The 57,671-nt window shown below is 55.8% G+C and carries 51 protein-coding genes, 5 tRNA genes, 2 pseudogenes and 1 other annotated feature (1 of these 59 running past the window's edge); of the genes and pseudogenes, 30 read left to right on the top strand and 28 right to left on the bottom strand.

All coding sequences use genetic code 11. The features are described from left to right. On the top strand, window positions 1–102 hold the final stretch of the coding sequence (yodD, locus tag DAI21_RS13185; RefSeq protein ID WP_100779685.1) for a YodD family peroxide/acid resistance protein. It extends 126 nt beyond the left edge of the window; the window shows 102 of its 228 coding nt (coding positions 127–228); its start codon lies off the left edge, out of view; the stop codon is at window positions 100–102. Between the two features lie 293 nt (window positions 103–395). Further along, window positions 396–1,223 carry a mannosyl-3-phosphoglycerate phosphatase-related protein gene (locus DAI21_RS13180; protein WP_100779684.1) on the top strand — a complete coding sequence of 276 codons (828 nt, stop codon included), beginning with the start codon at window positions 396–398 and terminating at the stop codon, window positions 1,221–1,223. Here the strand turns inward: DAI21_RS13180 and dgcQ are convergent. The 3 genes from dgcQ to DAI21_RS13165 all read right to left on the bottom strand — a co-directional run bounded on the left by dgcQ (window position 1,190) and on the right by DAI21_RS13165 (window position 4,180). Continuing rightward, window positions 1,190–2,881 carry a cellulose biosynthesis regulator diguanylate cyclase DgcQ gene (gene dgcQ, locus DAI21_RS13175; RefSeq protein WP_107703321.1) on the bottom strand — a complete coding sequence of 564 codons (1,692 nt, stop codon included), beginning with the start codon at window positions 2,879–2,881 and terminating at the stop codon, window positions 1,190–1,192. The two genes, DAI21_RS13180 and dgcQ, sit on opposite strands and share 34 nt — an antisense overlap. A 126-nt stretch (window positions 2,882–3,007) precedes the next feature. Beyond that, window positions 3,008–3,190, bottom strand: coding sequence for a YodC family protein (locus DAI21_RS13170; RefSeq protein WP_107703320.1), 183 nt, complete (start codon window positions 3,188–3,190; stop codon window positions 3,008–3,010). 78 nt (window positions 3,191–3,268) lie between these two features. Further along, window positions 3,269–4,180, bottom strand: coding sequence for a DUF808 domain-containing protein (locus DAI21_RS13165; protein ID WP_107703319.1), 912 nt, complete (start codon window positions 4,178–4,180; stop codon window positions 3,269–3,271). A gap of 177 nt (window positions 4,181–4,357) precedes the next feature. Between DAI21_RS13165 and yedA the strand changes: the two genes are divergently transcribed. Further along, on the top strand, window positions 4,358–5,272 hold the full coding sequence (yedA, locus tag DAI21_RS13160) for a drug/metabolite exporter YedA (RefSeq protein WP_107703318.1): 915 nt from the start codon (window positions 4,358–4,360) through the stop codon (window positions 5,270–5,272). Here the strand turns inward: yedA and DAI21_RS13155 are convergent. The 5 genes from DAI21_RS13155 to DAI21_RS13135 all read right to left on the bottom strand — a co-directional run bounded on the left by DAI21_RS13155 (window position 5,244) and on the right by DAI21_RS13135 (window position 9,287). Then, entirely contained in the window at window positions 5,244–5,735 is a 492-nt protein-coding gene (locus DAI21_RS13155; RefSeq protein ID WP_107703317.1) for a very short patch repair endonuclease, read from the bottom strand. The genes yedA and DAI21_RS13155 overlap by 29 nt on opposite strands. Beyond that, the gene (locus DAI21_RS13150; RefSeq protein WP_233446152.1) at window positions 5,716–7,149 is read right to left on the bottom strand and encodes a DNA cytosine methyltransferase; all 1,434 of its coding nucleotides are present in this window, start codon (window positions 7,147–7,149) and stop codon (window positions 5,716–5,718) included. Before DAI21_RS13150 ends, DAI21_RS13155 begins: the two co-directional genes overlap by 20 nt. 49 nt (window positions 7,150–7,198) lie before the next feature. Further along, window positions 7,199–7,894 carry a phosphohydrolase gene (locus DAI21_RS13145; RefSeq protein WP_107703315.1) on the bottom strand — a complete coding sequence of 232 codons (696 nt, stop codon included), beginning with the start codon at window positions 7,892–7,894 and terminating at the stop codon, window positions 7,199–7,201. 48 nt (window positions 7,895–7,942) lie between these two features. After that, window positions 7,943–8,212, bottom strand: a complete 270-nt coding sequence (gene drpB / locus DAI21_RS13140) for a cell division protein DrpB (protein ID WP_100779678.1) — start codon at window positions 8,210–8,212, stop codon at window positions 7,943–7,945. A 211-nt stretch (window positions 8,213–8,423) separates the two neighbouring features. Beyond that, entirely contained in the window at window positions 8,424–9,287 is an 864-nt protein-coding gene (locus tag DAI21_RS13135) for an N-acetylmuramic acid 6-phosphate etherase (protein ID WP_107703314.1), read from the bottom strand. Window positions 9,288–9,451: 164 nt separating this feature from the next. Between DAI21_RS13135 and DAI21_RS13130 the strand changes: the two are divergent. Continuing rightward, window positions 9,452–11,067 (top strand): annotated as a pseudogene (locus DAI21_RS13130) (sensor histidine kinase). After that, window positions 11,064–11,783 (top strand): two-component system response regulator DcuR, encoded by a 720-nt coding sequence (dcuR, locus tag DAI21_RS13125; protein WP_100779675.1) that lies wholly within the window; start codon window positions 11,064–11,066, stop codon window positions 11,781–11,783. Before DAI21_RS13130 ends, dcuR begins: the two are co-directional and overlap by 4 nt. Here dcuR and DAI21_RS13120 read toward each other — a convergent pair. Beyond that, a complete protein-coding gene (locus DAI21_RS13120; protein WP_107703313.1) occupies window positions 11,764–12,729 on the bottom strand; it encodes an FAD:protein FMN transferase in 966 nt (321 codons plus the stop codon). The genes dcuR and DAI21_RS13120 overlap by 20 nt on opposite strands. A gap of 94 nt (window positions 12,730–12,823) precedes the next feature. After that, window positions 12,824–15,601, bottom strand: a complete 2,778-nt coding sequence (locus tag DAI21_RS13115; protein WP_107703312.1) for a flavocytochrome c — start codon at window positions 15,599–15,601, stop codon at window positions 12,824–12,826. Window positions 15,602–16,246: 645 nt separating this feature from the next. On the opposite strand from DAI21_RS13115, the gene DAI21_RS13110 reads away from it, so the two are divergent. Both DAI21_RS13110 and fumA read left to right on the top strand, forming a co-directional pair. After that, on the top strand, window positions 16,247–17,725 hold the full coding sequence (locus DAI21_RS13110) for an anion permease (RefSeq protein ID WP_304598447.1): 1,479 nt from the start codon (window positions 16,247–16,249) through the stop codon (window positions 17,723–17,725). Window positions 17,726–17,779: 54 nt separating this feature from the next. Further along, window positions 17,780–19,429, top strand: a complete 1,650-nt coding sequence (fumA, locus tag DAI21_RS13105; RefSeq protein ID WP_107703311.1) for a class I fumarate hydratase FumA — start codon at window positions 17,780–17,782, stop codon at window positions 19,427–19,429. A 65-nt stretch (window positions 19,430–19,494) separates the two neighbouring features. Here fumA and DAI21_RS13100 read toward each other — a convergent pair whose 3' ends face one another. Next, window positions 19,495–19,893 carry a DUF350 domain-containing protein gene (locus DAI21_RS13100; protein WP_107703310.1) on the bottom strand — a complete coding sequence of 133 codons (399 nt, stop codon included), beginning with the start codon at window positions 19,891–19,893 and terminating at the stop codon, window positions 19,495–19,497. 279 nt (window positions 19,894–20,172) lie between these two features. Here DAI21_RS13100 and DAI21_RS13095 point away from each other — a divergent pair, with 279 nt between their 5' ends. Beyond that, window positions 20,173–20,745 (top strand): hypothetical protein, encoded by a 573-nt coding sequence (locus DAI21_RS13095; RefSeq protein ID WP_107703309.1) that lies wholly within the window; start codon window positions 20,173–20,175, stop codon window positions 20,743–20,745. A gap of 19 nt (window positions 20,746–20,764) precedes the next feature. Further along, on the top strand, window positions 20,765–21,460 hold the full coding sequence (locus DAI21_RS22965; RefSeq protein WP_159075417.1) for a hypothetical protein: 696 nt from the start codon (window positions 20,765–20,767) through the stop codon (window positions 21,458–21,460). 178 nt (window positions 21,461–21,638) lie between these two features. Here DAI21_RS22965 and DAI21_RS13085 read toward each other — a convergent pair. Continuing rightward, a tRNA-Ser gene (locus DAI21_RS13085) sits at window positions 21,639–21,728 on the bottom strand. Between the two features lie 93 nt (window positions 21,729–21,821). Here DAI21_RS13085 and mtfA point away from each other — a divergent pair. Further along, on the top strand, window positions 21,822–22,619 hold the full coding sequence (mtfA, locus tag DAI21_RS13080) for a DgsA anti-repressor MtfA (RefSeq protein ID WP_107703307.1): 798 nt from the start codon (window positions 21,822–21,824) through the stop codon (window positions 22,617–22,619). A 100-nt stretch (window positions 22,620–22,719) separates the two neighbouring features. Beyond that, window positions 22,720–22,795, top strand: a tRNA-Asn gene (locus tag DAI21_RS13075). 53 nt (window positions 22,796–22,848) lie between these two features. Here the strand turns inward: DAI21_RS13075 and cbl are convergent. After that, a complete protein-coding gene (gene cbl / locus DAI21_RS13070; protein ID WP_100779667.1) occupies window positions 22,849–23,799 on the bottom strand; it encodes an HTH-type transcriptional regulator Cbl in 951 nt (316 codons plus the stop codon). 96 nt (window positions 23,800–23,895) lie between these two features. Next, complete coding sequence (nac, locus tag DAI21_RS13065) at window positions 23,896–24,813, bottom strand: nitrogen assimilation transcriptional regulator NAC (RefSeq protein WP_095282537.1); 918 nt, start codon at window positions 24,811–24,813, stop codon at window positions 23,896–23,898. A 320-nt stretch (window positions 24,814–25,133) separates the two neighbouring features. Between nac and DAI21_RS13060 the strand changes: the two genes are divergently transcribed. Beyond that, window positions 25,134–25,209, top strand: a tRNA-Asn gene (locus tag DAI21_RS13060). Window positions 25,210–25,301: 92 nt separating this feature from the next. Here DAI21_RS13060 and DAI21_RS13055 read toward each other — a convergent pair. Both DAI21_RS13055 and DAI21_RS13050 read right to left on the bottom strand, forming a co-directional pair. Further along, a complete protein-coding gene (locus DAI21_RS13055; RefSeq protein ID WP_107703306.1) occupies window positions 25,302–27,998 on the bottom strand; it encodes a cation-transporting P-type ATPase in 2,697 nt (898 codons plus the stop codon). Window positions 27,999–28,049: 51 nt separating this feature from the next. Then, on the bottom strand, window positions 28,050–28,481 hold the full coding sequence (locus DAI21_RS13050; protein ID WP_100779664.1) for a universal stress protein: 432 nt from the start codon (window positions 28,479–28,481) through the stop codon (window positions 28,050–28,052). Between the two features lie 276 nt (window positions 28,482–28,757). Between DAI21_RS13050 and DAI21_RS13045 the strand changes: the two genes are divergently transcribed. The 4 genes from DAI21_RS13045 to DAI21_RS13030 are packed head-to-tail and all read left to right on the top strand — an operon-like array spanning window position 28,758 to window position 34,107. After that, window positions 28,758–28,940, top strand: coding sequence for a hypothetical protein (locus DAI21_RS13045; RefSeq protein WP_107703305.1), 183 nt, complete (start codon window positions 28,758–28,760; stop codon window positions 28,938–28,940). 57 nt (window positions 28,941–28,997) lie between these two features. After that, window positions 28,998–30,083: an efflux RND transporter periplasmic adaptor subunit gene (locus DAI21_RS13040; protein ID WP_199908224.1), complete on the top strand. Its 1,086-nt coding sequence runs from the start codon at window positions 28,998–29,000 to the stop codon at window positions 30,081–30,083. After that, a complete protein-coding gene (locus DAI21_RS13035; protein WP_107703304.1) occupies window positions 30,083–33,145 on the top strand; it encodes an efflux RND transporter permease subunit in 3,063 nt (1,020 codons plus the stop codon). The genes DAI21_RS13040 and DAI21_RS13035 overlap by 1 nt, the downstream gene beginning before the upstream one ends. Before the next feature lie 38 nt (window positions 33,146–33,183). Further along, a complete protein-coding gene (locus DAI21_RS13030; protein WP_198520750.1) occupies window positions 33,184–34,107 on the top strand; it encodes an acyltransferase in 924 nt (307 codons plus the stop codon). A 25-nt stretch (window positions 34,108–34,132) separates the two neighbouring features. Here the strand turns inward: DAI21_RS13030 and pagP are convergent, their stop codons facing one another. Continuing rightward, window positions 34,133–34,708 (bottom strand): lipid IV(A) palmitoyltransferase PagP, encoded by a 576-nt coding sequence (gene pagP / locus DAI21_RS13025; RefSeq protein ID WP_370447047.1) that lies wholly within the window; start codon window positions 34,706–34,708, stop codon window positions 34,133–34,135. Between the two features lie 223 nt (window positions 34,709–34,931). Here pagP and shiA point away from each other — a divergent pair, with 223 nt between their 5' ends. The 3 genes from shiA to DAI21_RS13010 all read left to right on the top strand — a co-directional run bounded on the left by shiA (window position 34,932) and on the right by DAI21_RS13010 (window position 39,564). Continuing rightward, complete coding sequence (shiA, locus tag DAI21_RS13020) at window positions 34,932–36,245, top strand: shikimate transporter (RefSeq protein WP_107703303.1); 1,314 nt, start codon at window positions 34,932–34,934, stop codon at window positions 36,243–36,245. 76 nt (window positions 36,246–36,321) lie between these two features. Next, the gene (locus tag DAI21_RS13015; protein ID WP_107703302.1) at window positions 36,322–37,776 is read left to right on the top strand and encodes an AMP nucleosidase; all 1,455 of its coding nucleotides are present in this window, start codon (window positions 36,322–36,324) and stop codon (window positions 37,774–37,776) included. Window positions 37,777–37,791: 15 nt separating this feature from the next. Then, entirely contained in the window at window positions 37,792–39,564 is a 1,773-nt protein-coding gene (locus DAI21_RS13010) for an aminopeptidase P family protein (RefSeq protein ID WP_107703301.1), read from the top strand. A gap of 95 nt (window positions 39,565–39,659) precedes the next feature. On the opposite strand, the gene DAI21_RS13005 is transcribed toward DAI21_RS13010, so the two are convergent. The 3 genes and pseudogenes from DAI21_RS13005 to DAI21_RS23485 form a co-directional block, all read right to left on the bottom strand. After that, a tRNA-Asn gene (locus DAI21_RS13005) sits at window positions 39,660–39,735 on the bottom strand. Window positions 39,736–39,815: 80 nt separating this feature from the next. After that, window positions 39,816–41,258, bottom strand: a complete 1,443-nt coding sequence (gene emmdR, locus DAI21_RS13000; protein WP_234419529.1) for a multidrug efflux MATE transporter EmmdR — start codon at window positions 41,256–41,258, stop codon at window positions 39,816–39,818. 108 nt (window positions 41,259–41,366) lie between these two features. Further along, a pseudogene (locus DAI21_RS23485) lies at window positions 41,367–41,417 on the bottom strand (hypothetical protein); the annotation flags it as partial. Window positions 41,418–41,486: 69 nt separating this feature from the next. On the opposite strand from DAI21_RS23485, the gene DAI21_RS12995 reads away from it, so the two are divergent. Beyond that, window positions 41,487–41,562, top strand: a tRNA-Asn gene (locus DAI21_RS12995). A gap of 112 nt (window positions 41,563–41,674) precedes the next feature. Here the strand turns inward: DAI21_RS12995 and DAI21_RS12990 are convergent. The 4 genes from DAI21_RS12990 to dacD all read right to left on the bottom strand — a co-directional run bounded on the left by DAI21_RS12990 (window position 41,675) and on the right by dacD (window position 45,097). Then, window positions 41,675–42,010: a DUF496 family protein gene (locus DAI21_RS12990; protein ID WP_095282548.1), complete on the bottom strand. Its 336-nt coding sequence runs from the start codon at window positions 42,008–42,010 to the stop codon at window positions 41,675–41,677. A gap of 168 nt (window positions 42,011–42,178) precedes the next feature. Continuing rightward, entirely contained in the window at window positions 42,179–43,237 is a 1,059-nt protein-coding gene (locus tag DAI21_RS12985) for an FUSC family protein (protein ID WP_100779656.1), read from the bottom strand. A gap of 99 nt (window positions 43,238–43,336) precedes the next feature. Next, window positions 43,337–43,810, bottom strand: coding sequence for a DNA gyrase inhibitor SbmC (gene sbmC, locus DAI21_RS12980; RefSeq protein WP_107703299.1), 474 nt, complete (start codon window positions 43,808–43,810; stop codon window positions 43,337–43,339). A gap of 120 nt (window positions 43,811–43,930) precedes the next feature. Then, complete coding sequence (gene dacD, locus DAI21_RS12975; RefSeq protein ID WP_107703298.1) at window positions 43,931–45,097, bottom strand: serine-type D-Ala-D-Ala carboxypeptidase DacD; 1,167 nt, start codon at window positions 45,095–45,097, stop codon at window positions 43,931–43,933. Window positions 45,098–45,295: 198 nt separating this feature from the next. Here dacD and sbcB point away from each other — a divergent pair, with 198 nt between their 5' ends. Continuing rightward, window positions 45,296–46,732: an exodeoxyribonuclease I gene (sbcB, locus tag DAI21_RS12970; protein WP_199908222.1), complete on the top strand. Its 1,437-nt coding sequence runs from the start codon at window positions 45,296–45,298 to the stop codon at window positions 46,730–46,732. 61 nt (window positions 46,733–46,793) lie between these two features. Here the strand turns inward: sbcB and DAI21_RS12965 are convergent, their stop codons facing one another. The 4 genes from DAI21_RS12965 to DAI21_RS12950 all read right to left on the bottom strand — a co-directional run bounded on the left by DAI21_RS12965 (window position 46,794) and on the right by DAI21_RS12950 (window position 50,222). Next, window positions 46,794–48,152, bottom strand: coding sequence for an APC family permease (locus DAI21_RS12965; protein WP_181826542.1), 1,359 nt, complete (start codon window positions 48,150–48,152; stop codon window positions 46,794–46,796). Continuing rightward, window positions 48,142–48,204 carry a membrane protein YoeI gene (gene yoeI, locus DAI21_RS23480; RefSeq protein WP_100780850.1) on the bottom strand — a complete coding sequence of 21 codons (63 nt, stop codon included), beginning with the start codon at window positions 48,202–48,204 and terminating at the stop codon, window positions 48,142–48,144. Before yoeI ends, DAI21_RS12965 begins: the two co-directional genes overlap by 11 nt. Window positions 48,205–48,426: 222 nt before the next feature. Next, complete coding sequence (locus DAI21_RS12955; protein ID WP_107704249.1) at window positions 48,427–49,356, bottom strand: LysR substrate-binding domain-containing protein; 930 nt, start codon at window positions 49,354–49,356, stop codon at window positions 48,427–48,429. Between the two features lie 41 nt (window positions 49,357–49,397). Then, window positions 49,398–50,222: an SDR family oxidoreductase gene (locus tag DAI21_RS12950; RefSeq protein ID WP_107703296.1), complete on the bottom strand. Its 825-nt coding sequence runs from the start codon at window positions 50,220–50,222 to the stop codon at window positions 49,398–49,400. A 175-nt stretch (window positions 50,223–50,397) separates the two neighbouring features. On the opposite strand from DAI21_RS12950, the gene hisL reads away from it, so the two are divergent. The 9 genes from hisL (at window position 50,398) to hisIE (ending at window position 57,652) form a co-directional block, all read left to right on the top strand. Then, complete coding sequence (gene hisL, locus DAI21_RS12940) at window positions 50,398–50,448, top strand: his operon leader peptide (RefSeq protein ID WP_099516347.1); 51 nt, start codon at window positions 50,398–50,400, stop codon at window positions 50,446–50,448. Next, window positions 50,424–50,547: a sequence feature (His leader region), on the top strand. Its footprint overlaps the gene before it by 25 nt. A gap of 35 nt (window positions 50,548–50,582) precedes the next feature. Further along, window positions 50,583–51,482: an ATP phosphoribosyltransferase gene (gene hisG, locus DAI21_RS12935; protein ID WP_107703295.1), complete on the top strand. Its 900-nt coding sequence runs from the start codon at window positions 50,583–50,585 to the stop codon at window positions 51,480–51,482. A 53-nt stretch (window positions 51,483–51,535) separates the two neighbouring features. Beyond that, window positions 51,536–52,840 carry a histidinol dehydrogenase gene (gene hisD, locus DAI21_RS12930; protein ID WP_107703294.1) on the top strand — a complete coding sequence of 435 codons (1,305 nt, stop codon included), beginning with the start codon at window positions 51,536–51,538 and terminating at the stop codon, window positions 52,838–52,840. Beyond that, window positions 52,837–53,898, top strand: coding sequence for a histidinol-phosphate transaminase (hisC, locus tag DAI21_RS12925; protein WP_107703293.1), 1,062 nt, complete (start codon window positions 52,837–52,839; stop codon window positions 53,896–53,898). The genes hisD and hisC overlap by 4 nt, the downstream gene beginning before the upstream one ends. Next, window positions 53,895–54,962: a bifunctional histidinol-phosphatase/imidazoleglycerol-phosphate dehydratase HisB gene (gene hisB, locus DAI21_RS12920; protein ID WP_107703292.1), complete on the top strand. Its 1,068-nt coding sequence runs from the start codon at window positions 53,895–53,897 to the stop codon at window positions 54,960–54,962. Before hisC ends, hisB begins: the two co-directional genes overlap by 4 nt. Continuing rightward, complete coding sequence (hisH, locus tag DAI21_RS12915) at window positions 54,962–55,552, top strand: imidazole glycerol phosphate synthase subunit HisH (protein ID WP_107703291.1); 591 nt, start codon at window positions 54,962–54,964, stop codon at window positions 55,550–55,552. Before hisB ends, hisH begins: the two co-directional genes overlap by 1 nt. Next, the gene (gene hisA / locus DAI21_RS12910; protein WP_107703290.1) at window positions 55,552–56,289 is read left to right on the top strand and encodes a 1-(5-phosphoribosyl)-5-[(5-phosphoribosylamino)methylideneamino]imidazole-4-carboxamide isomerase; all 738 of its coding nucleotides are present in this window, start codon (window positions 55,552–55,554) and stop codon (window positions 56,287–56,289) included. The genes hisH and hisA overlap by 1 nt, the downstream gene beginning before the upstream one ends. Beyond that, window positions 56,271–57,047, top strand: a complete 777-nt coding sequence (hisF, locus tag DAI21_RS12905) for an imidazole glycerol phosphate synthase subunit HisF (RefSeq protein WP_107703289.1) — start codon at window positions 56,271–56,273, stop codon at window positions 57,045–57,047. The genes hisA and hisF overlap by 19 nt, the downstream gene beginning before the upstream one ends. Further along, on the top strand, window positions 57,041–57,652 hold the full coding sequence (gene hisIE / locus DAI21_RS12900; protein WP_107703288.1) for a bifunctional phosphoribosyl-AMP cyclohydrolase/phosphoribosyl-ATP diphosphatase HisIE: 612 nt from the start codon (window positions 57,041–57,043) through the stop codon (window positions 57,650–57,652). The genes hisF and hisIE overlap by 7 nt, the downstream gene beginning before the upstream one ends. Window positions 57,653–57,671: the final 19 nt, after the last annotated feature.

The raw sequence follows: 57,671 nt of genomic DNA, 5'->3' as shown, positions 1-57,671 counted from the left end.
CGCGTGAGCATCGACGGACGGGATTATCACACCTACCGTGAGCTGGCCGAGGCGTTCGAATTAGACATTCACGATTTCAGTGTCAGCGAAGTGAATCGGTGAGGCGAAAAAAATCCCGGTCATGGGGATGACCGGGATCAAACTTGCTTATGCAAGAAGCACTTGTAAATTCGTTACACCAGGAAATCTGATGTGGGATTTACCTTATCCCCAATAAAATTGCATGACAAGGATATATTCCTTTCATAAATGCTATTTGCGGTAACTGTCAGTTTTGATTATGAATCGCGGCCCTTGCCCCATGCGGGTCGGCGGGATCGGTTCCGGAATCGGGACTACTTATGCATAATTTGTTTTAGGATTAATCTCAGGCACAACACCTTTCAGGAGATGCTATGTCCCTACTTAAGGAGACGCTGCTGGTTTTTACCGACCTCGACGGTACGCTGCTGGATATTCATACCTATGACTGGCGCCCTGCCACGTCCTGGCTGAATAAATTGCAGGACCATCAGATCCCGGTCATTTTATGCAGCAGCAAAACGGCTGCCGAAACGCTCGAAATTCAGCAGGATTTGGGGCTGGAAGGGTTGCCCTTTATCGCCGAAAACGGCGCGGTTATTCAGCTCGACGTACGCTGGGACGATCACCCCGACGCGCCGCGCCTGATTAACGGGACACCGCACACTGAGATTCGCCGTCTGATTGATCCGATACGGGAGCGCACCGGGTATAAATTCACTACCTTCGATGATGTCGATGAACGGGTCATCGGGGAATGGACCGGGCTTAACCGCGAGCGCTCAGCGCTGGCGCGACTGCATGAAGCCTCGATTACCCTTATCTGGCGCGACAGCGATGAGCGTATGACGCAGTTTGAAGCCGAACTGGTCCAGCTCGGTCTGAAGTTCGTGCAGGGAGCACGGTTCTGGCACATTCTGGACGCGCGCGGCGGTAAAGATCAGGCGGTGAACTGGCTTATAGACGAGTATCGCAAACGCGAGGGTTTTGTTCCCACCACCATCGGGCTGGGCGATGGCCCTAATGACGCCCCGCTGCTCGATAACGTCGATTACGCCGTGGTGGTAAAAGGCATTAACCGTTTCGGCATTCAGCTACAGGATGACATTCCTGAGCGGGTCTATCACACCACCCAACCGGGACCGGAAGGCTGGAGTGAAGGACTCGATCATTTCTTATCGGCATCGCGCCACATCACCTGATTTCTCCCCTGCTGCTTCGCCAGGTAGAGGCGCATATCAGCAATGGATTGCAGCTGCGGGAAGTCGAAATTACCGTTCTCCTCCGTACTGCTCACCCCGAGCGAGGCGCTGATCCGCGTGGTGGTGCTCTTCATCACCAGAATCTCTTTGCGATTGATAAAGGCGCGAATACGCTCGGCGACATTTGCCGCCTCCTGCGTTGTGGCCCCTGGCAGCACCACGCAAAACTCTTCGCCACCGACACGCCCGGCCACGTCGCTGGTGCGTAACGCGCTGGCGATCAGCCCGGCTGCGTGGCACAACACTTTATCGCCCGCCTGGTGGCCGAATCTGTCGTTAATGCTTTTGAAATGGTCCAGATCGATCTGAATCACGGAGAACGGCAATTTCTGCTGACGGCACTCTTCGGCCAGCACCTTCGCCCGTTCAAACAAGGCGCCGCGATTGTTCAGACGCGTCAGCGGGTCGTGCCACGCCTGCCACTGCAGGGAATGTTGCATCCGGTACATGTTGCTGACCATCCGACGGATCACCAGCCAGGAAATCAGCAGCATCGCCGTAAAGAGCGCCCACAGCAGGGCCAGCGCAATGCTGATGCTACCGAACTCACCGTTAACGCCCTCCTGCAGGGTATGAACCCGCAGCACCACGCCATCAAAATGATCGAGCCGCTCCCAGCTGACATAGCGCGAATTCAGTCGAATCCCCCCTTCCGTGTCGCCTTCGATGGCGTGGGCAATTTGCGCCCGCTCGCGCTCGTCAAACTGATTCACCAGGCCGTCCGGCGGCTCGGAGGTGGTGATCAGGTTGAGGCGGCTGTCGTAAAGCTGATACTCGCCGTCCGTGCGCTTATCGACGGCTTCCGTCAACAGTTGCTTCATGGTCGGGAGGGTGAAATCCATCGCCAGCACGCCGTACCAGTAGTGGTCCAGATAGACCGGCAGGCTGGCGGTGATCACCCGCTCTTCCTGCGCCCCGGATACCGGTGCCATAAACCAGCGCACGCCGCGCGCGCGGTTTTGCCGCTCGGTCTGCTCGGTAAACCACGGGCGCGTCACCAGCTCGTAATAACGCGAGATCAGGGTGTGATTGAGCGGTGAGGGATCTGTTGAGAGGAAAAACCCCGCCCGCGAGACGTACGAGACACGCCGCTCTTTACCGGTGGTCGAGGTGGCGAGACGCAGTAAATACCCCACCTCCAGCGCGGCGGAGAGTTCGTTGCCGATGCGCTGGTTATCCCGCGCCAGCAAAGTCGTGCGCGCCACCGTTGCGTCTGAGACGCCGCTAATGGGCAAGGTGCGCTGCTGGTCGACATCCAGCTGCCAGAAGGGGTCGGTGCGCAGGCTGTTGAAGCTGGTTACCGCATCGTGCAACACGCGAAAGCCGAGCGGCGTTTGCAGCGCATCGCCCATGCTGTGACGAAAAAAGAGCAGTTTATCAATGCTGAACTGAAGCTGTCGGTCGAGGGAGTTGGCGACATTTTCCAGATGGTTTTGCTGGCTTGAGATGTACGCCTCTTCAAGTACCACCACTTCGCGCCAGGTCAGGATCGTAGAAAAAATGAGGACAACCAAAAAACAGAGATTAACAATTTTTCCCGGATGATGGCGTAACCGTTCCAGAAATTGCTTTTTTGCTTTATAGACATCGCGCTGCACAGACACTCCCTGCTGAAATCTTGCATCATCCGCTTATAACCCAACGCCGCGGTTCGATATCTTAAGACAAGCACTGCGCAGGACGATAGTCAACAAAAACGCCCGGACAAGCCGGGCGTTGCGTGATTAAGCCGTGTCGCGACGCTGTCGTCCGTCACCAGGCAGAAGCTCGTCTTCACGAAACGCTTCCCGCTTGATGCCGTACCCGTCGTACCACCGGCACTCCACCATACCGCTGGAATAGCCGGTGACAATCATTGGTGGACCACCCTTTTTTGACCTAACTTCATCACTGACCACAAAGACCATACCCGCCTCCTGTATCAGGGTGAAACTGTTTCAATCTAGACGAGGAATGGCATTTTTGCATAGTGACGCAGGGAACAATTAGTGCGAAACCCCGCGCAGCTTTTCGATGCCCTTCACGGCGGCAATCACGATGGCGCCAATAATGAAGCCAATCACCAGGTTAGCGATCATCGGTGCTATCGCTGCCACCACCGCTCCGTATTCAGCGGAGAAATGTTCAATCGCGTGATGCAGCGGTGGAATACCGTGTACCACAATCCCACCGCCGACGAGGAACATCGCCAGGGTGCCGATAATGGTGAGTGATTTCATTAGCCACGGCGCCAGTACCAGCAGACCTTTACCCACCGCTTTTGCCAGCGCGTTGGATTTTTGCTCCAGCCAATAGCCCATGTCGTCCAGTTTCACGATCACACCCACCAGGCCATACACGCCCACGGTGACCAGAATCGCGATACCGGAAAGAACCAGCACCTGGTTAAGCAGCGGCGATTCCGACACGATCCCAAGGGTGATCGCCACGATCTCAGCCGAGAGGATAAAGTCCGTGCGAATGGCCCCTTTCACCTTATCGCGCTCGAAAGCCTGCGGGTCCTGCGCCGCAAGCGCTTCCAGGCGCTGCTGGCGCGCCTGCGGGGTCTCTGCGTCTTTATGGGAACCGAAGGAGTGCAGCACTTTCTCGACACCTTCGTAACAGAGGAACGCCCCGCCAATCATCAGCAGCGGCGTAATGGCCCAGGGGATAAAGGCGCTGATCAGCAGAGCCAGCGGCACCAGAATCACTTTATTGATAAAGGACCCTTTCGCCACGCTCCACACCACCGGCAGCTCACGGTTGGCGCGCACGCCCGTCACCTGCTGCGCGTTAAGGGATAAATCATCCCCCAGCACCCCGGCCGTTTTCTTCGCGGCCAGTTTTCCCATCACTGATATGTCATCCAGTAAGGTGGCAATATCATCAAGCAATGTTAATAAGCTACTTCCTGCCAAAATCTGATCCTTCTTATTTTGATAATTAAGTGAATAGTATGGAGCAAAAAGCGAAACCCTGAAACAGGCAGCTCAAGTCAACAAATAATTCACATCAGAGACACAATTAAAGGACTCGCCAGCCCGATAGTTTTCACGTTTACTGTATGCGACCTTTTTATATCGCGGTGAAGGATTATGCGTTTTCGGCAATTATTACCTCTTGTAGGAGCGCTGTTTTCGCTCTACATCATCTGGGGTTCGACCTATTTTGTGATTCGTATCGGCGTGGAGAGTTGGCCACCGCTGATGATGGCTGGCGTGCGTTTTCTCTCTGCCGGTGTGTTGCTTTTGACATTTCTCCTGCTGCGCGGGCATAAACTCCCATCGCTGCGCCCGATGTTAAACGCCGCGCTGATCGGCCTGCTGCTGCTGGCCGTCGGTAACGGCGGTGTGACGGTGGCCGAGCACCAGAACGTCCCCTCCGGTATTGCGGCGGTAGTGGTCGCCACGGTACCGCTGTTTACCCTCTGCTTTAGCCGACTGTTCGGCATCCGCACCCGCAAGCTGGAGTGGATGGGGATCGCCATTGGTCTTGCGGGCATTGTTCTGCTCAACAGCGGCGGGAACCTGAGCGGTAATCCGTGGGGCGCGGTGCTGATTCTGATTGGCTCCCTGAGCTGGGCTTTTGGCTCCGTTCTGGGTTCACGAGTGGAACTGCCTTCCGGCATGATGGCCGGTGCCATCGAGATGCTGGCGGCGGGCATTGCGCTGCTTTTCGTCTCCGCCGTGAGCGGTGAAAAACTGACGACGATGCCGACGCTGTCCGGTTTCCTGGCGGTCGGTTATCTGGCAATTTTTGGCTCGATTATCGCGATCAACTCATACATGTTCCTGATCCGCAACGTCAGCCCTGCCGTTGCGACCAGCTACGCCTACGTCAACCCGGTGGTAGCCGTATTGCTCGGGACGACCTTTGCGGGAGAAGTGCTCTCATCCGTCGAATGGATAGCGCTGGGAGTGATTATTATGGCGGTGGTACTGGTGACGCTCGGGAAATACCTGTTCCCGGCGAAACCGACCGTTACCCCGTGTGAGGTGGAAAAGCAGTAAACGCGTAAATGCCTTTTGTGTCGATCTGCGCGGTTTGACCGCCGCCGCAGATCCACTCCTCCAGCCGCTCGGTCAGCGCGGCATCATCGAGTTTCAATCTGCCCCGCAGGGCACATTCCCAGACAATCAACACGCGCCAGCCCTGCGCCATTAGCGTAGTGATATCACGCTGGTCACGCGCCACGTTGTTGCCGATTTTGGTCAGCCAGAACTCGGTGCGCGTCGCCGGGACTTTAAACAGATAACAGTCGTGATGGTGCCAGAAACAGCCGTGGGTAAAGATGATGCACTGATAATCGTCGAGGACGAAATCAGGGCGGCCTGCCAGGGCCGCATCCTGCACGCGATACGCAAAGCCGCTGTGGGTTAAAAGCCCTGCCAGCCGTTTTTCAATCGCCGTATCACGCGTGCCAATGGCACGCATGTTTTTGCTGCGCGTCGCCTTATTGTGCACATCCGTCATTGACGGCCTCGCTCAGGCGTAATTTGACGGCCAGTTGAATTCGCGACTCAAGCAGTTTTGCCACCGCCGCAAACGCAGGCACCACCACGGAGTTACCGAACTGGCGATAGGCCTGAGTATCAGAAACCGGAATGCGGAAGCGGTAACCCTGAGGCGATTCGAAGCCCATCAGGCGCGCGCACTCGCGCGGCGTTAAGCGGCGCGGACGATGGCGCTGGTTCTCCGGGTCGTCGAAATTCACTTCTCCGAGCGCTTTATCCCAGCCGCGATCGATCAGGATCTCGGCTCCGTCCTTGTAATAACGGGCCGACAGCGTGCGGGTGACGCTGTGCGGATTGGTCGGGTCGACCATGCCAAAACCAAAGCCGTTGCCTTTCGCCTGATGCTTTTTGGCATAGCGGTAGAGGTATTTCCACAGCACCGGCGTGAGGATAAATTTGGCGTCCACCACCGGCTCCAGCAGTTCGGCCACGGAAGGACGATGCGCCGGATAGCGCGACGGAATATCGCGCAGGGTAAAGTTGCCTTTCAGGTTCAGGTCGCGGCGAAAGCCCACCAGCACAATGCGCTCGCGGTGCTGCGGCAGGAAGTGTTTGCCGTCGATAATCTTGGGATCGTCGGCCCCCATATCCTGTGCATCCGCCACGTCATAGCCCAGCTCGTCCAGCGTTTGCATAATAATGCGGAAGGTTTTTCCGCCGTCGTGGCTTTTCAGGTTCTTGACGTTTTCCAGCACAAAAATCGGCGGGCGACGGGCGTCGATAATCCGCACAACATCAAAAAACAGCGTGCCCTGGGTGTCGCAGGCAAAACCGTGTGCCCGCCCAAGGGCATTCTTTTTCGACACGCCAGCCAGCGAGAACGGCTGACAAGGGAAGCCGGCCAGCAACACATCATGCTGAGGAATATTTTGTCGGATATGCTCCGCCGCCTCTTCATCGCTGACGCCCGCTTTGTGGCTTAAGGTCACATCGCGAATGTCTTCGTTAAAATGGTGCGCATGCGGATCGCAGTACCAGTTGGCTTTATAGGTGCGTACCGCGTGTTTGTTCCATTCGCTGGTAAAGACACACTGACCGCCGATGGCCTCGAATCCGTTGCGGATCCCACCGATTCCGGCGAACAAGTCGACAAAGCGGAAAGCATAATTGGGATGAATGGCAGGCGGGCGCGGCAGCAGATTTTGCAGGTAGCTGAATTCCCGCTCGCTAAGACGGTGCCCTGCCCGCTCGCTGGTGACCAGTCGCTTCAGGATCGCAGGACTCCAGTGGCTTTCACCTTGCGCATTCAGGTCATTGACCAGCGTTTTCGCATCATAGATGGTCAGCAGTTTGCTTAATAACGCCTGCACCGTGGCCGTGGATTTCTCTGCCAGCAGAAGTGCGGGCGGTATCACTGATCGTTTTTCCTGCATACCTTTAACCGGGCAAAAGAGACTGGGGACAGATTACCATAGTTCGGCGCTACAGACTGCGCTGGAATCGGCTCAGCACCTGCGCATCGCTGCCGAGACAATCGCCCTGCAGCTCCGCGCTGAGTTTCGCCATGAACTGCACCAAAAAGCGCGCGTTATGTTTCGCAAGCTCGCGCCCCATTTCGGTTTGCATGGTCTCTGGCAGACGCAGCAGTTTGGTCTGGAAATGGTCGAGGGCAAACTGTTTGTCGTTGAGTTCGCGCTGATCCGCAAAGGGATCGTCGGCATCAAACAGCGCCACGCCAAGCGCCCCGGAAACGGCAAAGACGCGCGCCAGACCAATCGCACCGAGTGCTTCCAGCCGGTCGGCGTCCTGCACAATTTTGGCTTCAAGGGTTTGCGGCGCAATCCCGGCGCTGAAGCTGTGGGCTTCGATGGCATGTTCCAGGGCGGGAAAGCGATCCGCCGGGAAATCCGGGAAAAAATCAGTGAGGATTTGCCGGGTTTTGCGCGCCGCCAGCCGCGAGGAGTGGCTGCGTTCCGGATGATTTTTCGGCAGGCTGACAATGTCATGGAAATAACAGGCCGTCAGGACGACCAGCGCGTCGACGGGTTGCCCCACCATCATGCGCTGCGCCGTCATCCACACGCGGCGGAAATGCGAAATATCATGGGCCGCATCATCCGTGGCGTGGTGTTCCGTTAACCAGGCTTCGTAGCGTTGGGGCCAGTGGGCAAGTTCCATGCTCTCTCCTTCACAAAACGCTCACCTTAACAATTTTCCGTCAGCCATTCACTCGTTGTTGCCGCGCGGGCGCGTGTACCAGGCGATCCCGCCCAGTATCAGGCCCACCGCCCCGAGCACCAGAAAACCGAGAAACGCACCGATCCACTTCCCGCTGGTTGAGCCTAAATCACCCTCGACAACCATATCCGGCGCAGACGGAATTTTGCTGACCACCCATAAATAGCGGAGCATCGCCCAGGCAAAGTACCCGCAAAATGCGTAAAACGCCCACAGGGCGAGCTTGCCTCCCAGGCCTCGAGTCGTGTTCTGTTCCATGTTTAACCTTTACTGCAGCGGTAACGACGTTACTGCTTTCACATTGCGCGTTCAAAAGTGTGAATAAAGTCACATTTTGGCACTGTTTTTGTCGTCAGGCGACGGTAAAGGTGAAGGGATTTACCTTAAGTTGATCGCACGCAATTAATCATCAGAATCTCAAAAACACAAAAGGCCGCATCTGCGACCTTTTTGTTCACCACCTCAGGATTTACGGCGCTTCCTGCAACGCCACGCGAATAAATCCATTGTTCTGTTCGAGCAAATCACGGGCCTGCCAGGCGTCCAGACCGGTCAATACCATCAGCACGGCGGTCTTACAGTGGTGATTGCAGCTCTCCAGCGCCGCTTTAGCGACGGCACGCGTGCAGCCACCCGCTTCCATCACAATCGCAATTTGTCGTTCGGCCCATTTGGTGCTTTTTGCTTCCAGATCCACGCGCATATTGCTGTAAACCCGGCCCGTGCGAACGGCTAATCCCGTCGCAATCATATTGAGGATCAGTTTTTGCGCCATCCCCGCTTTGGCATTCGTAAATCCCGCTACCGCGTCTGGCCCGGTTTGCGGCGCAATGACCATGTTCGCCAGCTGTGCCGCTTCGCTTTGTGCGTCATGCGTAATGATGGCGACCGGCGATCCCAGTGACCAGGCGTGGCGCATCGCCCCCCATACCCACGGCGTTTTGCCGCTGACAGAGAGCGCCAGCATCATGTCGTGATCGCCAAAATTCATCGCCTGCAGATCGGCCACACCGCGATCGTAGTTTCCCGCGCCGTCTCCGGCATCAAGACCCATCACCGGGTGTTTTCCCGGCGCAAACTCCAGCGCCGCATGCAGCGCCGCACGTCCGGAGGCCCCGGCGCCGACAATAAACAGCCGCCCGCCGTGGCTCAGTGTAGCCGCCGCGTTATCGACCACACGGGCAATGACGGGTAAGAAGGGAGTAATAGAATCGGTAATGCACTTATCATCCTGATGAATCACATTCAGCATGTCCAGGGTCGACAACCTGTCGATATCCGCCGTATCCGCGTGGCGTCTTTCCGTGACCAAACCGTTCAGCTTAACGCTCATAAACTGCTCCTTATTTATGAATTCCCCCACACTATAAAGTGTTTTATATGGATGACCTGCGAGGGGGGTCACGAAAAGGCGAGCATTCGTCAGCTTTTACATCGCTTTAAGAAAGCGCCGTCATCAGCGATAATTACCCCTTTATAATTATCCGCGGGGTTTCGATGAGCGATTTGCAGCCTTTAGCCATGACGCGCAAGCGCCCGATGAAGCTCAATACCCTGGTCACGCTAATGGTGTGCAGCGTGATTGGGTCGGTATTGCTGGTGACGTTCGCGCTCTACTTTATGCAGGTCACCCGCGCCACGCGCGACGGCGTCAAAGATACCGCGCTGGCCATCGCCCGTACCCTCGCCGACAGCCCGGATGTGAAACGCGGCCTGCAACATTCGCCGGAAAACAGCCCCATTCAGTCCGTCTCAGATGCGATTACTCGCCGCAACGATTTGCTTTTCGCGGTTGTCACCAACATGCAGGGCGTGCGTTACTCTCACCCGAACAACACCCTGCTCGGCAAACGCTTTATCGGCGACGACATCAAACCCGCGCTGGAAGGGAAGGAGAACGTCTCGGTCAACCACGGCGTGCTGGCCGAAGCGCTGCGCGTATTCACGCCGGTGTACGACGATAATCACCAGCAGATTGGCGTGGTCGCCGTCGGGATTTCCCTCAACAAAGTCGATGAACAGATCAGCCGCAGCCGCTGGGGGCGATCTGGACGGTGCTCTTCAGCGCGCTAATGGGCACGCTCGGCACCTGGGGTTTAGTGCATCTGCTCAAGCGGATTTTGTTTGGGCTGGAACCCTATGAAATCTCCGCCCTGTTTGAACAGCGCCAGGCGATGCTCCAGTCTCTGAAAGAGGGGGTGATCGCCGTCGACAGCCAGGGGCGCGTGACCATGATTAACCATGCCGCCCGCCAGATCCTGCTCCTGCCCGCCAGCAGCACCGATGAGCCGCGCCACATGCCGATGCTCGCCTCCCTGCGCCGGGTGTCGCAAACCGGAAAAGCCCTGCAGGATCAGGAGATCGACTGCAACGGACGTCTGCTGCTGTGCAACACCTTTCCGGTCAGAAGCCAGAATTCAGTGATTGGGGCGATCAGCACCTTTCGCGACAAGACCGAAGTTCGCGAGCTGATGCAGCGCATGGATGGCATGGTGAGCTATGTCGACGCCCTGCGCACGCACTCCCATGAGTTTATGAATAAGCTGCACGTGATCCTCGGCCTGCTGCACATGAAGCGCTACGACAAGCTCGAAGAGTATGTCATTCAGACCGCGCAGAATTATCAGACCGATATCGGCGCTATTCAGCATAAAATTAAATCACCGGTCATCGCCGGGTTCCTGCTCGGTAAAATCAACCGCGCCAAGGAAGCCGGGTATACCCTGACGCTGGCCGATGAGTGTCAGGTGCCGGACACGCCGAATACGGAACAGGTGACGGTGCTGATTACCGTGCTGGGTAACTTAATCGAAAACGCGCTGGATGCGATGACCGGCCAGCCTGAGGGCGAAGTGGGTCTGCTGATGCATTATCAACATGGCTGGCTCAGCTGTGAAATCAGCGATGACGGTCCGGGTATCGATCCTGCGCAGCTGGAACATATTTTTACGAAGGGCTTTTCCACGAAGGGTGAAAATCGCGGCGTGGGGCTTTTCCTTGTTCGCCAGCAGCTCGAAAAACTGGGCGGTGAGATTGCCGTCGAATCCGAGCCTGGCGTATTTACTCAATTTTTTGTACAGATCCCCTGGGATAGCGAGAGGAAAATCGCGTGATAAATGTCTTAATTGTCGATGATGATGCCATGGTGGCCGACCTGAACCGTCTGTACGTTAACCGGGTTGAGGGGTTTAGCTGCTGCGGCGTCGCCTCGACGCTGAATCAGGCCGAAGCGGTGATTAATAATCCTGCACAGCCTGTCGATCTGGTGCTGCTGGATGTCTATATGCAGCAGGACAACGGTCTCGACCTGCTGCCGGTGATTCGCGCTTCTGGCCGCCCGATTGATGTGATCATGATTTCGTCGGCGTCTGATGCCACGACCATTCAGACGTCGATGCACTACGGCGTGGTGGATTATCTGATCAAACCTTTCCAGTTCCCGCGTTTTGAAGAGGCGCTAAACGGCTGGAAGGAGAAGAAGCAGCTTATGGGCTCGCATCAGTATTATGAGCAGGCCGATGTGGATCGTTTGCTGCACGGCGGCGCGCCGGAGCTGGCAGACAGCAAGCGTCTGCCGAAAGGCTTAACCCCGCAGACGCTGCGCACCATTTGCCAGTGGATTGAAGCCCATCCTGACACCGAGTTTTCCACCGACGATCTGGCGAACTCAGTGGGAATTTCCCGCGTTTCGTGCCGTAAGTATCTGATCTGGCTGGCGCAGATTAATATTCTGTTCACCAGCATTCACTATGGTGCGACGGGGCGTCCAGTGTATCGCTACCGGCTGCAGCCAGAGCAGGCGGGTCTGCTCAAACAATATTGCCAGTAAGGCGATAGCGATTGTCCAGAAGCGTGAAGCGGAAATGCTTCATGGAGGAGAGCACCACCTCTTTCGTTTTGGTGACAAACACCGCTTCAATATCAGGCCGCGCGCGCAGCGCGGCACAGCCCTTCTCCACGCCCATCCCGTAAATCAGCGTGGTCCAGATATCCCCGTCGATAGAGTTCGTCGAGATAATGGTGACGCTATCGAGTTCGTTATCCAGCGGATAGCCCGTGCGCGGGTTCAGAATATGGTGGTAGCGCTTGCCGTCGCGTTCGAAAAAGCGTTCGTAGGTGCCCGATGTCACCACCGACTTATTCTCCACCGTCAGTGTACCGACCAGCTCATCGGCCCCGCCGAAAGGCGTTTTGATACCGAGGGTCCAGCCCCCTTCCGGCGCGCCGAACGTCTGAATATTGCCGCCGAGGTTAATCAGGCCGAGGGTTTCCCCCTCTTTGCGCAGGTAATCGCGCACCCTGTCGGCAATGTAGCCTTTGGCGATGGCCCCGAGATCGATTTCCATGCCCGGTTTGGTCAGGAATACGCTGCTGGCCGTGTCGTCGAGTAAAACATCAGCCGGATCGGTCAGCGCCATCAGCGCTGCAATCTCCTCTGCGGGCGGCACGCTGTCGCCCTGAAATCCAATCTTCCAGCGCTTCACCAGCGGGCCGATGGCCAGATTGAAGGCGCTGTTTTCCAGTGTGCTTGCGGCCTTCGCGACGCGGATCAGCTCATACACCGCACGGCTGACGCTGACGGGGTGTTTCCCGGCGGCCTGGTTGATGTCCATCACCTGCGACGGTGCGCGGTTGACGGTCAGGAGGTCTTCGTACTGTTTGATGAGGCGAAACACGCGAGATGCGAGGGCTTCGTTATTCGAAAAGAGCTTCAGAAGAATGGGGGAGCCCATGAGTGTGGCGGAATAGCTGTAGACACGATGGTCGTCAGACATGGTATCGCTCCTCGGTTAGAGTGCCGGATGGCGCTGCGCGTATCCGGCCGACAAAACCGTGCCCGGCAAGCGCAAGCGCCACCGGGCATTGAGACTACTGTTTTGCGCGCATCGCGGCGTGGTGTCCGGCAAGGGTACCAAAAATAATGATATCTGCCACTGCGTTACCGCCGATACGGTTGCCGCCGTGGATACCGCCGACCACTTCACCCGCCGCGAAGGCACCCGGAATAACCTGGTGTTCGCCGTTCAGCACGCAAGTTTCGGTGTTGATGGTCACGCCGCCCATGGTGTGGTGCACGCCCGGTGCGATACGAATGGCATGGAACGGGCCTTCGTTGATCGGGGCGCGCAGCGCAGTGGTGCGACCAAAATCATCGTCGTGCTGTTTCTCCACAAAGCCGTTGTAGCGCTCCAGGGTGTCGAGGAAGGTGTGGTAATCCATCCCGAGGGTTTCGGCCAGCGCTTTTGGCGAGCTGGCGCTGGTCACCAGGCCTTTGGCGATGTACTCATCCGCCGCTTTGTTTTTCGCGCGGACGTGCTCATCAAAGACGATGTAAGCGTATTTCTCTGGCAGCGCAATAATCTGCGCCGAGACTTTATCGCGAGTCTCCATTTCGTTGAAGAAACGGCTGCCCTTCTGGCTCACCAGGATAGCGCCGCCACCACGGATAGATTCGGAAATCAGGTACGAGGTGTTTTGCTCAACGGTCGGGTGAATCTGAATTTCGCCCATATCGACGGTGCCTGCGCCAATACGTTCCAGCAGCGCGATACCGCCACCGGTAGCCCCTTTATGGTTGGTGGTGACGAAACCGTCCAGATCCGGACGATATTTCACGACCATGCTGCTGTTGGCGCTGAAACCGCCGGTCGCCATCACAATGCTGCGGGTGGCCACGGTCAGGGTTTCATTCTCTTCGGTGGTCAGACGTACGCCGGTCACTTCGCCATTTTCCACGATAATGTCGCTCACGGAGGTATCGAGCATCACCTCGATGTGGCGTTTGTTGACGTTACGCACCAGGCCGCTAATCAGGTAGCCACCCACCGCAGAACCATCTTTTGGACGGTGGGTACGGTCGATGCTCATCCCACCCGTGGTGGTGATGTCATTCAGCATGATCCCGCGCGTTGCCAGCCATTCGATCGCCTCTGGTGCGTTTTCGACAAAGCGACGCAGCAGTTCCGGGTTGTTCTTGTTATGGCCGCCTTTCAGGGATTCCTGGTAGAACAATTCTTTGCTGTCCTGGATGCCTTTTACGCGCTGGAAGCGGGTTTCTGCGGCGTTCATCCCGGCAGAAGCTTTAATGGTGTTCCCGCCGATGGTCGGCATTTTCTCGACAATCAGGACGCTTGCCCCTTCGTCGTGAGCCTGAATCGCCGCCGCCAGACCGGCCCCGCCGCTGCCGACAACCACCACGTCAAATGCTTTGGCAGCGTTCGGGTCGACGCCCTCTTCTGCCGCCAGCACTTTACTCGATTTGACCATCGCTTTAGATACCGCCTTTTTCACGGCTTCACTCTGGCTGGTCGCGCCGGTGATGGCGTCCACGTGCGGAGTGTTCGCGTCGAGAATGCGGCTGCGGATCTCTTCGAAGCTGGAGATGAACTCAACGTCCTGCGTTGGGCCAGACGCCAGTTCGATGTCGGCAATACGGTCGGTTTCGAGACTGACGTTAATCACCAGTTCGTTGGTGTCATCCTGCACCGTTTCGACAAACACACCCGCTTTGAATTTAGATTCGCCCATGCTCATGTCGCGAATCATCGCCTCCACCAGCGAGAAGCGCCACAGCGGCTCAGGGATGTGCAGCGCTTCGCGCTGGGTGCTGTCCATAAACAGCTCCAGGGTTTCGCCGTCACGGATGCGGTCGGTCCAGTCCGGATAGGCGATGGTCGCGCGACCCACAGCAATCAGATCGTAACCGTGGTCCAGCGCCTCGTTAACGTCTGCGGCGTTCACAACGCCACCCACACCCATCACCGGAATTTGCGCGAGCGTTTCGGAACGCATGGCGTGGTATTTCTCGATCAAAGGGGTTGGATCTTGCGTATCTACGATCGACGGACGCAGCGTTGCACCCACGGAGAAGTGCAGGTAATCCAGGCCACGGGCGGCCAGTTTTTCCAGCAGGTACAACGTGTCGTCAAAACGGATGCCCGGAACTTCCATCTCTTCCGGCGAGAAGCGATAGCCGATAATGAAGGCGTCGTCGGCGTACTGACGGACCATTTTATGGGTGATGTCCAGGACCGCCAGCGGGAATCTGGCGCGGTTGTCACGGCTGCCGCCCCACTCGTCGTCGCGCTGGTTGGAATTCGGGGAGTAAAACTGCTGGATCAGATAGGTGTTTGCACCGTGAATTTCGACGCCGTCGAAGCCCGCCTGAATTGCACGACGAACCGCTTCGCCAAATTTCCCGATCATGCCTTCGACTTCTCCGCCGGTTAATGCCACCGGGGTCGCGGCACCTTCACGCGGTGCGGCCACCGCGCTTGGGCCGACAGGGGTACGGCCACCAATCAGTTTCGGGTCCACCATGCGGCCGCCGTGGTAGATCTGCAGCAGCGCTTTAGAGCCTTTGGATTTGATCGCTTCGGCAATTTTTGCCAGCCCGGCGATTTTCTCGTCGTTGTCGATACCGATGGCGCCGGGGAAAGCCAGCCCCAGATCATCAACAAAACAGCACTCAACAATGATGGTGCCGATGCTGCCGGAGCGCGCGCGGTAGTATTCCACCAGCTCGCTGGTCACCGTGCCGTCGTAATAACCGGTGCAGGTGGTCATCGGCGCCATCAACAGACGGTTTTTGAGTTCGGTACCATTCGGTAAGGTGAAAGGACTAAGAATTCGTTCGTTAGTGCTCATAATAGAAACTCCAAACTTTTAAAATTGAAATCTGAGAATTCTTTATCGGATTATGTTCTGGTTAATTTTTTTGCCGATGTCATGGTATTAATATAACGCTATTTTTAGTTACTAAAGTTATTACGTTAGTTAATAAACTATTTAATCCCTGCAATAACATTATTACTACATTGGTGTTATTGATATTAGGATACCGCGTTCACAATAATATCAATTCCGTTAACGTTTTCATTACTTTGCTCGCGAGAAGAAAAATCAAATAAACATATGATTTATATGTATTTTTTAATTTAAAATCGTTTGCGTGAAATATCAATCCCGTCAAATAAAACCTATCAAACGGATAATATCCACATAACTCAATGGGGTTATTAAAATATGGATAAAAATAACACTGCAATTCTATTTTATTGATCGCGATCAATTCTACTGGCCTCTAAAGGCGCACTATATAAACATCATCAATTTTTAATTTAACGCCTCCAAAAGTGCGTTAAATAGCTATTCAAGAAATAACCTGAAAGCACCTTAAATAACTAAAGAAAGCAAAGTAATTAAAAAAGTCGCGGTGTTATTTCTGCTAAACCGAATTTTTGACAACTTAAGAAGCAAACCTATGAATGATAAAACAGCTGTAACGCCCCAGTGGCGAGCAAGCCAAAAGACGGAAGCAACAAACGTCTGCTGATGATGGCACTGCCCATTATTGTCGCAGTGCTCCTCCTGTTTGTGCCGGTTCCTGAAGGGTTACCGCCTTATGCCTGGCACTACTTCGCTATCTTCGTTGGCGTGATCGTTGGTCTGATCTTCGAACCGCTGCCGGGTGCCGTGATTGGCCTGACCGGGGTCGTCGCCATCGCCCTGTGCAGCCAGTGGGTGCTGTTCAGCCCGGAACAGCTGGCTGACCCGAAATTTAAGCTGGCAGGTGCCTCCTTTAAATGGGCGGTGAGCGGCTTCGGTAACTCCACCGTCTGGCTGATTTTCGGTGCCTTTATGTTTGCCGCGGGCTACGACAAAACCCGTTTTGGCCGCCGTCTGGCGCTGATTCTGGTGAAATATCTTGGCCGCCGCAGCCTGACGCTGGGTTATGCAATCACCTTCGCGGACCTGCTGCTGGCCCCGTTCACACCGTCTAACACGGCGCGTAGCGGCGGGACTATCTACCCGATCATCGCTAACCTGCCGCCGCTGTATGGTTCAAAACCGAACGACCCAAGTGCGCGTAAAATTGGCTCCTACCTGATGTGGGTGGCCATCACCGCCGCCTGTATCACCAGCTCCATGTTCCTCTCTGCACTCGCGCCAAACCTGCTCGCTCTGGCACTGGTGAAAAGCATCGTCGGGATCAACATCTCCTGGGGCACCTGGTTCATTGCCTTCCTGCCGGTGGGTGTGCTGCTGATTCTGGTGATGCCGCTGCTGGCCTACTGGTTCTATCCGCCAGAAGTGAAAATCAACGACGAAGTGCCGCTGTGGGCGTGTCGTGAGCTGGAGAAACTGGGCAAACTGTCGCGCAATGAAATTCTGCTGCTGGTCTTTGTCTGCTGTGCGCTGATGATGTGGATTTTCGCCGCCGCGTGGATTGAACCTGCGCTGGCCGCCCTGCTGATTGTTGGCCTGATGCTGTGGACCGGCGTGCTGGAGTGGAACGATATCACCGGCAACAAAGCCGCGTGGAACACCTTTGTCTGGTTCGCCACTTTGGTGGCCCTTGCAGACGGCCTCTCTTCCACCGGTTTCATCGCCTGGCTGGGTAAAGAAGGCGGCCTGCTGATGAGTGGTATCTCGCCGGGTGTCGCAACGGTGGTCCTGCTGCTGGCGTTCTACCTGCTGCACTACCTGTTTGCCAGCACCACCGCGCACACCACAGCGCTGCTGCCTGCGATGCTGACCATCGCCGCCACCATTCCGGGTATTAACATGGAAGTGTTCGTCCTGCTGATGGTGACCTCTCTGGGTATCATGGGGATCATCACCCCATACGGCACCGGCCCAAGCCCGATTTACTACGGGAGCGGCTACCTGCCAACCAAAGACTACTGGCGCCTCGGCACCATCTTTGGCGCCATCTTCCTGGCGGCCCTGCTGCTGATTGGTTATCCGTGGATGTCCATGATGTTCTGATTCATAACCGCCGGAGGGCACCCTCCGGCGGTTTAATTTATGGAGTGATACGCAATGTCGAACAAAACTTTTTACTATCAGAACCCCTTCCCTCTCGCACATGACGACACCGAATATTATCTGCTGACCAAAGAGCACGTCTCCGTGGCGGAATTTAACGGCCAGGAGATTCTCCATGTCGAGCCAGAGGCCCTGACCCTGCTCGCTCAGCAGGCGTTCCACGATGCGGCCTTTATGCTGCGCCCGTCGCACCAGAAACAGGTTGCGGCGATCCTCAACGACCCGGAAGCCAGCGAAAACGATAAATATGTCGCCCTACAGTTCCTGCGCAACTCTGAAATCGCGGCCAAAGGCGTCCTGCCGACCTGCCAGGATACGGGTACAGCGATCATTATGGGTAAAAAAGGCCAGCGTGTCTGGACCGGCGGTGGCGACGAAGCCGCGCTGAGCCAGGGTGTGTACAACACTTACATCGAAGATAACCTGCGCTACTCCCAGAACGCGGCGCTGGATATGTATAAAGAGGTGAATACCGGCACCAACCTGCCCGCGCAGATCGACCTCTATAGCGTCGATGGCGATGAGTACAAGTTCCTGTGCATGGCGAAAGGCGGCGGTTCCGCCAACAAAACCTATCTGTATCAGGAAACCAAAGCGCTCATCACCCCGGCTAAACTGAAAAATTACCTGGTCGAGAAGATGCGTTCCCTGGGTACGGCGGCCTGCCCGCCTTACCATATCGCCTTTGTGATTGGCGGAACCTCTGCTGAAAGCACCCTGAAAACCGTGAAACTGGCATCAACCCGCTACTACGACGGCCTGCCGACAGAAGGTAACGAACACGGCCAGGCGTTCCGCGATGTTCAGCTTGAGCAGGAACTGCTGCTGGAAGCGCAAAATCTGGGCCTGGGCGCTCAGTTCGGCGGGAAATACTTCGCCCACGATATTCGCGTGATCCGCTTGCCACGCCACGGCGCCTCCTGTCCTGTCGGCATGGGCGTGTCGTGCTCAGCTGACCGTAACATCAAAGCGAAAATCAACCGCGACGGGATCTGGATTGAGAAACTGGAACACAATCCTGGCCAGTATATTCCGGAATCCCTGCGTCAGCAGGGTGAAGGCGAGGTGGTGAGCATTAACCTGAACCAGCCAATGCACGAGATCCTGGCACAGCTCTCAGCCCATCCGGTTTCGACCCGTCTGTCCCTGAACGGCACCATTATCGTGGCCCGTGATATCGCCCATGCCAAGCTGAAAGAGCTGCTGGATAATGGTGAAGAACTGCCGCAGTACGTCAAAGATCATCCGATCTATTACGCCGGCCCGGCGAAGACTCCGGAAGGATATGCTTCTGGCTCATTAGGCCCAACCACGGCCGGTCGTATGGACTCGTATGTGGATTTACTGCAATCGCACGGTGCAAGTATGGTCATGCTGGCGAAAGGTAACCGCAGCCAGCAGGTCACGGATGCCTGCCACAAGCACGGCGGTTTCTACCTGGGCAGCATCGGCGGCCCGGCAGCGGTGCTGGCGCAAAACAGCATTAAGAGTCTGGAGTGTGTCGCCTGGCCTGAACTGGGTATGGAAGCTATCTGGAAAATCGAAGTAGAAAACTTCCCGGCGTTTATCCTGGTGGATGACAAAGGGAATGACTTCTTCCAGCAGATCCAGAACAAGCAGTGCGCGGGTTGCGCGCAGCGTTGATTGATTCTGTAAAGTAATAAGCCAGGCGTAAGGCCTGGCTTTTTTATTTCCGCAATGTGTCGTCACTACCAGGTCATACACGCCGCGTTGAGGATACCCCCTGCCAACGCAAAAATGCCCATGAACACCCCCGCAGCGATGTTGTTACTGGAAATCTTGTCACCCAGTGTTGGCATGTAGAGCCGCACGCCGGCATAAATCAGAAGCTGGACGACAAAAGCCACTCCACCCCAGATACAGTAGTCCAGGACCCCCACGGAATTCACTGCCGCGCTGGAAAGCGGAATGACAAAACCTAACAGCGTACCGCTGAAAGCCAGCGCAGCCGCCGCATTGTTATCTTTAATCAGTTGCCATTCATCGTGCGGCGTCACTTTGGTGTAAACAAAAAGAAAAACAATCACCATGGCCACGCCGATAAAAAAATAGGCCGAAAAGGCCAGTAAAGCATCCAGTATGTGCATATTGCCCCCTGAGCAGAAAAAATAATTTTAACTTATCATTAATTTCTGCAACGACTCATTTACCTGTTTTTACCTTGCGCTCCCCTTACAGGCCATGCTGGGTTCCGGTCTTATGCCTGCATTAAAGACCTTATTTATGCTATGCCTATTACGTAGGGCTGAATAATATCCACAATACCTTATGAATCCCGCAGAGTTATTTACATTTCTACAGGCTCTATTGCCTACAATCTGGCGCAGGAAATTCAGGCAGTTATTCAGACACGATGAAAAGGATAAATGGAAAAAAAACTCCTGATCGGCGAGATTGAAAAGATTCAGTGGAATTCTGTTGTCCTTAAATGCGGCGATACGAAAGAAGTCTTCGACATCCCGGCTGATGTGCTGCTGCATCTGAAAACAGGTCATGTTGTGCGTCTGTTATTACGTAAACAGCGGCTAGTGCGACTGTTCAACGTCTCGACGCAAACCCTGTATGAAACGGACTTTTTTGCCCATAAGCCGCTGCTACGCAAATACCAGACCTTTCTTTTTATCGTCGCTGCGGCTGTCTGCAGTATTCCCGCCGTCGGTGTCATTCTAAGTATGATCTTTTTCGCCACACTCATGGGCGTCTCATTCAGGCGGAGCGAAAAAGTGGCACTTAAAGTTGCACTGACAAGTGCCGTAACAGGCCTTATTTATATATCCCTGGCCGGATATCTCCTGATGAGCGGCTATTATTTAGCAGCCTTTATCGCCTGCTCGCTGCTGATCTTTATTGCTCTGAAATCCGCAGGCAATATTCAGAATAAAGAAGCGCTTAAGCTTGACCAGGAAATCTTAACTGGCCGTTTGCTGGCCCACACTTAATACCGTTGGGATGCCGATAATGACTATTTTACTGCGGACCGTCGCAACTCTTCCCCTGCTGCTGCCGCTGACCGTATCGGCTGATCCTGTGCCTCCCGACAAAGCGGATTATCTCAGTAAGATCAGTTTTCACTCCCCCAGCATGCCAGGATTTCGAACGGCAGAGATGCTAAACACCGGGTTTACAGGTGCCTATGTCACGATGAGCAGCAACAGTGAGTCTCTTAATCTCAACGATCTGAAATTTAGCGTTAACCATGACTGGATAGTGATAAAGCCGCAGCCCGTGGAAGGACGGATCCAGCTTAGGATGGTCAGGCAACCGCGTGCAGAGGAGAGAGCCATGACGCTGACGCTGAAAAACCTCAAGACCGGCAATACGCAGCGCCACGACTTTTTCGTCGATACCTGGCTTACGGGTGATGGCGAACTGGATAAAAATTTTGCCCGCGCGCGCGAGCACTGCGCGCGTTTGGGCGGCAAGCTTCTGAGCACGCAGGAGTTCAGAACCCTATCGCGAAAGTGGTTTGGTCTTAGCAGCGGTCGGTTACGCGATCTGTATCCAGAGGCAACGATTTTTAATCAACAAATGCAGGCAGGTGACAGCTTTTGGGTACATGAGGCAAAACCGCTTTATCTGCATACTGGCGCGAAAAGCAACAACCGCAATGTCGGGACGCTATGTCGGCATCAGTATGATAAACGGTCAGTTTGAAAGGGGGAAAAGCGTTAAGAGCGAGATATCTCTCTCAAGTTGCATAAAACATCAATGACTTGAAAAAGCACTAAGGCTAGACTCCTGCGAACTTCAGGTGCATCTTGATGCTGACCTCATTCAGAATGAGGGCGCTGGAAGGAGTCCGATGAGAAATGATGACGATAAAGCAGTGAAGTGGCGGAGAGAGGGGGATTTGAACCCCCGGTAGAGTTGCCCCTACTCTAGTTTTCGAGACTAGTCCGTTCAGCCGCTCCGGCATCTCTCCGTTATAGTGGTTGCCATGATGCCAGGTAATTTGGCATTTTAACAGATCCTTATCCTGCATTTTTGTTCAAGTGATGAGTTTGCGAGCGAAGCGATGATTAAGTGGCCCTGGAAATCGAACGAAACCGCACCGAACACGACTTTTCCGTGGGAAGAGGCGCTGGCTATTCCGGTACTCGCCAGTCTCGACCCCGATGAGCAAACCCGACTGGTTCAGTTAGCCGATCGTTTTTTACAGCAAAAACGCCTCGTCCCGCTTCAGGGTTTTGAGCTGGACGCCCTCAAAAGCGCGCGTATCGCCCTGCTCTTCTGTTTGCCTGTGCTGGAGTTGGGCTTTGAGTGGCTTGACGGCTTCCATGAAGTGCTGATCTACCCGGCGCCATTCGTGGTGGACGACGAATGGGAAGATGACATTGGGCTGGTGCATAATCAGCGCGTCGTGCAGTCCGGACAAAGCTGGCAGCAAGGCCCGATTATCCTCAACTGGCTGGATATTCAGGACTCCTTTGACGCCTCCGGTTTTAATCTGATTATTCACGAAGTCGCCCATAAGCTGGATACCCGCAACGGCGATCGCGCCAGCGGCGTGCCATTTATCCCTCTGCGGGAAGTTGCGAGCTGGGAACACGATCTGCACGCGGCAATGAATAATATCCAGGATGAGATCGATCTGGTGGGTGAAAGCGCAGCCAGCATTGATGCCTACGCAGCGACCGATCCGGCAGAGTGTTTTGCGGTGTTGTCGGAATATTTCTTCAGCGCACCCGAACTGTTCGCACCCCGCTTCCCGGCGCTGTGGCAGCGTTTTTGCCATTTTTACCAGCAAGATCCCCTGCAACGTCTACGTGAAAATGCGGGACCTGGTGGACATTCATCCTCCCAAGTACACTAAAACAGCAGGTTGGCTCTTAATTAATCATTTGAATCAGCAAGTTGAATTTAGTGTTGACACAAAATAGCGAGGCCATTAACATGCGCCTCGTTCACACGATTCCTCTGTAGTTCAGTCGGTAGAACGGCGGACTGTTAATCCGTATGTCACTGGTTCGAGTCCAGTCAGAGGAGCCAAATTTGAAAAGCCTGCTTTTACAGCAGGCTTTTTGCTTTTCCGCATTCCACCCTCAAATCTGATAATCAATCGCCACTTCTTCCGTTTCCATTACCTGGCGCTTAATTTCATCCACCGACAGACCGGCATTGCACAGCTCGATAAAGCGCCAGACATAGTTGCGTTGCAGCTGTCCGCGTTTAAGCCCCAGCCAGACGGTGTTGGCATCAAACAGATGGCGGGTATCCAGGCGCACCAAATCCCCCAGCTCGCGCTCGCCGCCGGACTGTTCAGCCACAAGACCGATGCCAAGCCCCAGCTCTACATAGGTTTTGATCACATCCGAATCCTGTGCGCTCAGCACGATATCCGGCGTCAGCCCTTTGCGATTAAAGGCTTCGTCGATTCGCGAACGGCCGGTAATGCCCTGCCGATAGGTAATCAGCGGCCATTTGACAATGTCTTCGAGCGTGAGGGGCGAAACCTGATGAAGTGGATGGTCGACGGGCAATAGCAGGCTGTGGTGCCAGCGGAACCAGGGGAACGCCACCAGCAGTGGATCGTTACTCAGGCGTTCACTGGCGATACCGATATCCGCCCCGCCGTTTTGCAGCAGTACTTCGATCTCCTGCGGCGTCCCCTGAATCAGCTCCAGCCGGACGTCCGGAAACAGCTCACGAAATGCCTTGATCACCGGCGGTAAACTGTAGCGCGCCTGCGTATGGGTGGTGGCGATTGTCAGCACCCCGGACGCGTCGTTAGTGAAGAGATCCGCCAGGCGTCGAACGTTGCTGGCTTCGTTGAGAATGCGCTCAGCGATGGTCAGTAACGCTTTACCTGGCTCCGTCATCCCCAGCAGGCGTTTGCCGCGGCGGATGAAAATCTCAATGCCCAGCTCTTCTTCCAGCTCGCGGATGTGGCGGCTGACGCCTGACTGAGAGGTGTAAAGCATGTTGGCGACTTCGGTCAGGTTGTAGTCCCGCCTGGCCGCCTCACGGATAATTTTAAGTTGCTGGAAATTCACGATTCACTCCGGCGCATCTGACATAGCCCTATTGTTAGAGTCAGCAGACCTGCAGAACAAATAATAAAAACCAGCATCTTATTCCTTTATGGAATATCAGCTCACGAGCTGCAGTTCACGATTCTCCAGCGATGGACGGCTGACCAGCGACATCAGGATCTCTTTCACCGCCTGCGCCTGCGGCGACAGAGAGCCGCGGGCAGACATATTCAGAGACAGCGGCAGGCTCATGGATGGCGTGGTGATCCGCGCCATCCAGCCGTTCGCGGCGCTGCAAAGAGAACGCGCAGCGGATTCCGGCAGCACCGTGACGCCCATTCCGCTGGCAATCGCGGCGGTCAGCGTCGAGATAGAGTCGATCTCACCGATGATTTTTGCCGTCAGGCGACGCAGAGAGAAAGCTTCGTCGACGCGCAGACGCACGGCGCTGTAATCGCGCGGCAGGAACAGATTCATCTCTGCCACAGCGGTTAAATCAATGCTCTGGCCCGGACAATCGCGCGTCCCTACGAGGTAGAGATCTTCTTTCAGCAACGGCTGGCTGGTGATCCCCGCAATCGGTGAGCGATCGTACAAGACAGCCATGTCGAGCTGACCGTTGAGCAGCTTATCGTTAAGAACCGACCCGCTGTTTTCATGCAGATAGACCAGCACCTCCGGCAGCTCGGCGCGAACGGCCTGCAGCAGCGGCATGGTGATGGAAGACGCGGCGGTGCCTGGCGCAAGGCCAATCGACACCTGTCCGCTCAGGGTGTGTCCGACGTTACATACGGCCAGCTGCGCTTGTTCGCACTGGCGCAGGATTGTGCGCGCATGGGTGTAGAGAATCTTACCGGCTTCCGTTGGCGTGACGCCACGCTTGGTGCGGATCAACAGCTGCTGGTCCAGTTCACCTTCCAGAGTGGCCACCTGCTGGCTCAGCGCAGGCTGCGCGATATGCAACACTTCCGCGGCCTGGGTCAGGCTACCGATATCGACGATTTTTACGAAGTATTTCAGTCGTCTTAAGTTCATTTTGCCCCCTGTTAAAATACAGTGCCGGTACTGGCGCTCATTGTTGAAAGAGTTTTTGCAATATGGATGCCAGTTTTTAAAAGAGGACGGATGAGTACGCTAAGCGGCTGAAAATAAGGAAATCTAATCACCCTGCTCCGTTTTATTACTGAAACAGCGGTTTACGATCTGCCCCATAAGGGGTAAGCCTGCACCAGAAGTGTGCATTTTGTTGGGAAAGAAAGCACTTTGCTGATTTTGTCAGCAAACGATCACAAGGGATCGATCTCCCCTTTGACAAGCGTTATTGGGGTCGATAATATGCGCCCCGTTCACACGATTCCTCTGTAGTTCAGTCGGTAGAACGGCGGACTGTTAATCCGTATGTCACTGGTTCGAGTCCAGTCAGAGGAGCCAAATTTGAAAAGCCTGCTTTTAAAGCAGGCTTTTTGCTTTTCTGCGTTCAGGGAAATTACCGGGCGGCAGCTGCACCTTACCCGGCCTCAGGGCTAACCTGTCGCATCCACCCGCCACCGGCGGGTCAACGGTTTTTCGATTTCAACAATCAGGAACATCGCGAAGCCGATAATAAAGGTAATAACCCAATAGCGGAACGGAAGTGACTCGGTGCCAAACAGCATCTGCATAAACGGCGCGTAGATAATCAGCAGTTGAAGTACCAGCAGCACCCCGCTCACGATCCAGATCCCGCGATTGGCCAGCAGGCCTTTACTCAGGGAGAAGCCGTCGGAGACACGGCAGTTCAGCATGTAGAACCACTGGGCGGTCACCAGGGTCTGCAACAGGACGGTGCGAATAAATTCCGGTGAATAGCCGCGCGGTTGTAGCCAGGCTTCCAGCACAAAGGCGCTCACGGCAATCATCGAGCCGACAAACACCACGCGCCAGATAGCAAACCCGTCCATGACATGCAGATTCGGGTTACGCGGTGGGCGTTTCATGATATTCCGCTCGCCCGCCTCAAACGCCAGGCCAAACGACAGCGTGGCGGATGTCGCCATGTTCATCCACAGGATCAGTACCGGCGTCAGCGGAATTAAATTCCCGGCAAGCAGAGCGATGATAATCAGTAAGCCCTGCGCCAGGTTGGTGGGCATAATAAAGAGAATGGTTTTTTTCAGATTATCGTAAACCCGACGGCCTTCGCGAACCGCGCTGGCGATGGTGGCGAAGTTATCATCCGTGAGCACCATATCCGCCGCCTCTTTGGTCACCTCCGTCCCTTTGATACCCATGGCGATACCGACGTCAGCCTGTTTCAGTGCAGGCGCATCGTTAACCCCATCGCCGGTCATCCCGACCACCTCTTTCTTACTTTGCAGCGCCTGCACCAGGCGGAATTTATCTTCCGGACTGGTACGGGCAAAAATATCATAGCTCTGCGCCGCTTCGCTCAGCTGATGATCATCCATTACCTCCAGCTCACGTCCGGTAATCGCGTTCCCGGCATTGCCAATTCCCAGCATTTTGCCGATGCTCATTGCCGTTTGCGGGTGGTCGCCGGTGATCATTTTCACGCGAATGCCCGCCTGCAGGCATTCGCCAATAGCGGTAATGGCTTCCGGGCGCGGCGGGTCCATCATTCCGGCAATACCGAGCAGAATCACGCCCTGCTGCAAATCCGGATGGTCCAGCGTCGTTTGATCAACGCCTGCCGGCTTCCAGGCTGCCGCCACCATACGTAAACCTTCCCGCGCATACTCTTCAATCTGCGCTTCCCAGTAAGGTTGATTCAGCGGTTGCAGCCCGCTTTCCGTCTGCTGATGCTGGCACAGCCTGAACAGCACGTCCGGCGCACCGGTAATCAGGATCACCTCTTCATCGCCGATGCGATGAAGGGTCGACATGTATTTATACTGGGAATCAAACGGGATTTTGCTGCGCAGCTCCGTCTGCAAAGGCGGCAGCGGCACTTTAGCGGCCAGCACCTTCAGCGCCCCTTCCGTCGGGCCACCGGTAATTTTCCACAGCCCCTGTTCGTCTTTCATCAGCTGGCTGTCATTGCAGAGATCGATCGTGCGCAGATAGCGCTCGAGCAGCGAGCCGTGAGTCACCGCCACCGGTGTCGGGTCGTCAATCGGGTGAATATTCCCCACCGGCTCATAGCTATCACCTTCGACACGATAGATTTTCTCCGCCGTGATCACCGCTTTCACCGTCATCTCATTCATGGTCAGGGTGCCGGTTTTATCCGAGCAGATTACCGTCATCGCCCCCAGGGTTTCGACCGTCGGCAGCTTGCGGATAATCGCTTTCTGCCGCGCCATGGTCTGCACGCCCAGGGAGAGAATAATCGAGATAATCGCAGGCAGACCTTCCGGGAGCGACGCCACCGCCAGGCTGATGAGCGATAGCATAAGCTCGGAAACCGGCATATCGCGGAACAGCAGGCTGAAGACGAACAGCGCCGCCATCATCACCAGGATAATAATGAAAATGGCTTTGCCGAGCTTATCCATCTGCACCAGCAGCGGCGTGCGGTGCTGTTCAATATCCGCCATCATCTGGTTGATATGGCCCAGCTCCGTGTCGCCGCCCGTCGCCACCACAATGCCTTTACCGCCACCGGCGCTGACCGTGGTCCCGGAGAACAGCAGATTGGTGCGATCCCCCAGCGGCAGCTCCCCTTCCAGCCTCTCGGTGCTTTTTTCCACGACGGTAGACTCCCCCGTCAGAATCGCCTCCTCCACCCGCAGGTTGTGCGCTTCAAGCAGCCTTAAATCGGCAGGAATTCGATCGCCCGCGCGGATCACCACGATATCCCCCGGCACCAGTGCAGTGGTCGGGACCGTTTCATGATTGCCGTGACGAACTACCACCGCTTCGCTGGAGAGCATATTGCGAATGCTCTGCAGGGATTTTTCCGCATTACTTTCCTGAATGTGACCGATGAGGGCGTTGATTACCGCCACGCCCAGAATCACCAGCGTATCAACCCAATGCCCCATTACGGCGGTCAGCAGCGCCGCCGCCAGCAGGACATAGATCAGGACATCTTTAAAGTGCGCTAAAAAGCGCAGCCAGGCGGGTTTGCCGGGTTTCTGCGGCAGGGCATTTTCACCGTACTGCGACAGGCGCGCCGTCGCGTCCGCACCGCTGATGCCGTCTGGGGTACTGTTTGTTTGTGCCAGGGTTTCTTCTACGGAGAGCCGGTAAAAGGGCTGGACCGGTTTTTCTGTATTCATTCTTCCGTCCTCAAGTCCTGCAACGAAAAACGCACACTGTCACTTTCGCTCTCAGCGCACGACAAATACCGGAACGTGGGCATAGCGAACAATATTGGCCGCATCCGAGCCGAGCAAATGGGTCTGAATATTCGGGTTGCGCGAACCGATAATGATCACCTCTGCCATCAGCTCGTCGGCGAGTTTGGTGACCTCATCGCGCACGTTGCCGCTGCGCACGTGAAAATGGAGCCGATCGGCTGCGAAAGTGGTTTTCTGCGCCAGAGCAGTGAGTTTTTCTTTTGCGTTATTAATCATATAGTCATCCATCTTTCGCGCGTCGGAAATAAACCCGCGCGTCAGTTCCGGCGAGAATTTTGGGATCACATGCAGTAAGTGGATATCAGCGGAAGCCGCCTCGGCGAGAAACTGTGCGTGAGCCAGCGCCTTATCGGCCAGCCCGATTTCATAGACATCGACCGGGACCAGAATATTTCTGTACATAGTGAGCATCCTTTAATTACCAATAGAATATGTAATGAATAACGCTACGGGTCATGACACACAGGGGAATAAGCACCACAACCGGGTACAAAGAAATGAACGGGATGCTATTAAACGTAGCACAGGACACTCGGTATTTTCTGACGACTGACTAATCTCATGAAAAATAATAAATTAACGTTGAGTTCTTTCGCATATCTCATTCAAAGGTAGCAATTTCATCTGCCTGCCAATTTTAGGCGCTGTTTAACCTTTTCCCGCTTCACAGGCTATGCTTTGCTTAAACATCCGCGACTGACGCTGCATGAGCCGCCCTGGCTCACCGGCGTTGAGATCCTGGGAGGAATGATGTTTGGATATAGCCTGATTCGCCTCGCATTGTTTATTGTGCTGGCCATTGCGTCCAGCGCCGCCGTAGGACTCTTTACGTATCTAATGGTATCCGCCTTCGCCGAATAAAACCGTTCAAGGTAAGTATTCGTAATAAATGGCGTTTTTATTTATTAGGGGAATAGTGTGAATCGTTACGTTTCGCTTATACCGGCCCTTATTCTTGGTATCACCGCCTGCGATCAAAAAGCGCCAGATGTTCCGCCTCAGCCGAGAATGGTGAAAGTCGCCACGGTGATGGATGCCGGCCAGGCGCAACAGCGCGTCTTTCCGGCAAGAATTGAGTCCGGCGATGCCACCGACCTCTCCTTTAAGCGCGGCGGACAGATTGAAACGCTCGATATCCGCCAGGGCACCCCTGTGAAACAGGGCCAGCAGCTGGCGAGCCTCAATGCGCGCGAAGCCCAGCAGCGGGTAAGAGACCGCCAGACCTCGGCCACGCTTGCCCAGCGTCAGTTCGACCGTTTTCAGACGCTGGCCGGACGCCAGGCAATCTCCAAAGCCGAGATGGACGTGCAGCGCGCCACCCGTGATTCCGCCAATGCCGCCCTGAAAATCGCCCAAGAAGAGCTGAGCCAGATGACGCTCACCGCCCCTTTTGCAGGCACCGCGGCAAGCGTTCAGGTACGTAATCATCAGGTGGTTGCTGCCGGACAGCCGATCGTGACCCTGACCCGAACGGATCTGCTCGACGTGGTGTTTAGCATTCCCGAAAACCTGTTCAAAACCCTGGATATCCGTAACGCTGATTACCGCCCACTGGTGAAAATTAACGCCCTGCCGGGGCGCGAATTCAGCGCGGTCTATAAAGAGCATACGGGCAGCAGTGACAGTAATACCCTCACCTGGCAGGTGATTTTAACCATGCCGCGCCCGGATGATTTCCCGGCTGTCGGCGGCGTTAGCGGCACCGTGACGGTCAATCTGGCGAATCTTCCGGCGGGCGCGGGGCGCAATGCGCTGGTTGTGCCGGTGGAGGCGGTGTTCAATCCGGATAACAGCCCGCGCAACGAGCCGCACGTGTGGGTGGTCAAAGGCGAGGGTGATACGTTGCAGCTGGAAGATCGCAAAGTCACGGTCGGACAAGTTACCGCTCAGGGGATTATCATTGCCGAGGGGCTGAAGGCCGGAGAGCGCGTGGTGGCTGCGGGCGTCGGCGAACTTCACGCCCAACAGCCGGTGCGGATCTGGACCCGCGAGCGGGGTCTGTAATGGATATCTCTCGCCAGTTTATCGATAACCCCATTCGCGTCTGGCTGACGGTTCTGCTGCTGGGCGTCGGCGGTATTTTTGCGCTGCTGAACATTGGTCGCCTGGAAGATCCCACGTTTGCTATCAAAACGGCGGTTGTCATTACCCACTATCCCGGCGCCTCGGCCCAGCAGGTGGAAGAAGAGGTCACGCTTCCGCTAGAAAATGCCCTGCAGCAGCTGCCCTACCTCGATAACATCAGCTCGATCTCGTCAAACGGGCTGTCGCAGATCACCGTGAATATCGCCTCGCGCTACCACTCCAACGAACTGCCGCAAATCTGGGATGAGCTGCGCCGCCGGGTGGGCGACGCCTCGCGCCAGTTTCCACCGGGCGTGGTGACACCGTTCGTGAATGACGACTTCGGCGATGTGTTTGGTTTTTTCTTTGCCCTTTCCGGCGACAACTTTACCAACCCTGAGCTGGCCCAATATGCCGATCAGCTGCGCCGCGAGCTGGTGCTCATCCCCGGCGTCGGGAAAGTGGCGATTGGCGGTGCGGTTCCGCAGCAAATTAACGTCGACATTTCGCTCCCCAAAATGGCGGCGCGCGGGATCACTCTCGGGCAGATTTCAACCCTGCTGGGGCGGGTAAACAGCGTTGCCAACGCCGGGGAGATCCTCTCCGGCAGCGAATCCATTCGCCTGCATCCGACGGGCGAATTTGAAAATCTCGACGAACTCGGCGACATGATTATCACCCCGCCCGGCGTCGGGGCCACGACGCGTCTGCGCGATATCGCCACCCTTTCTCGCGGGCTGACGGTTTCGCCGTCGAGTATTTACCATGCCAATGGCCGCCAGGCCGTGACCATGGGCGTTTCCTTTATTCCGGGCGTCAATGTGATCGACGTGGGCCACGCGCTGGAGGCCAAACTGCAGCAGATGTCAGCGGAAAAACCGGCGGGCATCAACATCGATCTGTTTTACGATCAGGCCGCCGAAGTGGGCCACTCGGTGAACGGTTTTATCATTAACTTTCTGATGGCGCTGGCGATTGTGATCGGCGTGCTGCTGATTTTTATGGGATTACGCAGCGGCATCATTATCGCCCTGTCGCTGGCCCTGAACGTGCTGGGCACGTTGCTGATCATGTACCTCTGGGGTATTGAGCTACAGCGAATTTCCCTGGGCGCGCTGATTATTGCCCTGAGTATGCTGGTCGATAATGCGATTGTGATTGTCGAAGGGGTGCTGATTGCACGCCAGCGCGGCTCCACGCTGATGACCGCGATTAACTACGTCATTCGCCGCTCGGCCCTGCCGCTGCTGGGCGCGACGGTGATCGCCATTCTCGCCTTTGCGCCGATTGGCTTATCTCAGGACTCCACGGGCGAATACTGTAAATCCCTGTTCCAGGTGCTGCTGATCTCCCTGCTGCTGAGCTGGTTCTCGGCGCTCACCATCACGCCGGTGATGATCAAGTGGTGGCTGTTTAAAGGGCAGAAAACCGCTGACGCCCCTGCAGATGCCGATCCCTATAATCAGCGGTTTTACCGCCTGTATCAGCATATGCTCAACGCCCTGTTGCAGCGCAAAGCCATCACTCTGGCGCTGATGGTGGTCCTACTGGCGGCCGCTATCTGGGGGTTTGGCGCGGTTCGGCAAAACTTCTTCCCGTCGTCGAATACGCCCATTTTCTTTGTCGACCTGTGGCTGCCCTACGGCACGGATATCGCGCAGACCGAAAAGATCACCAGCGAAATTGAAAATTCGATCAATGGCCAGCCCGGCGTGGTGACCACCGTCTCAACGATTGGTCAGGGGAGCATGCGTTTTATTCTGACCTACAGCGGCCAGCGCCAGTACAGCAATTACGCGCAGATCATGGTGCGCATGGACGATCAGAGAAATATCGCCGCCCTCACGCGCCACGTTGACGACGATATTGCCCGGCACTATCCCGAAATTAACGCCAGTACCAAACGGGTGATGTTTGGCCCGTCCGGCGACAGCGCCATCGAAGTGCGCATCAAAGGGCCGGACCCGGACCGGCTGCGCCTGATCGCAAGCCAGGTGGATGCGATTCTCGCCCGCGATCCGGCCACCGACAGCGTGCGCAATGACTGGCAAAACCGCAGCAAAGTGATTCGCCCGCAGTACGTTGCGGCATCCGGGCGCGAGCTGGGGGTGGATAAACAGGATATCGACAGCGCACTGGAGATGAATTTCTCCGGCAGCCGCGTCGGGCTGTATCGGGAAGGCTCCGATCTGCTGCCGGTCGTCGTGCGCCCGCCGGAAAGCGAGCGCCAGGACGCAAACCATCTGAATAACGTGCTGGTCTGGAGTCAAAACCGTCAGCAATATATTCCCCTGAGCAACGTGGTGAGCGGCTTTGCCCTTGAGTGGGAAGACCCGCTGATCCTGCGCCGGGACCGCAGCCGGGTGCTGACGGTGCAGACCGATCCCGACCCGCTCAGTCAGGAGACCTCCGGCGATATTCTGGCGCGGGTAAAACCTGACATCGACGCCCTGCCGCTGCCGCACGGCTATAGCATCGAGTGGGGCGGAGACGCGGAAAACTCCAGCGAGGCGCAGCAGGGTATTTTCACCACGCTGCCGCTGGGCTTCCTGGTGATGTTTATCATCACCATTCTGATGTTTAGCTCGGTGAAAAACGCGGTGGCGATCTGGCTGACAGTGCCGCTGGCGCTGATTGGCGTGACGCCGGGCTTTTTACTCACCGGAATTCCCTTTGGCTTTATGGCGCTCATTGGGCTGCTGAGTCTGAGCGGGATGCTCATTCGTAACGGCATCGTGCTGGTGGAAGAGATCGAGCAGCAGAAAGAGCACAAAGCGCAGTACCAGGCGATTGTTGATGCCGCTACGTCACGTTTGCGCCCTATCCTGCTCACCGCCTTCACCACGGTGCTGGGCCTCGCTCCGCTGCTGCGCGATGTCTTCTTCCAGAGCATGGCGGTGGTGATTATGTTCGGCCTGGGCTTTGCAACCATCTTGACCCTGCTGGTCCTTCCGGTTATTTATGCCTGTTTCCACCCCACGGAGAGGGTACGACCCCAATGAACCCCACAGGGCTGAACATCATTAAAACGCTGGGATGCATGACGGCGGTGACGTTTTTCACGCTGTACCACACCTGGGATCGCTACGATTACGATTACCACTGGATCCTTGGCTTTCTGACCTTTATCTCGACCATCGCCACCCCGCTGTTTTTTGTGGTTGCGGGATATCTGGATGCCCAGTCGCGCCACGGCTCGCGCTGGCAGCTCGATAAAATCAAAGCCGTGGTGATGGTTTTTCTGTTCTGGATGACGGTCTATTATTTGTGGGAGCCGTATCAGCGCGGGTATTTAATCCAGCCGTGGTTTGTTTTCACCTTTATCGTGATTTACACCTTCCACCCGCTGATCGAGTGGCTAAGCCAGCGGCGCAACCTGTTGATTGGCGTGACCTTCGCCCTGCTAATCTTTGCCTATAGCTATGATTTGCTGTCGGCACTCTACCCGGACAAACATTTGCTCTCGCTGCCCCCGCAGTACCGGCTCTGGACCTGGCTGCTGTTCTATCTCACCGGCCAGATCTTTTTCGACCCGGTTATTTCCGCCTGGATCAGCAAGGGTAACGTCGTGAAAACGGCCATTGCGGCCATTCCGGTGATTTATCTGTTCACCTGGTTTTATGAGCAGCACTTCTTTTTCGCCCTGTTCAAGGCGGATCGAAACGCGTTCATTCTGACCGGCTCCCAGATTTATATCCTGATTGTGGCGCTGGTGATTGCCGCTAACGGCGTGCGTTTTCGGAAAAATATCGAATTCAAAGAGGCCATTTTAGCCGCCGTCAGCAAAACGATGACCGGGGTGTATATTCTTCACTACTCCGTGTTTCATCTGCTCACGTCGCTGATCCCGGTGACGTCGCTCACCACCAAACTGCTGCTGATTGCGCTGACGTTCATCGCCTCGGTGCTGATTTCAATGCTGGCCCTGTCAAACTCGGTGGTGAAAAAGATCATCACCCTTTAATGCGAGGTGGCGCTGCGCCTCGCAGCTAAAACCCGTAACGCAACCAGGCAAAGAGCACGTTGCCGTTGTTATAGGTACCGGGAATATAGGTGAATTGCACGTTTAGCCGTTTATACCCGGCCGAGAACAGCGGCAAAATAATCGGCAGCGGCACATAGTTGGCAAAATCCTGGCGGGCGGTGATCCCCGCCGTCACGCCCAGTCCGAGGCGAAAATCGCGCGCATTATCGAGATACCAGCCCTTCTCCCAGCCGTAGCCGATAATCGGCTGCCATTCGTTATGAGAGTCTTTAAACATCATCGCGTAGAGGGAACTCCAGTTCCCCTCTTCGTTATAACGGGACACGCCAAACCCACCGCCCCACGGCATTTCATTGTATTTATCGGTTTTCTCTTTGTCGTACATAAAGCGCGCGTGCCAGCTCAAAAAGGGCAGATAGAGATCGTAGTTTTGCGGGGCGTTCCACGTCTGGGAGACATCGCTGGTAAGATTGTTCCACCAGCCGGTAATGCGCTGTTCCCCGTAAACGCCCGGTTCAGCATACAGGGGAGCCACAAACCACATCAGCATAATGAGTAAGACAATCCGAATCGGGTGCATCATCATTCCCTCAGCAAAATCGTTCTGCGATAAGTATTACTGTAACCCCTTTCTGGAAACTCCTTCGCCGCGTTTTGGAAATTTTACCGCCCAGGACGGATAAAATTGTTTTCGCCTGCTGCCTGTCGGGGTAGTCTCATTGTTCCCGTCTCTCTGACGGGGACGATGTGAGCAACCTTTTAGCATACTAATAATTAGAAATTTGGTACTGACAGGACAAAAAATGGACTCCACCCTCATCTCCGAACGCCCCAACGAGGAGACACCATCGCTTAACCGCGCCCGACGCGCTGCTCTTGGAAGCTTCGCCGGTGCCGTCGTCGACTGGTATGACTTTCTGCTCTACGGCATCACTGCCGCTCTGGTGTTTAACCGCGAATTTTTCCCCCAGGTCAGCCCGGCGATGGGCACGCTCGCCGCGTTTGCCACCTTTGGCGTCGGCTTCCTGTTCCGTCCGTTAGGCGGTGTGATTTTCGGCCACTTCGGTGACAAGCTGGGCCGCAAACGGATGTTAATGCTCACGGTCTGGATGATGGGCATCGCCACCGCACTGATTGGCATTCTGCCCTCCTTCGACACCATCGGCTGGTGGGCACCGGTGTTGCTGGTGACCCTGCGCGCGATTCAGGGCTTTGCCGTGGGCGGCGAATGGGGCGGTGCGGCGCTGTTGTCCGTCGAAAGCGCGCCGAAACATAAGAAAGCCTTTTACAGCAGCGGCGTACAGGTGGGGTATGGCGTTGGCCTGTTGCTCTCAACAGGGCTGGTGTCACTCATCAGTTCGCTCACCACCGACGAGCAGTTCCTGAGCTGGGGCTGGCGCATTCCGTTCCTGTTCAGCATCGTGCTGGTGCTGGCCGCCCTGTGGATCCGCAACGGCATGGAAGAGTCCGCCGAATTTGAAAAGCAGAAGAGCGAACCGCCGGTGGCGAAAAAACGCCTGCCGGTGATGGAAGCGTTGCTGCAGCATCCCGGCGCCTTCATGAAAATTATCGCCCTGCGCCTGTGCGAACTGCTGACGATGTATATCGTCACCGCCTTTGCCCTCAACTATTCGACACAAAACCTCGGCCTGCCGCGTGAGCTTTTTCTGAATATTGGTCTGCTGGTCGGCGGAATCAGCTGTCTGACGATCCCCTGTTTTGCCTGGCTGGCGGATCGCTTTGGTCGTCGCCGCGTGTACATCACCGGGGCGCTAATTGGCAGCCTCAGCGCCTGGCCCTTCTTTATGGCGCTGGAAGCCCAGTCAATGTTCTGGATTGTGTTCTTCGCCATTATGCTGGCCAATGTCGCCCATGACATGGTGGTGTGCGTGCAGCAGCCGATGTTCACCGAGATGTTTGGCGCAAGCTATCGCTACAGCGGTGCGGGCGTCGGCTATCAGGTGGCGAGCGTGGTGGGCGGCGGATTTACGCCGTTTATCGCCGCCGCCCTCGTGACCTTCTCCGGCGGAAACTGGCAGAGCGTGGCGGTCTATCTGCTGGCGGGCTGCCTGATCTCCGCGATGACAGCGTTGCTGATGAAAGAGTCTCACGAATGATGTCCTGACTTTTTTTTCACATGTGGGTGACATACTATCGAGTGACGTCGCACATCTGTGGATCAAGGAGACAGACATGAATAATAAGGGCTTAAGCCTGACACCTGCTCAGGCTCTGGAAAAGCTGGAGGCGTTGTACGATCAATCGGTTAACGCCCTGCGCAACGCCATTAGCGAGTATATTGAGAACGGAACGCTTCCTGATGAAAAGGCCAGAATTGATGGCCTTTTTGTTTATCCCTCGCTTTCGGTGACCTGGGACGGCGGCACCACCACCACGCCAAAAACCCGCGCCTACGCACGCTTTACCCATTCAGGATGCTACTCCACCACCGTTACTCGCCCTTCCCTGTTCCGCCCTTATCTGGAAGAGCAACTGACGCTGCTGTATCAGGATTACGGCGCCCATATCGCCGTAGAGCCGTCGCTGCATGAAATTCCTTACCCGTACGTCATCGACGGCTCAGCGCTGACGCTGGACCGTTCCATGAGCGCCGGGCTGACGCGCCATTTCCCGACCACCGAGCTGTCGCAGATTGGCGATGAGACCGCTGACGGGATTTACCATCCTGCGGAGTTTTCCCCGCTGTCGCACTTCGATGCCCGACGCGTCGATTTCTCCCTGGCACGCCTGCGTCACTACACCGGGACCCCGGTTGAACATTTCCAGCCCTTTGTGCTGTTCACCAACTACACCCGCTATGTAGATGAGTTTGTACGTTGGGGCTGCAGCCAGATCCTCGACCCGGACAGCCCGTACGTGGCGCTCTCCTGCGCGGGTGGGATCTGGATCACCGCCGAGACCGAAGCGCCAGAAATGGCGATTTCCGATCTGGCGTGGAAAAAGCACCAGATGCCCGCCTGGCACCTGATCACCGCTGACGGCCAGGGGATTACCTTGATCAACATCGGCGTCGGCCCGTCGAATGCTAAAACCATTTGCGACCATCTGGCGGTGCTGCGCCCGGACGTGTGGCTGATGATCGGCCACTGCGGTGGGCTGCGTGAAAGCCAACTGATTGGCGACTACGTGCTGGCACACGCGTATCTGCGCGACGACCATGTTCTCGACGCCGTGCTGCCGCCTGATATCCCTATTCCCAGCATCGCCGAAGTCCAGCGCGCCCTGTACGACGCCACCAAACAGGTGAGCGGAATGCCGGGTGAAGAGGTCAAACAGCGCCTGCGCACCGGCACCGTGGTGACGACCGATGACCGTAACTGGGAGTTGCGTTACTCCGCCTCCTCCCTGCGCTTTAACTTAAGCCGCGCGGTGGCTATCGACATGGAAAGCGCCACCATTGCCGCTCAGGGCTATCGTTTCCGCGTTCCGTACGGCACGCTGCTGTGCGTCTCCGATAAACCGCTGCACGGTGAGATTAAACTTCCGGGCCAGGCTAACCGCTTCTACGAGGGGGCGATTTCCGAGCATCTGCAAATCGGTATCCGCGCGATTGATTTACTGCGTGCGGAAGGCGACAAGCTGCATTCGCGCAAACTGCGTACCTTCAACGAGCCGCCGTTCCGCTAAAAACAAGGATAACTCATGCATACCTCATCACCCCTTACGGCGCTTCGCCAGTGGCTACAGGAAAACAGCCTCGACGGCATGATCGTGCCGCGCACGGATGCGTGGCAGAGCGAATACTGCGCACCACATTTCGAAAAACTGGCGTGGCTGACCGGCTTTGACGGCTCTGCGGGGCTGGCGCTGGTCCTTAAAGAACGCGCCCTGCTGTTCGTCGATGGCCGCTATCAGGTGCAGGCCCGTGTGCAGGTCAATATGGATGATTTTACGATCCATCATCTGCACAACGAACCGCTGGCCCAGTGGCTGGAAAACAACGCGAGCGCAGGCGTGCGCATCGCCTTTGATCCCCTGCTGATGACCCACAACGAGTATCAGCAGCTTGCCGCCACCGCCTGTGAATTTGTCCCGCTTGAGACATCGCCTTTCGACACGCTCTGGACCGACCGCCCTGCCGCCCCGGCAGGCTTGATCCGCGAAATGCCGGTGGCAATCAGCGGTGAAAGCAGCGCCGACAAACGTCATCGTGTGGCGCAGTTGCTACAGGATAACGGCGCGGATTATCTGGCAGTAACCATGCCGGATAACATCGCCTGGCTGTTGAACGTGCGTGGCTGCGACATCCCCACCAGCCCGGTTCCGCTCTCGTTTGCGTTGTTGAGCCGCACGGGATACGTGGAATGGTTCGTTAATGGGGACAAAATCCGCGATCTCCCCGCCTCTGCCCTGGAGGGGATTGTCGTCTCGCCACAGGATGATTTTGTGCCTCGCTGCAAGCAGCTGGGTGAAGGCAAGCGCGTGTGGCTGGATGCGGATTCCGCGCCCGTCGCGCTGCGTTTTGCGATTGAGCCGCAGGGAGAGATCCTCTGGCAGGCCGATCCGGTGACGCTGATGAAGGCGAATAAAAATCCGGTCGAACTGGAAGGCTATCGCGAATGCCACCAGCAGGACGGCGCCGCCTGGGTGAATTTCCTCGCCTGGCTGTCTCACGAAGTCCCTCAGCGCGAGGCCACGGGCAAGCCGCTGACCGAGCTGGAAGCGCAGGCGCAGCAGCTGGTCTTCCGCGAGCAGCAGCCTGGTTTTATCGAGCAGAGCTTCGAGACGATTTCGGCCTCCGCCAGTAACGCCGCGATGTGTCATTACCACTCCAGCGCAGCATCAAACAAAGCGATCACCAGCGGGCATTTCTACCTCAATGATTCGGGTGGTCAGTATCAGAACGGCACCACCGATGCGACCCGCACGCTTGCGTACAGCAAGCTGGATCCGCAGCAGCGCCTGCACTATACCGCCGTGCTGAAAGGCTTTTTATCCCTGATTTCACTGCAATTCCCGTCGGGCACGCAGGGGCATCAGCTCGATGCGTTTGCCCGCCGTCCGCTGTGGGAGCTGGGGCTGGATTACGATCACGGTACCGGCCACGGCGTAGGGCATCAGCTGCTGATCCATGAAAATCCGCAGCGTATCGCCAAAAAAGTGAATCCGTGGCCGCTGGTGGCCGGGAATATCATTACCATCGAGCCTGGGTATTATCAGGCCGACAGTCACGGTATTCGCATTGAGAATCAGGTGGAGATCGTGGAGAGCATGCCGGGCTTCTGCAAGTTTGCCTCGCTGACACTGATCCCGATTGATTTGAGCCAGGTGGAACTCGCGCTCCTGACCGAGCAAGAGAAGCAGTGGCTGGATGATTACCATCAGCAGGTGCGGGATGTGTTATCGCCACGGGTGAACAGCGATGCGCGTCCGTGGCTGTTTGAAGCGACGGCTCCGATTCGCGTGAACCGATAGCGTGGCGTGTTGCCCGGTAAGCGAAGTCGCTATCGGGCAATTTTCCTGAACGCAGAAAAGCAAAAAGCCTGCTGTAAAAGCAGGCTTTTCAAATTTGGCTCCTCTGACTGGACTCGAACCAGTGACATACGGATTAACAGTCCGCCGTTCTACCGACTGAACTACAGAGGAATCGTGTGAACGGGGCGCATATTATCGACGCCACCTTTCGTTGTCAAAGACAGATTGCAGAAAATCGTTCGATTGCTGCTTTATTCCTCAGTTCGCACATTTGTCATCCGTTCTGACACGTCAGGAGCAGCATTCGTGGTCTTGATTCGTGGATATTTCCATAGCCAGCGGCCGCTGACCATTCGCCAGTAGAACAGTGCGCCGCGCACCGCCCAGTCGAGGAACATCCCCAGCCAGACGCCCACCACGCCCATCCCGAGCAAAATCCCGAGTCCATAGCCCGCCACCACGCGACAGCCCCACATGCCCAGCATCGACACCCACATCGCAAAGCGCGCATCACGCGCCCCTTTCAGCCCCGCAGGAAGCACCCAGGAGGCCGCCCAAATCGGCATAAAGGCCGCGTTCAGCCAGATGAGGATTTTAACCACCTCTTTAACGTCATCCTCATGGGTATAGAACGAGGCCATCAGCCCTGCGAACGGCGCGGTTCCCCAGGCGATAATCGTCAGGCCAATCGTTGACAGCCAGAACACGTGGCGCAGCTGGCGCTCCGCCTGAGCAATCTGCCCTTTGCCGAGCCGTTTACCGGTGATGATCGTCGAAGCCGACCCGAGGGCGTTCCCCGGCAGGTTAATCAGCGAGGCGATTGAAAATGCGATGAAGTTACCGGCGATGACATCGGTGCCCATTCCGGCGACAAACATCTGGGTCAGCAGTTTCCCGCCGTTAAACAGCACCGACTCAATGCTGGCAGGAATACCGATTCCCATCACTTCCCAGATAATGGCGAAATTCAGCGGGCGGAAGTAGCTTTTCAATGAAATACGCAGCGCGGGATTGAGACCAATCATCAGCACCGCAACAATCGCGGCTGCACCGATGTAGCGGGAGATAGTCAGCCCCAGCCCTGCACCCACAAATCCCATACCATCCCAGGAGAAAAGCCCGTAAATCAAAATGCTGCTGATGATGATATTGAGGATGTTCATCCCGCCGTTAATGAGCAGCGGAATTTTGGTGTTGCCCGCACCGCGAAGCGCGCCGCTGCCAATCAGCGTAATGGCCGCCGCCGGATAGCTCAGCACCGTCATTTCGAGGTACGTCAGCGCCAGGCCTTTCACTTCACTGGTCGCCTCCCCCGCCACGATATCGATAATCTCTTTACCGAAATAGTGGATCACCGCCGCCAGGATGATCGAGAAGATGGTCATGATCATCAGGGATTGTCTCGCCGCCTCGCGCGCGCGTTTTGGGTCGAGTTTACCGAGACTAAAGGCCACCACCACCGTGGTACCGAGATCGATGGCCGCAAAGAATGACATCACGACCATGTTAAAACTGTCCGCAAGACCCACGCCCGCCATCGCCTCTTTACCCAGCCAGCTCACAAGGAACGTGCTGAGGACGCCCATCAGCAGGACGCAGGTGTTTTCCAGAAAGATAGGCACAGCAAGAGGGGTGATTTCACGCCAGAACAGAACACGATAGCTTTTACGTTTGGCATACCAGGGCGTACGCATGACGGCATGGCGCAGAGCGGAAGTGACGTTCAAAATGGACCTTAACGAGAGAAAGTTGAAACTCCATTTCAAATAATGAGGGAGAAACGCTAATCCTGCAAAGTATTTTCCACAAAAAATTGTAGAGAATGACGACAAACTGTCGACAGAATCAGCAGTTGAACCATTGAGTGTAAGATCAGGTTTGACAAAAGTTTTTTCGCCGCTAAGATAAGCCTCCTAACCGATTCCTCTGTAGTTCAGTCGGTAGAACGGCGGACTGTTAATCCGTATGTCACTGGTTCGAGTCCAGTCAGAGGAGCCAAATTTGAAAAGCCTGCTTTTAAAGCAGGCTTTTTGCTTTTCTGGGTCTGTAAAATACCCCAAAAAAAAGCCCCCCTGCTTTCGCAGAGAGGCCATATCAATCTTCGCGACAGTTACTCGCTTTTCGCTTCGCCGTTTTTGATTTCGCCAATCACTTTCAGCTTCTTGGAGATGTCACGACGCTCTTTGGACAGCTCAGCATTTTTGATGATGTAGTCGTCTACGCGATCTTCGTAGTCGGTTTTCATGCTGGCGATAATGCCCTGAATGGCTTCAACGCTCATACCTGGCTTGATGTAGTCGCTCAGGTTATCAAGCAGCAGAACGCGTTTCTGGTTGTCACGGATCTTCTTCTCAACGTCCTGGATTTCACGCTGCAGTTTGTTTTTGCGGCGGAACAGGCGGACGAATTCCAGAACATCCTGGAACGAAGGCTTAGTAGTTTCCATTTTGATACCCCTGCTAATGTAAGATTCGGATTCGTTTAAGCAACCACTGTGCAGATAACCTTACTGACAGCCGCTGCGAATGACAATGACTATATCGTTTGATCCTATCATAACCCCAATCGCTGCTGAATCGAAGCAGCAGGCGTCACAACGGGAGATAGCTGCTTTTTATTTGCGCAGCGCCCGGCAGATAAGATGCGACAAAAGCTCCAGCTGCCGCGCCATTTCCATGCTCAACCATACATAGCCGTGGATAGGCGTTTCCGCCACGCCGTCGCCCTGATGTTCGTTGATCAGCTCTCTTAACTCGGCGGTGATTTCATTCAACCGCTCGCTGTTGGCGAGAATCGGCTGCGGGTTCCCCTCATACAGCGCGTGAGCGATAGTCAGCAGCGTTTGCTGCGTCATCTGCTGCGTTTCCTTGAGCGTATGGGCATTCAGCAGCACAAAGTGGCTGGCGCGCGAGGCCCAGTGGGCATTGATCTGCAGTTCGAGCATACACACCAGATTACGACTAACCGTTTGAATCGCCTCAAAGATAGACTTTTGAATATGCGTCTCTTTGCTGGCGGGGGCAATAATCCCGCGCATTTTGACGATATCGTTGAGAATTTTTTGCAAATGCTTTTCGAGGCGCGGGCGTTCCACCAGATTCGGGGAAAAACCCGCCTGATAGACACGGTTGACGGCGGTCACGTAGTTCGCCATCTGAATACGCCAGTGCAGGAATGCACGCTGCGGCCAGATGCCGGTGAAGAGCATCGCCAGAAGCGATCCCAGAATGACGTCGCCGCTTCGCCAGAGCGCAGTGGCCATATCCCCCGCCGGGGCGCCAACGACCACCGAAAGGGTGATGCCAATCAGCAGCGCCTGATAGGGCTTTTTACCGAGCGCCAGCCAGCCGCACAGGAACATCGCCCCTGCGCACCACAGCAACATCACGGGAAGTGAAATCAGCTCCAGTTTTAATGCAATCAACCCAAGCGCGGAGCCAAAAATGGTGCCGCCAATACGCTCAAAGGCGCGCGGAACCACGTTTCCCCAAAAAGAGATTGGCCCCATGATCACCACCAGCGTGATTAACGGCCAGGTCCCTTCAGGGATGTGCAGCAGTCTCACCAGCAGGAAAGTGAGAATAAACGCCAGCGCGATACGACAACCATGCACAACGCGATAGTGTCGGTATAAACGGATTTCAAAAGGAGTTAATGATTTGTCGGGACGCACACCCGCTCTCCAGCTACACGGCAAATCACAATTGTACTGTGTTTTCTGCCGGACGCATCACGTCCGACAGAAAAACCACACAAATAACAGGATTGCTGCTCAACCCACTTTATTTTGCACCGCGACGTACATTTCGATATCCCAGTAACCATCGACATTGCCATCGTTCAGGTAGCGTTCAAAGCACGGCTTGGGAGCGATCTGGTAATGGTGATCTTCAAGAAGACTGTTGAAGAAGCTATACCACGGCGTGGCAAAATCGTGGTTTTCGACACGCGCAACGGCGACGGCATAGTCGCCTGCGGCGATTTCCGTGTGGATCACCCCTTCACTGTTCGCGGGGATCTGAAAATCTTCCGGGACCGTCACCGCCGTATCGCAGCGCAGTTTTTCCGCGGGGACTTCATCGGGATTGTCGTAATAGACCGCCACCCATTCGAGGGGCTGGATGTGGTTGCCATCGACCCACATCGCCAGTTGCTCAAAACCCTGTTTGACCGTTTGCTCCCACGGGCCAACCATATGAAAACCAGCGATTTTACGTTTTGGTTGCTGCTTGATGCTGTAGTCCATACTGCCTCCGTTTATTACTGTATATTTATACACTATAAAGCAGATTCGTTATGTCCGGCAAATGCGAGATGTTTATTATGTGAGCAGACTCGCAGGAGTGCCAGTCTGCTCTTTGGGCCGTCAGGCTTTGTGATGCAGATAGTCGCTCAGACGAGAGAAAAGACCGCCCTTGTTGACCTTCTCCAGCGTCACCAGCGGCCAGTGTGCGACGACTTTATCGCGGTCATACAGCTCAATTTCACCCACACGCTGATGCGCGGCGATAGGCGCTTCCAGCTCTTTTTTATCGAGTACATATTTGGCTTTAATGTTCGCCACTTCTGATTTTGGCAGCGCCAGCCAGAAATCCTGATCCGTCCCGAGGGAAATTTGCTCTTTATCGCCGTACCAGATACGCTCCGTGCCGACCTGTTTTCCACTGCGCAGAATCTGCACGGTATCGAAGTTTTGCTGGCCCCAGTGGAGCAGCTTGCGGGCCTGATCTTCGCGCCCCTTCGGGCTGTCTGCCCCCATCACCACGGCAATCAGGCGACGCTGACCATCTACCGCCGACGCAATCAGGTTAAAGCCCGCCCCGGAAGTGTGCCCGGTCTTCAGCCCGTCGACATTCATGATTTTATCCCACAGCAGCCCGTTACGGTTTTGCTGGGTGATCCCGTTCCACGTAAGACTCTTTTCACTGTACATATGGTAGAAGTCAGGCTCGCCGTGAATAATCGCCCGCGACAGCACCGCCAGATCGTAAGCCGAACTGTGCTGACCCGGAGCGTCCAGGCCGTGCACGGTTTCAAAGTGCGTATCACGCAGGTTCAGCTTTTGCACGTAGTCGTTCATCATGTTGACGAACTGCGGCTGGCCGCCTGCGACGTGGTCGGCTAATGCGACACAGGCGTCGTTACCGGAATCCACAATCAGGCCACGGCTCAGATCGCGAACGGTGACGCGATCTCCCGCTTTCAGGAACATCAGCGACGACCCGTCGAACACGGGATTGCCTTTCGCCCACGCGTCGCGCCCGACGGTCACGATGTCATCGGGGGTAATACGATGGCTGTCGATCGCGCGGTCGACCACATAGCCCGTCATTAGCTTGGTAAGGCTGGCCGGATTACGCTGTTGGTGCTCGTTGCCCGCTGTTAAAATTTGACCAGTAGTGTAATCCATCAGCACCCAGGAGCCTGCCTGAATGGCCGGCGGCTGCGGCGAGTAGTCCATGGGATCGGCAGCCAGGGCAGACGTAATACTCGAAGCGAGTAAAGAAACAGCAATAAACAGACGGCGTTTCAACGAAATTTCCTCAGGTCATTTAAAATCGTTGCCCTTTTTACGGAAGTTCTCGCTCCATTACCTGTTTAAATTGCAAAAAAATGTGACGTAACGCAGAGATTTAGCGGAAGGCCGCGCGCAATTCTGGCACTGAAAAACGCTTTTTATTCGGCGTGTCGCCGCCGATCGTTTACCATAGCAGTGTCACTTTTTAACAGGATGGTAATACTGGTGTCTGATTCCGCCGCGCTTCCCACATTTCTCTTTCACGATTACGAAACCTTTGGCACCAGCCCGTCGCTGGACAGGCCTTCGCAGTTCGCGGCGATCCGCACCGACGCTGATTTCAACATCATCGGCGAGCCGGACGTTTTTTACTGCAAGCCTGCCGACGATTATCTGCCCCAGCCCGGCGCCGTGATGGTGACCGGCATTACGCCACAGGAAGCGCGTGAGAAAGGCGTGAACGAAGCCGAGTTTGCCCGTCGCGTTCATGACCTGTTTACCGTGCCGAATACCTGCGTGGTGGGCTATAACAACATCCGTTTCGATGATGAAGTTACGCGCAATATCCTCTACCGCAATTTCTACGATCCGTACGCCTGGAGCTGGCAAAACCGCAATTCGCGCTGGGACCTGCTGGACGTGATGCGCGCCTGCTACGCTTTGCGCCCGGAGGGGATCAAATGGCCTGAGAATGACGACGGGTTACCCAGCTTCCGTCTTGAGCATCTGACCCGCGCCAACGGCATTGAGCACAGCAATGCGCACGATGCAATGGCCGATGTGTACGCCACCATCGCCATGGCGAAGCTGGTGAAAACCGCGCAGCCTAAACTGTTCGACTATTTGCTCAGCCATCGCAGCAAGCAAAAACTGATGACCCTGATTGACGTCCCGCAGATGAAACCACTGGTGCATATCTCCGGCATGTTCGGCGCATGGCGTGGAAATACCAGTTGGGTCGCGCCGCTGGCGTGGCACCCTGATAATCGCAATGCGGTGATTATGGTCGATCTGGCGGGCGATATTTCACCTCTGCTTGAACTGGACAGCGACGCCCTGCGCGAACGTTTATATACGCCGAAGAGTGAGCTGGGCGATAACGCCGCCGTTCCGGTTAAGCTGGTGCATATCAACAAATGCCCGGTGCTGGCGCAGGCGAACACGCTGCGCCCGGAAGATGCCGACAGGCTGGGTGTGAACCGCCAGCGTTGCCTCGATAACCTGAAAGTGCTGCGCGACAACCCGCAGGTGCGTGAAAAAGTCGTGGCGATCTTTGCCGAAGCCGAGCCTTTTGTGCCGTCGGATAACGTCGATGCGCAGCTCTATAACGGTTTTTTCAGCGATGCCGACCGCGCTGCCATGAATATCGTATTGCAGACAGATCCGCAAAATTTACCGGCGCTGGATATCACCTTTGCCGATAAGCGTATCGAGAAGCTGATGTTTAACTACCGGGCACGTAACTTCCCTGGCACCCTCGATGAAGCCGAGCAGGAGCGCTGGTTGCAGCACCGTCGTAACGTCTTTACGCCGGAGTTTTTGCAGCAGTACGCCGATGAACTGGAAATGCTGTATACGCAGTATGAAGGGAACGCGGAGAAACAGGCGCTGCTTAAAGCGCTGTACCAGTACGCGCAGGAGATTGTCTGAGGGTTTCAGGCATAAAAAAACCGGAGACATGTGCTCCGGTTTTTTTCGTCATCGCTCAGGATCAGGCGATATCTTCGTACTGTGGAACCGGGTTGCGGAAGCTTTTGGTCACGCAAGCCAGGTACACCAGACCGATACCACCCCAGATCAGGCCCAGAATCATTGAGCTTTCTTCCAGGTTAATCCACAGCGCACCCACCGTCATCGCGCCACACATCGGCAGGAACAGGTAGTTGAAGTGGTCTTTCAGCGTTTTGTTGCGCTTCTCACGGATCCAGAACTGAGAGATCACGGAGAGGTTAACAAAGGTAAAGGCCACCAGCGCACCGAAGTTAATCAGCGCCGTTGCGGTTACCAGGTCAAATTTAATCGCCAGCAGCGCGATAGCGCCTACCAGCAGCACGTTCCATGCCGGGGTACGCCATTTCGGATGAATGTAGCCGAAGAAGCGAGTCGGGAACACGCCGTCGCGACCCATCACGTACATCAGACGGGAAACGCCTGCGTGAGCGGCCATGCCGGAGGCCAGTACGGTGACGCTTGAGAAGATCAGCACGCCCCACTGGAAGGTTTTACCCGCAACGTACAGCATGATTTCAGGCTGAGACGCATCCGGATCTTTAAAGCGAGAGATATCCGGGAAGTACAGCTGCAGGAAGTAAGAGGCACCGATAAACACCATGCCGCCCAGCAGCGCAGTCAGCAGAATCGCGCGCGGAATGACACGCTCTGCGTCTTTGGTCTCTTCAGACAGAGAAGAGATGCCGTCAAAGCCGAGGAACGAGAAGCACAAAATTGTCGCGCCAGTAATCATCGGCACCACGTGTGCGCCTTCAGACCAGAACGGACGGGTGCTGGTCAGCGTACCTGCGCCTTCACCGTGTGCCACACCGTAGATGATCATGCCGACGATAACCGCCACGATGCCCATCTGCAGAATAACAATCAGGGTATTGAAGTTAGCCACGGTCTTGATGCTGCGCAGGTTAGAGATGGTCATAAAGGCCACCAGCGCGACAACGAAGATCCACGACGGTACGGAAGGCACCAGCGCTTCAAAGTAAATTTTTGCCAGCAGAATGTTGATCATCGGCATGAACAGGTAGTCCAGCAGAGATGACCAGCCCACCATAAAGCCAACAGCCGGGCTAATGGATTTCTGAGCATAGGTGTACGCAGAGCCAGCGGACGGGAAACGGCGAACCAGTTTGCCGTAGCTCAACGCAGTAAAGAGAATAGCGACCAGCGCAAAGGCGTAAGCCGTTGCAACGTGACCGTCAGTGAGGCCTGAAACGATACCAAACGTATCGAACAGCGTCATCGGCTGCATATAGGCGAGGCCCATCATGACAACCGGAATCAACGTAAGTGTTTTACGTAATTCCACGCGAGAGGTTTTTGGAGTAGCGTTATGCGACATGGTTATTCTCCTTTACGGTGAAAACCGCCACGTAAGCAAAAGATTGCCCCATTTTCTGGATTCCTCAGCGACAACAACTGTCGGATTTTAGTAAGTATCTATCCGGTACGAAGCCCGGCCTCTTTGTTTTTAAATGGCGTTTGTTACATGCAAAAAAAAATAACCGACGCCTTTTATATCGTCGGTTAATCTCATTTTTTTGCAGCGGCGCATTTTGCCCCATCTTTGGCATAAAAGGCAATAGATTCAGAACCCCTTCGCGATTTTCTTTTTACTAAGCGGTTGATATTCCGCCCTCAGGTAAAGTGTAAACGGCAGCGATAGCACTATTTGCTAAAATCTCATCCCGCCACCATGCGCTGGCAAGCCCAGCCGTCTGTTCATTCCACCCCACCCACACCGATTCGCTGTTGGTTTGCGCCAGCACTTGCTTCTCAACCAGCGCTCCACTTTCAATGAATCGCTGAGCGAGATAACGCGGTAAATACCCGCAGCCCAGGCCGCTGATTTGCAGCTCCAGCTTGGTTTTAAAGTCGAAAACGGTAATTGCTTCCTGATCGTCGAGCAGTTGCGATGAGGCGGCGCACTCAGGCAGCGAGCTGTCGCCGACGACGATTGCGCGACAGCCTTTAATGACGCGTCGCGGAATTGGCTCCGCCTCCTGAGCAAGAGGATGATGCGGGGCGACCACGAAAACCTGTTCAAGGGTACCGATACGCGCAAACCCAAAATCACTCGACTGGGGTGGATCGCGCAGGGCACCGACGATGATATCCGCCCTCCCCTGAGTGAGTGCCTCCCAGGAGCCGCCCAGCACGCCGTTGATAAATTTGAGTCGGGTGACGCTGTGACGCTGATAAAACGCTTCGATCAGCGGAGAGAGTAATGAGAAGGGAAACGTATCATCCACGCCGATGATAAGCTCGTTTTCCCAGCCCTGATGCAGCTTAATCGCCTGTTTTTCCAGCTCCCGCACCGTGTGGAGCACCTCGCGCCCCTTCTCAAGAAGCATCTGCCCTGTTCGGGTGAAACGCGCGCGGTGACCGCTGCGATCGAGCAGCTGAATATTGAGGTCACTTTCGAGCTTGTGGACGGTGTAGCTTAACGCCGAGGGAGTTTTGAAGAGCTTCGCTGACGCGGCAGCAAAGCTCCCCTCTTTTTCGAGTGCATCGAGGATAATGAGAACATCCAGCAGCGGTTTCATGTCGCCCCCAAAACGGTGTGCGATCAAACCCGCTGGCAGGGTTATTCCATTGGCATCACCAGCGGATCGGGATATTGATACTCAAATCCCAGTTCACGACAAATACGATTGCCATCAATCACTTTGCCTTGCCCTTCCCCAGATGCGTCGCGAAATTGCGGCGGCTCAAGCCCAAGCTGTCGGGCCATCACGGGATAAAACTGACTTCGCGCCGGATGAGAGGGCGCACATATATTATAGATGTGACCGCCCTTCGGGGCCTGTAACAGGAGCGTAATTGCGCCGATCACGTCTTCAAGATGAACAAGATTGACGCCATGTTGCCCATTCGGTGCCGTTTTCCCGGCAAAGAAGCGCCCCGGATGACGTTCTGGCCCGACTAAACCGGCGAGGCGTAAAATATCCACCTGGGTACCCGGTAAGTTGTGCAGCCAGTCTTCCAGCTCTTTCAGCACGCGCCCGCTGGCGGTAACGGGCTTTCGCTCGGTACTCTCTTTCACCGTGCCTTCCACATCGCCGTACACCGACGTTGAGCTGGTGAAAATAATGCGCGGAATGTGATGCGCCAGAGCGCTGTCGACAATCTCCTGCACGGCCTGACGGTAGAACTCCTCGCCCGGCCCGCTGCGGCGTGCGGGCAGCGTGATCACCAGCGCATCCACATTCATCAAGCTGTCGAGATCGTCCGTATCGCAGACCAACTCCGGTTCCAGGCGTAACTCGACACCCTCAATGCCGCACATTCGCGCGGCCTCAACGCCGTCCACCGTGGTTTTGCTGCCGGTCACCTGCCAGCCTCGCGCCGTTAACGACATCGCCAGCGGCATGCCTAACCATCCTAAACCGACAATTGCGACCTTTTTCATGCGTTTTCTCCTGGCTTGCACGCGTCTGACTTAAGGCTACGCCAGCGCTGAGGAACTGACAATTCATAGCATCAATATGAAATGAATTAATGATTAAAAAAAGCCCTTGCTTTACACCGTGAATGTGGTTTAGGTTAAAAGACATCAGATGCATAAGCATTCACAGAGAATTTATATGACACGCGTTCCTTTTAAAAACCACCATCATCACCATCATCCTGACTAGTCTTTCAGGCGATGTGTGCTGGAAGACATTCAGATCTTCCAGTGGTGCGAGAACGCAAGAGAGAGCCCCCGGAAGATCATCTTCCGGGGGCTTTTTTTTGGACCGTATCCAGACAGGGTAATAAGGATAACAGAATGTTAGATAACTCACGTTTACGCATAGCTATTCAAAAATCAGGCCGCCTGAGCGACGATTCACGCGAATTACTCTCCCGCTGCGGGATTAAAATTAACCTGCACACGCAGCGCCTGATTGCCCTCGCTGAAAATATGCCGATCGATATCCTGCGCGTTCGCGATGACGATATTCCGGGCCTGGTGATGGACGGCGTGGTTGATCTTGGCATCATCGGCGAAAACGTGCTGGAAGAAGAGCTGCTGACCCGCCGCGCGCAGGGCGAAGACCCACGCTATTTCACCCTGCGTCGTCTGGACTTTGGCGGTTGCCGTCTCTCCCTCGTCACCGCAGTGGATGAGGCCTGGGACGGCCCGGCTGGGCTGAACGGCAAGCGCATTGCCACCTCTTATCCTCACCTGCTGAAACGCTATCTCGATCAGAAAGGCGTGCAGTTTAAATCCTGTCTGTTGAACGGTTCCGTCGAAGTGGCCCCACGCGCCGGACTGGCGGACGCCATTTGCGACCTGGTCTCTACCGGCGCGACCCTCGAAGCAAACGGCCTGCGCGAAGTGGAAGTGATTTACCGCTCGAAAGCCTGCCTGATCCAGCGCGATGGCGACATGCCGGATGCCAAGCAGCAGCTGATTGACCGCCTGCTGACCCGTATTCAGGGTGTTATTCAGGCTCGCGAATCAAAATACATCATGATGCATGCGCCAACCGAACGTCTGGATGAAGTGATTGCTCTGTTGCCAGGCGCGGAACGCCCAACCATTCTGCCGCTGGCGGGCGATCAGCAGCGCGTAGCGATGCATATGGTTAGCAGCGAAACCCTGTTCTGGGAAACCATGGAAAAACTGAAAGCCCTGGGTGCCAGCTCCATTCTGGTGCTGCCGATTGAGAAGATGATGGAATAATTCCGCGAACAGTGCCCGGTCAGCGTTCGCGCATCCGGCAAAAGGAAAGTGATATGAGCTTTAATACAATCATCGACTGGAATACCTGCAGCACTGAACAACAGCGTGAACTGCTGACGCGCCCGGCCATTTCGGCTTCGGACAGCATCACCCGCACCGTGGCGGAAATCCTGGATAACGTGAAAGCCCGCGGCGACGACGCACTGCGCGAATACAGCGCCAGGTTTGACAAAACCGACGTCGGTGCGCTGAAAGTGACGGCGCAAGAAATTGATGACGCCTGCAACCGTCTTGGCGATGACATCAAGCAGGCGATGGCCGTGGCGGTCAAAAACATCGACACCTTCCACACCGCGCAGAAACTGCAGGTGGTGGACGTCGAAACCCTGCCCGGCGTGCGCTGCCAGCAGGTGACGCGCCCGGTGGCCTCCGTCGGACTCTACATTCCCGGTGGCTCCGCCCCATTGTTTTCCACCGTCTTGATGCTCGCCACGCCGGCGCGAATCGCCGGTTGTCAGAAAGTGGTGCTCTGCTCACCACCGCCGATTGCCGATGAGATCCTCTACGCGGCAAAACTGTGCGGCGTGCAGGACGTCTTTAAAGTAGGCGGGGCGCAGGCCATCTCCGCCCTCGCGTTTGGCACCGAATCCGTGCCGAAAGTCGATAAGATTTTTGGGCCGGGGAATGCCTACGTCACTGAAGCCAAACGCCAGGTCAGCCAGCGTCTGGACGGTGCGGCGATTGATATGCCTGCGGGCCCGTCGGAAGTGCTGGTGATTGCCGACAGCGGCGCGACGCCGGACTTTGTGGCCTCTGACCTGCTCTCTCAGGCCGAACACGGTCCCGATTCCCAGGTGATTTTGCTGACGCCGGACGCTGACATGGCACAGCGCGTGGGCGAAGCGGTAGAACGCCAACTGGCAGAACTGCCGCGTGCCGACACGGCACGTCAGGCGCTCTCTGCCAGCCGCCTGATCGTGGCGAATTCGCTCGAGCAGTGCATCGCCATCTCTAACCAGTACGGCCCGGAGCACCTGATTATTCAAACTCGCGACGCCCGTTCTCTGGTCGATGGCATCACCAGCGCCGGTTCCGTGTTCCTCGGTGACTGGTCGCCTGAATCCGCAGGCGATTACGCCTCTGGCACCAACCACGTGCTGCCAACTTATGGCTACACTGCAACCTGTTCAAGCCTGGGGCTGGCTGATTTCCAGAAGCGCATGACCGTGCAGGAGTTGTCCCGCGAAGGTTTTGCCGCCCTCGCCTCCACGATTGAAACGCTGGCCGCCGCCGAGCGCCTGACCGCCCACAAAAACGCCGTGACGCTGCGCGTTGCCGCCCTGAAGGAGCAAGCATGAGCATTGAAGAATTAGCCCGCGAAAACGTTCGTCGACTGACACCCTATCAATCTGCTCGTCGCCTGGGGGGGAATGGTGATGTCTGGCTGAATGCTAATGAATTCCCGACGGCAGTCGCGTTCGAGCTTTCCCAGCAGACGCTGAACCGTTATCCGGAGTGCCAGCCAAAGGCGGTGATTGAAAATTACGCCCAGTACGCGGGCGTGAAGCCGGAGCAGGTGCTGGTCAGCCGTGGGGCCGATGAGGGTATCGAACTGCTGATTCGCGCCTTCTGCGAGCCGGGCAAAGACGCGGTGCTCTATTGCCAGCCGACTTACGGCATGTACAGCGTTAGCGCCGAAACGTTTGGCGTGGCGTGTCGCAACGTGCTGGCGCTCGATGACTGGCAGCTTGATCTCCCGACCATCGCCGAGAATCTTGACGGCGTGAAAGTGATTTTCGTCTGCAGCCCGAATAACCCAACCGGCCAACTCATTAATCCGCAGGATATCCGCACCCTGCTTGAGATGACGCGCGGCAAAGCGCTGGTTGTTGCCGATGAGGCCTATATCGAATTTTGTCCTCAGGCGACGCTGGCGGGCTGGCTGGAAGAGTATCCGAATCTGGTGGTGCTGCGTACGCTGTCGAAAGCCTTCGCACTGGCCGGTCTGCGCTGCGGATTTACGCTGGCGAATAAAGAGGTCATCGATCTGCTGATGAAAGTGATCGCCCCTTACCCGCTGTCAACGCCGGTCGCGGATATCGCCGCGCAGGCGCTGGCACCGCAGGGCATCAACGCCATGCGTGAGCGTGTAGCGCAGATTCTGGTGGAGCGTCAGTATCTCGTCGCTGCCCTGAAAACGCTGCCCTGCGTAGAGCAGGTATTTGACTCGGAAACCAATTACATCCTGGTGCGCTTCACCGCCTCCAGTGCCATATTTAAATCTTTGTGGGATCAGGGCATTATCTTACGAGACCAAAACAAACAACCCTCCCTGAGCGGCTGTCTGCGCATTACCGTGGGCACCCGTGAAGAGAGTCAGCGCGTGATTGACGCCCTGAAAGCGGAGAAAGTATGAGCCAGAAGACCCTTTTTATCGATCGCGACGGCACTATTATTGCTGAGCCACCAAGTGATTATCAGGTTGATCGATTCGACAAACTGGCTTTTGAAGCTGACGTGATCCCGGTTCTGCTTAAGCTGCAGAAAGCGGGCTATAAGCTGGTGATGATCACCAACCAGGACGGACTGGGCACCGACAGCTTCCCGCAGGCCGATTTCGATGGCCCGCACAACCTGATGATGCAGATCCTCACCTCGCAGGGTATTACCTTCGATGACGTGCTGATCTGCCCGCACCTGCCAGCGGATAATTGCGACTGCCGCAAACCGAAAGTGAAGCTGGTTGAGCGCTATCTTGCCGAAGGCGTGCTGGATAAAGCAAACAGCTATGTGATTGGCGATCGCGCAACCGATATCCAGCTTGCCGAAAACATGGGCATTCAGGGGCTGCGTTTTAATCGCAATGAGCTGAACTGGGCGACGATTGGCGATCAGCTCACCCGGCGCGACCGCTACTCCCACGTCGAGCGCAACACGAAAGAGACGCAGATTGACGTAAAAGTGTGGCTGGACCGCGAAGGCGGCAGCAAAATTCACACCGGCGTCGGTTTCTTCGATCACATGCTGGATCAGATTTCGACCCATGGCGGATTCCGCATGGAGATCAACGTGAAGGGCGATCTGTACATCGACGATCACCACACCGTTGAAGATACCGGCCTGGCATTGGGCGAAGCCCTGAAGCTGGCGCTCGGCGATAAGCGCGGCATTAACCGTTTTGGCTTCGTGCTGCCGATGGACGAATGTCTGGCCCGCTGCGCGCTGGATATCTCCGGCCGTCCGCACCTGGAATATAAAGCCGACTTTACCTATCAGCGCGTCGGCGATCTGAGCACCGAGATGGTTGAGCACTTCTTCCGCTCGCTCTCCTACACCATGGGCGTGACGCTGCACCTGAAAACCAAAGGCAAAAATGATCACCACCGCGTCGAGAGCCTGTTTAAAGTCTTTGGCCGCACGCTGCGCCAGGCGATCCGCGTGGAGGGCGATACGCTGCCTTCATCGAAAGGGGTGTTGTGATGAACGTGGTCATTCTGGATACCGGTTGCGCGAATCTCAACTCGGTGAAATCAGCCATCGCGCGCCACGGCTATGATCCGGTGGTCAGCCGCGATCCGGACGTCGTGCTGCGCGCCGACAAACTCTTTTTACCGGGCGTCGGAACGGCGCAGGCGGCGATGGATCAGATCCATGAGCGTGAGCTGGTCGAGCTGATTAAAGCCTGCACTCAGCCGGTGCTGGGCATTTGCCTGGGGATGCAGATCCTGGGGCGTCGCAGCGAAGAGAGCAATGGCGTGGACCTGCTGGGCATCATCGAAGAAGATGTGCCAAAGATGACCGACTTTGGCCTGCCGCTGCCGCACATGGGCTGGAACCGCGTTTACCCGAAAGCGGGTGACCGGCTGTTTCGCGGTATCGAGGACGGGGCCTATTTCTATTTTGTGCACAGCTACGCCATGCCGCTGAACCCGTACACCATCGCCCAGTGCAATTACGGCGAGCCTTTCACGGCAGCGGTCAACAAAGATAATTTCTTTGGCGTGCAGTTCCACCCGGAACGTTCGGGTGCTGCGGGTGCGCAGTTGCTGAAAAACTTCCTGGAGATGTGATGATTATTCCCGCATTAGATTTAATTGACGGCACCGTTGTCCGTCTCCATCAGGGCGATTACGGCCAGCAGCGCGACTACGGCAACGATCCCCTGCCGCGTTTGCAAGATTATGCGGCGCAGGGCGCAGAAGTGTTGCACCTGGTCGATCTCACCGGCGCAAAAGATCCGGCGAAACGTCAGATCGCACTGCTGAAAACCCTGGTCGCGGGCGTTAATGTTCCGGTGCAGGTGGGCGGTGGTGTGCGTTCTGAAGAGGATGTTGCCGCCCTGCTCGAAGCCGGTGTGGCGCGGGTGGTGGTCGGCTCGACGGCGGTCAAAAACCCGGAGCAGGTTAAAGGCTGGTTCCGCCGCTTTGGCCCCGACGCGCTTGTGCTGGCGCTGGATGTGCGCATTGATGAGCAGGGTAACAAGCAGGTAGCGGTCAGCGGCTGGCAGGAAAATTCCGGCGTGACGCTGGAAGAGCTGGTTGAAATTTATCTCCCCGTAGGGCTGAAACATGTCCTTTGCACGGATATCTCCCGCGACGGGACGCTGGCTGGCTCTAACGTCTCGCTGTATCAGGAAGTGTGCGCCCGCTATCCGCAGGTGGCTTTCCAGTCATCGGGCGGTATTGGCGATTTAGCGGATGTCGCCGCTCTGCGCGGCACCGGCGTGCGCGGCGTCATCGTGGGGCGCGCTTTACTGGAAGAGAAGTTTACTGTGACGGAGGCGATTCAATGCTGGCAAAACGGATAATCCCGTGTCTGGACGTGCGTGATGGCCAGGTGGTGAAAGGCGTGCAATTCCGCAATCACGAAATCATCGGCGACATCGTCCCCCTCGCAAAACGCTACGCCGATGAAGGCGCAGACGAACTGGTCTTTTACGATATCACCGCCTCCAGCGATGGCCGTGTGGTCGACAAAAGCTGGGTCGAGCGCGTAGCGGAAGTGATCGATATTCCGTTTTGCGTGGCGGGCGGAATTAAATCGGCGGAAGACGCTGCGCAGATCCTCTCCTTCGGCGCAGATAAAATTTCCATCAACTCCCCTGCCCTGGCAGATCCGGAGCTGATTACCCGTCTGGCGGATCGCTTTGGCGTACAGTGTATCGTGGTGGGAATTGATACCTGGTATGACGCGGCTGCCGGCAAGTATCACGTAAATCAATATACGGGTGATGAAAACCGCACCCGTGTGACGCAATGGGAAACGCTGGACTGGGTGCAGGAAGTGCAAAAACGCGGTGCAGGTGAAATCGTGCTGAACATGATGAACCAGGATGGCGTGCGTAACGGCTATGACCTGGAGCAACTCAAAAAAGTGCGGGCCGTGTGCCGCGTGCCGATGATTGCCTCCGGTGGTGCTGGAACGATGGAACACTTTCTGGAAGCCTTCCGCGACGCGGATGTCGATGGCGCGCTTGCGGCGTCGGTGTTCCATAAGCAAATTATCAATATTGGCGAGTTAAAAACGTTCCTGATTAACCAGGGCGTGGAGATTAGGGTATGTTAACTGAACAACAACGGGCTCAGCTGGACTGGGAAAAAACGGACGGATTATTGCCGGTGGTTGTGCAGCACGCCGTTTCAGGCGAAGTCCTGATGCTGGGCTATATGAACCAGGATGCGCTGAGCACGACGCTTGAGAGCGGGAAAGTCACCTTTTTCTCGCGCACTAAACAGCGTCTGTGGACCAAAGGCGAATCGACCGGTCATTTCCTCAATGTGGTGAGCATTACCCCTGACTGCGATAACGACACCCTGCTGGTACTCGCAAACCCTATCGGGCCAACCTGCCATCTGGGCACCAGCAGCTGTTTTGGCGATGCCAGCCATCAATGGCTGTTCCTGTATCAGCTCGAACAACTGCTCGCCGCGCGTAAAACCGCCGATCCGGAAAGCTCGTATACGGCAAAACTTTACGCGAGCGGAACCAAGCGTATCGCCCAGAAAGTGGGGGAAGAAGGCGTGGAAACAGCACTGGCTGCAACCGTAAACGATCGCGATGAGCTGACCAACGAGGCGTCTGATTTAATGTATCACCTGCTGGTGTTGCTCCAGGATCAGGATCTCGATTTAACGGCGGTGATTGAGAATTTGCGAAAACGGCATAAATAAAAAAAGACCGGGGAAACCC

Source organism: Lelliottia sp. WB101 (genome assembly GCF_003051885.1).
In the GTDB taxonomy this organism is placed as follows: domain Bacteria; phylum Pseudomonadota; class Gammaproteobacteria; order Enterobacterales; family Enterobacteriaceae; genus Enterobacter; species Enterobacter nimipressuralis.
The sequence above is the reverse complement of the archived record's forward strand: the minus strand, read 5'-3'. Positions and strand labels throughout refer to the sequence as shown.

Coding starts and splice junctions, on each gene's coding strand:
- DAI21_RS13180 (WP_100779684.1), top strand. CDS start 396: ATGTCCCTACTTAAGGAGACGCTGCTGGTTTTTACCGACCTCGACGGT.
- DAI21_RS13170 (WP_107703320.1), bottom strand. CDS start 3,190: ATGGTCTTTGTGGTCAGTGATGAAGTTAGGTCAAAAAAGGGTGGTCCA.
- yedA (WP_107703318.1), top strand. CDS start 4,358: ATGCGTTTTCGGCAATTATTACCTCTTGTAGGAGCGCTGTTTTCGCTC.
- DAI21_RS13155 (WP_107703317.1), bottom strand. CDS start 5,735: ATGACGGATGTGCACAATAAGGCGACGCGCAGCAAAAACATGCGTGCC.
- DAI21_RS13150 (WP_233446152.1), bottom strand. CDS start 7,149: ATGCAGGAAAAACGATCAGTGATACCGCCCGCACTTCTGCTGGCAGAG.
- DAI21_RS13145 (WP_107703315.1), bottom strand. CDS start 7,894: ATGGAACTTGCCCACTGGCCCCAACGCTACGAAGCCTGGTTAACGGAA.
- drpB (WP_100779678.1), bottom strand. CDS start 8,212: ATGGAACAGAACACGACTCGAGGCCTGGGAGGCAAGCTCGCCCTGTGG.
- DAI21_RS13135 (WP_107703314.1), bottom strand. CDS start 9,287: ATGAGCGTTAAGCTGAACGGTTTGGTCACGGAAAGACGCCACGCGGAT.
- DAI21_RS13120 (WP_107703313.1), bottom strand. CDS start 12,729: ATGTCTGACGACCATCGTGTCTACAGCTATTCCGCCACACTCATGGGC.
- DAI21_RS13115 (WP_107703312.1), bottom strand. CDS start 15,601: ATGAGCACTAACGAACGAATTCTTAGTCCTTTCACCTTACCGAATGGT.
- fumA (WP_107703311.1), top strand. CDS start 17,780: ATGTCGAACAAAACTTTTTACTATCAGAACCCCTTCCCTCTCGCACAT.
- DAI21_RS13100 (WP_107703310.1), bottom strand. CDS start 19,893: ATGCACATACTGGATGCTTTACTGGCCTTTTCGGCCTATTTTTTTATC.
- DAI21_RS13095 (WP_107703309.1), top strand. CDS start 20,173: ATGGAAAAAAAACTCCTGATCGGCGAGATTGAAAAGATTCAGTGGAAT.
- DAI21_RS22965 (WP_159075417.1), top strand. CDS start 20,765: ATGACTATTTTACTGCGGACCGTCGCAACTCTTCCCCTGCTGCTGCCG.
- mtfA (WP_107703307.1), top strand. CDS start 21,822: ATGATTAAGTGGCCCTGGAAATCGAACGAAACCGCACCGAACACGACT.
- nac (WP_095282537.1), bottom strand. CDS start 24,813: ATGAACTTAAGACGACTGAAATACTTCGTAAAAATCGTCGATATCGGT.
- DAI21_RS13055 (WP_107703306.1), bottom strand. CDS start 27,998: ATGAATACAGAAAAACCGGTCCAGCCCTTTTACCGGCTCTCCGTAGAA.
- DAI21_RS13050 (WP_100779664.1), bottom strand. CDS start 28,481: ATGTACAGAAATATTCTGGTCCCGGTCGATGTCTATGAAATCGGGCTG.
- DAI21_RS13035 (WP_107703304.1), top strand. CDS start 30,083: ATGGATATCTCTCGCCAGTTTATCGATAACCCCATTCGCGTCTGGCTG.
- DAI21_RS13030 (WP_198520750.1), top strand. CDS start 33,184: ATGACGGCGGTGACGTTTTTCACGCTGTACCACACCTGGGATCGCTAC.
- pagP (WP_370447047.1), bottom strand. CDS start 34,708: ATGCACCCGATTCGGATTGTCTTACTCATTATGCTGATGTGGTTTGTG.
- shiA (WP_107703303.1), top strand. CDS start 34,932: ATGGACTCCACCCTCATCTCCGAACGCCCCAACGAGGAGACACCATCG.
- DAI21_RS13015 (WP_107703302.1), top strand. CDS start 36,322: ATGAATAATAAGGGCTTAAGCCTGACACCTGCTCAGGCTCTGGAAAAG.
- DAI21_RS13010 (WP_107703301.1), top strand. CDS start 37,792: ATGCATACCTCATCACCCCTTACGGCGCTTCGCCAGTGGCTACAGGAA.
- emmdR (WP_234419529.1), bottom strand. CDS start 41,258: ATGCGTACGCCCTGGTATGCCAAACGTAAAAGCTATCGTGTTCTGTTC.
- DAI21_RS12990 (WP_095282548.1), bottom strand. CDS start 42,010: ATGGAAACTACTAAGCCTTCGTTCCAGGATGTTCTGGAATTCGTCCGC.
- sbmC (WP_107703299.1), bottom strand. CDS start 43,810: ATGGACTACAGCATCAAGCAGCAACCAAAACGTAAAATCGCTGGTTTT.
- sbcB (WP_199908222.1), top strand. CDS start 45,296: ATGGTAATACTGGTGTCTGATTCCGCCGCGCTTCCCACATTTCTCTTT.
- DAI21_RS12965 (WP_181826542.1), bottom strand. CDS start 48,152: ATGTCGCATAACGCTACTCCAAAAACCTCTCGCGTGGAATTACGTAAA.
- DAI21_RS12955 (WP_107704249.1), bottom strand. CDS start 49,356: ATGAAACCGCTGCTGGATGTTCTCATTATCCTCGATGCACTCGAAAAA.
- DAI21_RS12950 (WP_107703296.1), bottom strand. CDS start 50,222: ATGAAAAAGGTCGCAATTGTCGGTTTAGGATGGTTAGGCATGCCGCTG.
- hisG (WP_107703295.1), top strand. CDS start 50,583: ATGTTAGATAACTCACGTTTACGCATAGCTATTCAAAAATCAGGCCGC.
- hisD (WP_107703294.1), top strand. CDS start 51,536: ATGAGCTTTAATACAATCATCGACTGGAATACCTGCAGCACTGAACAA.
- hisC (WP_107703293.1), top strand. CDS start 52,837: ATGAGCATTGAAGAATTAGCCCGCGAAAACGTTCGTCGACTGACACCC.
- hisB (WP_107703292.1), top strand. CDS start 53,895: ATGAGCCAGAAGACCCTTTTTATCGATCGCGACGGCACTATTATTGCT.
- hisH (WP_107703291.1), top strand. CDS start 54,962: ATGAACGTGGTCATTCTGGATACCGGTTGCGCGAATCTCAACTCGGTG.
- hisA (WP_107703290.1), top strand. CDS start 55,552: ATGATTATTCCCGCATTAGATTTAATTGACGGCACCGTTGTCCGTCTC.
- hisF (WP_107703289.1), top strand. CDS start 56,271: ATGCTGGCAAAACGGATAATCCCGTGTCTGGACGTGCGTGATGGCCAG.
- hisIE (WP_107703288.1), top strand. CDS start 57,041: ATGTTAACTGAACAACAACGGGCTCAGCTGGACTGGGAAAAAACGGAC.